Source organism: Streptomyces sp. NPDC032745 (assembly GCF_055579465.1).
In genome coordinates this window covers 109,291-164,775 of the sequence record NZ_JBVING010000006.1, presented here as the reverse complement: position 1 = coordinate 164,775, position 55,485 = coordinate 109,291, and the positions used below count along the sequence as shown (strand labels likewise).

Annotated in this window: 49 protein-coding genes (2 of these 49 cut by a window edge); 19 read left to right on the top strand and 30 right to left on the bottom strand. The window is 73.2% G+C overall.

The genetic code is table 11. From position 1 onward, the window contains the following. Nucleotides 1-658: the 3' portion of an enoyl-CoA hydratase/isomerase family protein gene (locus ACZ5WG_RS17780; RefSeq protein WP_468724140.1), read on the top strand. The gene continues 146 nt to the left of window position 1, outside the view; 658 of the gene's 804 nt are visible here — the last part of the coding sequence; its start codon lies beyond the left edge, outside the window; it ends in the stop codon at nt 656-658. A gap of 12 nt (nt 659-670) precedes the next feature. Here the strand turns inward: ACZ5WG_RS17780 and ACZ5WG_RS17775 are convergent, their stop codons facing one another. Further along, nucleotides 671-1,462: a VOC family protein gene (locus tag ACZ5WG_RS17775; RefSeq protein WP_468724138.1), complete on the bottom strand. Its 792-nt coding sequence runs from the start codon at nt 1,460-1,462 to the stop codon at nt 671-673. Between the two features lie 126 nt (nt 1,463-1,588). Then, nucleotides 1,589-2,512: a hypothetical protein gene (locus ACZ5WG_RS17770; protein WP_468724137.1), complete on the bottom strand. Its 924-nt coding sequence runs from the start codon at nt 2,510-2,512 to the stop codon at nt 1,589-1,591. A 129-nt stretch (nt 2,513-2,641) separates the two neighbouring features. On the opposite strand from ACZ5WG_RS17770, the gene ACZ5WG_RS17765 reads away from it, so the two are divergent. Next, complete coding sequence (locus ACZ5WG_RS17765) at nt 2,642-3,283, top strand: flavin reductase family protein (RefSeq protein WP_468724543.1); 642 nt, start codon at nt 2,642-2,644, stop codon at nt 3,281-3,283. Nucleotides 3,284-3,364: 81 nt separating this feature from the next. Here ACZ5WG_RS17765 and ACZ5WG_RS17760 read toward each other — a convergent pair whose 3' ends face one another. Genes ACZ5WG_RS17760 through ACZ5WG_RS17750 form a run of 3 tightly spaced genes read right to left on the bottom strand, consistent with a single transcriptional unit; the run spans nt 3,365 to nt 6,582 of the window. After that, nucleotides 3,365-4,432, bottom strand: a complete 1,068-nt coding sequence (locus ACZ5WG_RS17760) for a Zn-dependent alcohol dehydrogenase (protein WP_468724135.1) — start codon at nt 4,430-4,432, stop codon at nt 3,365-3,367. Next, on the bottom strand, nt 4,429-5,646 hold the full coding sequence (locus ACZ5WG_RS17755) for an acyl-CoA dehydrogenase family protein (protein ID WP_468724134.1): 1,218 nt from the start codon (nt 5,644-5,646) through the stop codon (nt 4,429-4,431). Before ACZ5WG_RS17755 ends, ACZ5WG_RS17760 begins: the two co-directional genes overlap by 4 nt. A 15-nt stretch (nt 5,647-5,661) precedes the next feature. Next, complete coding sequence (locus ACZ5WG_RS17750) at nt 5,662-6,582, bottom strand: SDR family NAD(P)-dependent oxidoreductase (RefSeq protein WP_468724133.1); 921 nt, start codon at nt 6,580-6,582, stop codon at nt 5,662-5,664. Between the two features lie 109 nt (nt 6,583-6,691). Between ACZ5WG_RS17750 and ACZ5WG_RS17745 the strand changes: the two genes are divergently transcribed. Further along, complete coding sequence (locus tag ACZ5WG_RS17745; protein WP_468724132.1) at nt 6,692-7,618, top strand: cyclase family protein; 927 nt, start codon at nt 6,692-6,694, stop codon at nt 7,616-7,618. Between the two features lie 94 nt (nt 7,619-7,712). On the opposite strand, the gene ACZ5WG_RS17740 is transcribed toward ACZ5WG_RS17745, so the two are convergent. Then, nucleotides 7,713-8,297: a hypothetical protein gene (locus ACZ5WG_RS17740; RefSeq protein WP_468724131.1), complete on the bottom strand. Its 585-nt coding sequence runs from the start codon at nt 8,295-8,297 to the stop codon at nt 7,713-7,715. 148 nt (nt 8,298-8,445) lie between these two features. Between ACZ5WG_RS17740 and ACZ5WG_RS17735 the strand changes: the two genes are divergently transcribed. After that, a complete protein-coding gene (locus ACZ5WG_RS17735; RefSeq protein ID WP_468724129.1) occupies nt 8,446-9,654 on the top strand; it encodes a sensor histidine kinase in 1,209 nt (402 codons plus the stop codon). Beyond that, the gene (locus ACZ5WG_RS17730) at nt 9,651-10,313 is read left to right on the top strand and encodes a response regulator (RefSeq protein ID WP_468724127.1); all 663 of its coding nucleotides are present in this window, start codon (nt 9,651-9,653) and stop codon (nt 10,311-10,313) included. Before ACZ5WG_RS17735 ends, ACZ5WG_RS17730 begins: the two co-directional genes overlap by 4 nt. Nucleotides 10,314-10,481: 168 nt before the next feature. Here the strand turns inward: ACZ5WG_RS17730 and ACZ5WG_RS17725 are convergent, their stop codons facing one another. The 4 genes from ACZ5WG_RS17725 to ACZ5WG_RS17710 form a co-directional block, all read right to left on the bottom strand. Then, on the bottom strand, nt 10,482-10,952 hold the full coding sequence (locus ACZ5WG_RS17725) for an ATP-binding protein (protein WP_468724126.1): 471 nt from the start codon (nt 10,950-10,952) through the stop codon (nt 10,482-10,484). A gap of 332 nt (nt 10,953-11,284) precedes the next feature. Then, the gene (locus ACZ5WG_RS17720) at nt 11,285-12,253 is read right to left on the bottom strand and encodes an acyl-CoA dehydrogenase family protein (protein ID WP_468724124.1); all 969 of its coding nucleotides are present in this window, start codon (nt 12,251-12,253) and stop codon (nt 11,285-11,287) included. Nucleotides 12,254-12,258: 5 nt separating this feature from the next. After that, nucleotides 12,259-13,422, bottom strand: a complete 1,164-nt coding sequence (locus ACZ5WG_RS17715; protein ID WP_468724123.1) for an acyl-CoA dehydrogenase — start codon at nt 13,420-13,422, stop codon at nt 12,259-12,261. Further along, the gene (locus ACZ5WG_RS17710; RefSeq protein ID WP_468724122.1) at nt 13,422-14,609 is read right to left on the bottom strand and encodes an amidohydrolase family protein; all 1,188 of its coding nucleotides are present in this window, start codon (nt 14,607-14,609) and stop codon (nt 13,422-13,424) included. The genes ACZ5WG_RS17715 and ACZ5WG_RS17710 overlap by 1 nt, the downstream gene beginning before the upstream one ends. A gap of 161 nt (nt 14,610-14,770) precedes the next feature. Here ACZ5WG_RS17710 and ACZ5WG_RS17705 point away from each other — a divergent pair, with 161 nt between their 5' ends. Next, nucleotides 14,771-16,327 (top strand): class I adenylate-forming enzyme family protein, encoded by a 1,557-nt coding sequence (locus ACZ5WG_RS17705; protein WP_468724120.1) that lies wholly within the window; start codon nt 14,771-14,773, stop codon nt 16,325-16,327. A gap of 241 nt (nt 16,328-16,568) precedes the next feature. Here the strand turns inward: ACZ5WG_RS17705 and ACZ5WG_RS17700 are convergent, their stop codons facing one another. Further along, complete coding sequence (locus tag ACZ5WG_RS17700) at nt 16,569-17,087, bottom strand: EF-hand domain-containing protein (protein WP_468724118.1); 519 nt, start codon at nt 17,085-17,087, stop codon at nt 16,569-16,571. 302 nt (nt 17,088-17,389) lie between these two features. Between ACZ5WG_RS17700 and ACZ5WG_RS17695 the strand changes: the two genes are divergently transcribed. Further along, nucleotides 17,390-17,968 carry a sigma-70 family RNA polymerase sigma factor gene (locus ACZ5WG_RS17695; protein WP_053786492.1) on the top strand — a complete coding sequence of 193 codons (579 nt, stop codon included), beginning with the start codon at nt 17,390-17,392 and terminating at the stop codon, nt 17,966-17,968. Further along, nucleotides 17,965-19,242 carry a maleylpyruvate isomerase N-terminal domain-containing protein gene (locus tag ACZ5WG_RS17690; protein WP_468724116.1) on the top strand — a complete coding sequence of 426 codons (1,278 nt, stop codon included), beginning with the start codon at nt 17,965-17,967 and terminating at the stop codon, nt 19,240-19,242. Before ACZ5WG_RS17695 ends, ACZ5WG_RS17690 begins: the two co-directional genes overlap by 4 nt. A 251-nt stretch (nt 19,243-19,493) precedes the next feature. On the opposite strand, the gene purU is transcribed toward ACZ5WG_RS17690, so the two are convergent. Next, a complete protein-coding gene (purU, locus tag ACZ5WG_RS17685) occupies nt 19,494-20,369 on the bottom strand; it encodes a formyltetrahydrofolate deformylase (protein ID WP_468724114.1) in 876 nt (291 codons plus the stop codon). A gap of 14 nt (nt 20,370-20,383) precedes the next feature. Beyond that, on the bottom strand, nt 20,384-20,830 hold the full coding sequence (locus tag ACZ5WG_RS17680) for an SCO4402 family protein (protein ID WP_468724542.1): 447 nt from the start codon (nt 20,828-20,830) through the stop codon (nt 20,384-20,386). 195 nt (nt 20,831-21,025) lie between these two features. On the opposite strand from ACZ5WG_RS17680, the gene ACZ5WG_RS17675 reads away from it, so the two are divergent. Next, nucleotides 21,026-22,300 (top strand): ABC transporter substrate-binding protein, encoded by a 1,275-nt coding sequence (locus ACZ5WG_RS17675; protein WP_468724541.1) that lies wholly within the window; start codon nt 21,026-21,028, stop codon nt 22,298-22,300. A 248-nt stretch (nt 22,301-22,548) separates the two neighbouring features. Here ACZ5WG_RS17675 and ACZ5WG_RS17670 read toward each other — a convergent pair whose 3' ends face one another. Continuing rightward, the gene (locus tag ACZ5WG_RS17670; RefSeq protein WP_468724113.1) at nt 22,549-24,024 is read right to left on the bottom strand and encodes a hypothetical protein; all 1,476 of its coding nucleotides are present in this window, start codon (nt 24,022-24,024) and stop codon (nt 22,549-22,551) included. A gap of 95 nt (nt 24,025-24,119) precedes the next feature. Beyond that, the gene (locus ACZ5WG_RS17665) at nt 24,120-25,499 is read right to left on the bottom strand and encodes a transcriptional regulator (RefSeq protein WP_468724111.1); all 1,380 of its coding nucleotides are present in this window, start codon (nt 25,497-25,499) and stop codon (nt 24,120-24,122) included. A 220-nt stretch (nt 25,500-25,719) separates the two neighbouring features. Here ACZ5WG_RS17665 and ACZ5WG_RS17660 point away from each other — a divergent pair, with 220 nt between their 5' ends. The 3 genes from ACZ5WG_RS17660 (at nt 25,720) to ACZ5WG_RS17650 (ending at nt 29,092) form a co-directional block, all read left to right on the top strand. Continuing rightward, complete coding sequence (locus ACZ5WG_RS17660) at nt 25,720-26,400, top strand: bifunctional DNA primase/polymerase (RefSeq protein WP_468724109.1); 681 nt, start codon at nt 25,720-25,722, stop codon at nt 26,398-26,400. A 194-nt stretch (nt 26,401-26,594) separates the two neighbouring features. After that, on the top strand, nt 26,595-27,437 hold the full coding sequence (locus ACZ5WG_RS17655) for an ABC transporter ATP-binding protein (protein WP_468724107.1): 843 nt from the start codon (nt 26,595-26,597) through the stop codon (nt 27,435-27,437). Then, nucleotides 27,434-29,092, top strand: coding sequence for a transporter (locus ACZ5WG_RS17650; protein ID WP_468724105.1), 1,659 nt, complete (start codon nt 27,434-27,436; stop codon nt 29,090-29,092). Before ACZ5WG_RS17655 ends, ACZ5WG_RS17650 begins: the two co-directional genes overlap by 4 nt. 188 nt (nt 29,093-29,280) lie before the next feature. On the opposite strand, the gene ACZ5WG_RS17645 is transcribed toward ACZ5WG_RS17650, so the two are convergent. Together ACZ5WG_RS17645 and ACZ5WG_RS17640 are read right to left on the bottom strand one after the other, a co-directional pair. Further along, on the bottom strand, nt 29,281-30,165 hold the full coding sequence (locus ACZ5WG_RS17645) for an alpha/beta fold hydrolase (protein ID WP_468724103.1): 885 nt from the start codon (nt 30,163-30,165) through the stop codon (nt 29,281-29,283). A gap of 282 nt (nt 30,166-30,447) precedes the next feature. Next, on the bottom strand, nt 30,448-31,140 hold the full coding sequence (locus tag ACZ5WG_RS17640; RefSeq protein ID WP_030156851.1) for a metal-dependent transcriptional regulator: 693 nt from the start codon (nt 31,138-31,140) through the stop codon (nt 30,448-30,450). Nucleotides 31,141-31,330: 190 nt separating this feature from the next. On the opposite strand from ACZ5WG_RS17640, the gene ACZ5WG_RS17635 reads away from it, so the two are divergent. After that, on the top strand, nt 31,331-32,086 hold the full coding sequence (locus tag ACZ5WG_RS17635) for an SIS domain-containing protein (RefSeq protein ID WP_468724101.1): 756 nt from the start codon (nt 31,331-31,333) through the stop codon (nt 32,084-32,086). A gap of 8 nt (nt 32,087-32,094) precedes the next feature. Here the strand turns inward: ACZ5WG_RS17635 and ACZ5WG_RS17630 are convergent, their stop codons facing one another. Further along, entirely contained in the window at nt 32,095-33,429 is a 1,335-nt protein-coding gene (locus ACZ5WG_RS17630) for a PAS domain-containing protein (RefSeq protein WP_468724100.1), read from the bottom strand. 263 nt (nt 33,430-33,692) lie between these two features. Between ACZ5WG_RS17630 and iscB the strand changes: the two genes are divergently transcribed. After that, on the top strand, nt 33,693-35,114 hold the full coding sequence (iscB, locus tag ACZ5WG_RS17625; protein WP_468724098.1) for an RNA-guided endonuclease IscB: 1,422 nt from the start codon (nt 33,693-33,695) through the stop codon (nt 35,112-35,114). Nucleotides 35,115-35,354: 240 nt separating this feature from the next. Here iscB and pdxH read toward each other — a convergent pair whose 3' ends face one another. Then, nucleotides 35,355-36,017: a pyridoxamine 5'-phosphate oxidase gene (gene pdxH, locus ACZ5WG_RS17620; RefSeq protein WP_468724097.1), complete on the bottom strand. Its 663-nt coding sequence runs from the start codon at nt 36,015-36,017 to the stop codon at nt 35,355-35,357. Between the two features lie 200 nt (nt 36,018-36,217). Between pdxH and ACZ5WG_RS17615 the strand changes: the two genes are divergently transcribed. Then, the gene (locus tag ACZ5WG_RS17615) at nt 36,218-37,324 is read left to right on the top strand and encodes a citrate synthase 2 (RefSeq protein ID WP_266666095.1); all 1,107 of its coding nucleotides are present in this window, start codon (nt 36,218-36,220) and stop codon (nt 37,322-37,324) included. Between the two features lie 71 nt (nt 37,325-37,395). Further along, nucleotides 37,396-37,782, top strand: coding sequence for a DUF3592 domain-containing protein (locus ACZ5WG_RS17610; protein WP_468724096.1), 387 nt, complete (start codon nt 37,396-37,398; stop codon nt 37,780-37,782). Between the two features lie 120 nt (nt 37,783-37,902). Here ACZ5WG_RS17610 and ACZ5WG_RS17605 read toward each other — a convergent pair whose 3' ends face one another. From ACZ5WG_RS17605 to ACZ5WG_RS17575, 7 genes are all read right to left on the bottom strand, one after another. Further along, the gene (locus tag ACZ5WG_RS17605; RefSeq protein WP_468724095.1) at nt 37,903-38,520 is read right to left on the bottom strand and encodes a TetR/AcrR family transcriptional regulator; all 618 of its coding nucleotides are present in this window, start codon (nt 38,518-38,520) and stop codon (nt 37,903-37,905) included. Continuing rightward, nucleotides 38,508-39,245 carry an enoyl-CoA hydratase family protein gene (locus ACZ5WG_RS17600; RefSeq protein WP_468724094.1) on the bottom strand — a complete coding sequence of 246 codons (738 nt, stop codon included), beginning with the start codon at nt 39,243-39,245 and terminating at the stop codon, nt 38,508-38,510. Before ACZ5WG_RS17600 ends, ACZ5WG_RS17605 begins: the two co-directional genes overlap by 13 nt. Before the next feature lie 287 nt (nt 39,246-39,532). After that, entirely contained in the window at nt 39,533-40,708 is a 1,176-nt protein-coding gene (locus ACZ5WG_RS17595; protein WP_468724092.1) for an acyl-CoA dehydrogenase family protein, read from the bottom strand. After that, nucleotides 40,705-42,729, bottom strand: a complete 2,025-nt coding sequence (locus tag ACZ5WG_RS17590) for an ATP-binding protein (RefSeq protein WP_468724090.1) — start codon at nt 42,727-42,729, stop codon at nt 40,705-40,707. Before ACZ5WG_RS17590 ends, ACZ5WG_RS17595 begins: the two co-directional genes overlap by 4 nt. Nucleotides 42,730-42,737: 8 nt before the next feature. Continuing rightward, nucleotides 42,738-44,336 carry an acyl-CoA carboxylase subunit beta gene (locus ACZ5WG_RS17585; protein WP_468724088.1) on the bottom strand — a complete coding sequence of 533 codons (1,599 nt, stop codon included), beginning with the start codon at nt 44,334-44,336 and terminating at the stop codon, nt 42,738-42,740. Further along, a complete protein-coding gene (locus tag ACZ5WG_RS17580; protein ID WP_468724087.1) occupies nt 44,333-46,234 on the bottom strand; it encodes an acyclic terpene utilization AtuA family protein in 1,902 nt (633 codons plus the stop codon). Before ACZ5WG_RS17580 ends, ACZ5WG_RS17585 begins: the two co-directional genes overlap by 4 nt. Continuing rightward, the gene (locus tag ACZ5WG_RS17575) at nt 46,231-47,031 is read right to left on the bottom strand and encodes a TIGR03084 family metal-binding protein (RefSeq protein ID WP_468724086.1); all 801 of its coding nucleotides are present in this window, start codon (nt 47,029-47,031) and stop codon (nt 46,231-46,233) included. Before ACZ5WG_RS17575 ends, ACZ5WG_RS17580 begins: the two co-directional genes overlap by 4 nt. Nucleotides 47,032-47,399: 368 nt before the next feature. Here ACZ5WG_RS17575 and ACZ5WG_RS17570 point away from each other — a divergent pair, with 368 nt between their 5' ends. Next, nucleotides 47,400-49,013: an alpha/beta fold hydrolase gene (locus tag ACZ5WG_RS17570; RefSeq protein ID WP_468724085.1), complete on the top strand. Its 1,614-nt coding sequence runs from the start codon at nt 47,400-47,402 to the stop codon at nt 49,011-49,013. A gap of 90 nt (nt 49,014-49,103) precedes the next feature. Here ACZ5WG_RS17570 and ACZ5WG_RS17565 read toward each other — a convergent pair whose 3' ends face one another. Further along, entirely contained in the window at nt 49,104-49,568 is a 465-nt protein-coding gene (locus tag ACZ5WG_RS17565; RefSeq protein ID WP_468724083.1) for a hypothetical protein, read from the bottom strand. A gap of 40 nt (nt 49,569-49,608) precedes the next feature. Here ACZ5WG_RS17565 and ACZ5WG_RS17560 point away from each other — a divergent pair, with 40 nt between their 5' ends. Next, nucleotides 49,609-50,730 (top strand): helix-turn-helix transcriptional regulator, encoded by a 1,122-nt coding sequence (locus ACZ5WG_RS17560; protein ID WP_468724082.1) that lies wholly within the window; start codon nt 49,609-49,611, stop codon nt 50,728-50,730. 36 nt (nt 50,731-50,766) lie between these two features. On the opposite strand, the gene ACZ5WG_RS17555 is transcribed toward ACZ5WG_RS17560, so the two are convergent. Genes ACZ5WG_RS17555 through ACZ5WG_RS17545 form a run of 3 tightly spaced genes read right to left on the bottom strand, consistent with a single transcriptional unit; the run spans nt 50,767 to nt 55,042 of the window. Continuing rightward, the gene (locus ACZ5WG_RS17555) at nt 50,767-51,138 is read right to left on the bottom strand and encodes a DUF1801 domain-containing protein (protein WP_468724080.1); all 372 of its coding nucleotides are present in this window, start codon (nt 51,136-51,138) and stop codon (nt 50,767-50,769) included. Further along, a complete protein-coding gene (locus ACZ5WG_RS17550) occupies nt 51,138-52,097 on the bottom strand; it encodes an EamA family transporter (protein ID WP_468724079.1) in 960 nt (319 codons plus the stop codon). The genes ACZ5WG_RS17555 and ACZ5WG_RS17550 overlap by 1 nt, the downstream gene beginning before the upstream one ends. Before the next feature lie 47 nt (nt 52,098-52,144). Beyond that, complete coding sequence (locus tag ACZ5WG_RS17545) at nt 52,145-55,042, bottom strand: FAD-binding and (Fe-S)-binding domain-containing protein (RefSeq protein WP_468724540.1); 2,898 nt, start codon at nt 55,040-55,042, stop codon at nt 52,145-52,147. Between the two features lie 174 nt (nt 55,043-55,216). Here ACZ5WG_RS17545 and serC point away from each other — a divergent pair, with 174 nt between their 5' ends. After that, a protein-coding gene (serC, locus tag ACZ5WG_RS17540) for a phosphoserine transaminase (RefSeq protein ID WP_468724078.1) crosses the window boundary here: on the top strand, nt 55,217-55,485 show its 5' end (the start). The gene runs 850 nt beyond the window's last position; only the first 269 of its 1,119 coding nucleotides appear in the window; the start codon lies at nt 55,217-55,219; its stop codon lies beyond the right edge, outside the window.

Sequence of the window (55,485 nt, the reverse complement as noted above, 5' to 3'; positions counted from 1 at the left end):
CCCCGCCGTGCGGGCCGTCGTCGTCACCGCCACCGGCAAGGGCTTCTGCGCGGGCGCCGACCTGCGCGGCGCTCCCGCCGCAACAGGCGAAAGGGTCGCGGGCGACGTGGCCCGCATGATCCGGCTCGGCGCGCAGCGCCTGATCACCGCCGTGCTCGACTGCGAGAAGCCGGTCCTCGCCGCCGTCAACGGCACGGCCGCCGGCATCGGCGCCCACCTCGCCCTCGCCTGCGACCTCGTCATCGCCGCCGAACCGGCGCGCTTCATCGAGGTGTTCGTCCGCCGCGGCCTGGTCCCCGACGGCGGCGGCGCGTACCTGCTCCCGCGCCTGGTCGGCCCGCAGAAGGCCAAGGAGCTGATGTTCTTCGGCGACGCCGTCCCGGCGGCCGAGGCCGAGCGGCTCGGCCTGGTCAACAGGGTCGTCCCGGCCGAGGAGTTGGAGACCACCGCCCGGGAGTGGGCGGAGCGCCTCGCGCAGGGCCCGACCCGCGCCCTCGCGCTGACGAAACAGCTGGTCAACGCCTCCCTGGACGGTGGCCGGGCAGCCGCACTGGCCGCCGAGGCCACCGCTCAGGAGATCAACATGACCACCGCCGACGCGAACGAGGGCGTGGCGAGCTTCGTGGAGCGCCGCTCACCCAAGTACCTCGGGCGGTAGCCGGCGCGCCGCTCACATCTCGGGGTTGGGCTTCAGCAGGGCGAACACCGCGCCGTACGGGTCCGCCACCCATGCGATCCGGCCGACGTCGGGCACGTCCGCCGCGGGCATGAGCACCGACCCGCCGTTCCCCTTGGCCGCGGAGACGGTGGCGTCGACGTCCGCGACGTTGAAGTACGGCACCCAGCGCGGCTTCTCGACGCCGCCGCCCGCGCCCTCGCCCATGGGCGCGATCCCGCCGAACGAGGTCTGCTGCTGGTCGCCGTCCTTGAGGCTGAGCACGCGGTAGGTCATCCCGGGCGCCTCCATGTCCTGGCTGCGCCAGCCGAAGACGCCGTTGTAGAAGCCGACGGCCGCGGCCGGGTCGGGTACGTGCAGCTCCGCCCAGACCAGGCTGTTCTCGGCGGAGGCCAGCCCCAGCCCGGCGGTCTTCCCGGGCTGCCAGACGGCGAACTCGGCGCCCTGCGGGTCGGTGGCCTGCGCGAGCCAGCCCTCGCCCATGACGTCCGTGGGCTCCATCCGGATCTTCCCGCCGCCGGACTGGACGGCCTTGACGGTGGCCTGGACGTCCGGGCTCATGAAGTGCACCATCCAGGCGGTCTTCGCCCCGTCCTCGGTGAGCGGCCCGAGCGCTGCGACGGTCTTGCCGTCCACCTGGAAGAACCCGTACCCGCCGGCCTCGGGTCCCAGGGCGGTGAAGGACCAGCCGAAGACCGAGCTGTAGAAGGCGGCGGCGCCGTCGGTGTCGGGGCTGCCGAGGTCGAGCCAGACGGGCGATCCGATACGGAAGTCGGTGCCGAGCATGCGGGTCCTCCTGGGAGACGGGTGGATCGGGCCGGGGGCCACGATGCCGACCTGTCCCTGGGCTGTCCGGCGTACGGGTCCTGCCGGGGCAGTGGTTCACCCGTACGGGCGAACGCCGGGCCCGCGCTACAGGCGGTGCAAGGTGGTGACATCGGGGTCGTCCGGATCGCGGGTCACGTAGAACAGCTCGGGCCGGTCGGCCGTGCCGGCCACCTGCCAGTCGCCGAAGCTGCAGCCCTCGATCGAGAGCGAGACGCGATCGCGCGGCCCGCGGTGGAAGATGCCGCCGGAATCGCGCTCCGGCTCGAACTTCCACGTCCCGGTCCCCGAGCAGGTGTCCCACAGACCGGGGTTCCTCTGCTCCGGCGGCAGGTTGCCGGCCTCCGCCTCGCCGTTCTCACGGAGGCTCAGCCGGTACGCACCGCCGGCGCCGATCCACTCCCCGACGTACCGGCTCCGCTCCATCCGCGGCGGCTCGTACGCGTGGAAGCCGGTCCGCACCTGGAGGAAGCCGCCGAGCGCGGTGACGAGCAGGGCGATCCCGGTGAGGGCGCCGACCCTGGCCAGCATGCCGCTCCACCGCAGCCACCGGTGGCGGGCGTACCAGGCCGCCGCCACCGGGAGCACCCCGGCGCCCGCGATCCAGGCCGCCGTCCAGCCGAACGGGACGTCCCAGAGGGAAGTGACCCACCATGTGTGGGCGGCGGTGAGTGCGGCGGCCCCGACCGCCGCCCAGAGCGCCCCCCGGGCCGCCTCCCATCGCCGGCCGCCCAGGAGCCGGGCCAGGGCCATCGCCGGGAGGGTGAACAGCACCCAGTGCAGGTATGCGGCCAGGACCACCAGGAGGAGCAGCCGGGGAACCACGGCGGCGAGAGCGGCTCCGAAGCTGATCTCGTGGTCGTCGCGCATGCCGGTGGTGGCGAGGAAGACCGCTCCCGCGACGACGAGTTGCGCGATGAAGGCCAGCTCCGCCCCGGTCGCCAGGCGCGACCATCTGCCTCCCTGCGCGGCCGGATCCGGCGCCGGCCCGTGCGCCTCTGGTATCTCCATGGCCCCCACCCCATCAATTGAACACGTTCAATCAATGGGGACGATACACCTCCCCGAGTCGCCCGTCCGCAGCCCTTCCCATCTGACGGACCGTCAGGTTCAATCGTGAACGTGATGGGACACGCAGGGATGGCGGCCACCGTCGTCCGATACCTCAGGTCAGTCGGCTCCCCCACCTCCGCCCCGTCGGAGCAGGACCCGGATACCGGCCACGTCGATGCGCTGCCGCGCCCCGAGCTGCGGGCCGTCGGCGACGACGAGCGCGCGCCCGTCAGCCCCGCCGAGTTCCGGGCCGTGCTCGGGAACTTCGCCAGCGGTGTCACCGTCATCACGGCCCCGCCCGCCGAGGGCGAGGACGGGCCCGCCGGCTTCGCCTGCCAGTCCTTCGCGTCACTGTCCCTGGACCCGCCCCTGGTCACGTTCATGGTGGCCCGTACGTCGACCACCTGGCCGCGGATCGCCCGTGCCGGGGTGTTCTGCGTCAACATCCTGGGCGCCGAGCAGGGCGGGCTGTGCCGGGCCTTCGCCGTCAGCGGCGCCGACAAGTTCGCCGGGATCACCCACACCCCCGCCCCCGTGACCGGGTCACCGCAGCTCGAGGCCGTGCCCGCCTGGATCGACTGCCGGATCCACGCCGTGCACACCGGCGGGGACCACCTGATCGTGGTCGGCCGGGTCGAGGCCATGGGCGCGGCCGGGGAGGGCGACCCGCTGCTCTTCCACAAGGGCCGCTTCGGCCGTTTCGGCGACCTCGACGACCTCGGCCACTGATCCGGCGCCCCGGCAGCCGGGACGGCTCGGCCTTCGGCCGGGGGCCTCGCCGGTGGGCGCGGTCCCCGGCTCCGGCCGGCGTCAGAAGGTCAGCACCCCGCGGGCCACACGGCCGTGCCGGGCGTCGTCCACGGCCTTCGCGAAGTCCTCGACCGGGTAGGTCTCCGTGACGAGTTCGTCGAGCAGCAGCTTCCCCTGCCGGTAGAGCTCGGCGTACAGGGCGATGTCCCGCTGCGGGCGGGAGGAGCCGTAGCGGCAGCCCATGATGGTCTTGTCCAGGTACATGGACGAGACCTGGAACGAGGCCTCCTCCTTGAAGCCCGGTACGCCCAGCAGGACCGCCTGTCCGTGCCGGTCCAGGAGGTCGATGGCCTGGCGGATCAGCTTGACGTTGCCCACGCACTCGAAGGCGTGGTCGGCGCCCGTCGGGAGGATCTCGCGGACCGCCGCCGAGGAGTCCGCCACGGCCGAGGCGTCGATGAAGTGCGTGGCCCCGAACTGCCGGGCCACCGCCTCCTTCGCCGGGTTCGCGTCCACCGCGACGATGGTGGTCGCCCCCGCGATCCGGGCCCCTTGCAGCACGTTGAGCCCGATGCCGCCGGTGCCGATGACGACCACCGATTCGCCGTGGTCCACGCGGGCCCGGTTCAGTACGGCCCCCACGCCGGTCAGGACACCGCAGCCGATGAGCGCCGCCGAGGTGAGCGGGATGTCGTCCGGGATCTTCACCGCCTGGACGGCCTTGACGATCGTCCGCTCGGCGAAGGCCGAATTGGAGGCGAACTGGAAGAGCGGCTTCCCGCCCCGCGAGAACGGCTGCCCCGGCATCCCGATCGCCTTGCGGCACATGGTCGGCCGTCCCCGGTCGCAGTCCGCGCAGGCCCCGCAGTTCGCCAGGGTCGACAGCGAGACGTGATCGCCCGGCGCCACGTGCGTCACTCCGGACCCGACCGCCTCCACCACCCCCGCGCCCTCGTGCCCCAGCACCACCGGCGGCGGGAACGGAATCGTCCCGTCGATCACCGAGAGGTCGCTGTGGCACAGCCCGGCCGCCACGATCGCGACCAGCACCTCCCCCGGCCCCGGGTCGCGGATCTCGAGGTCCTCGACCACCTGGGCCTGCTTGCCGTCGAACACGACGCCTCTCACCTGGGCTCCTTAGGCAGGCCGAGCACGCGCTCGGCGATGATGTTCCGCTGGATCTCGTCCGAGCCGCCGTAGATCGTGTCGGCGCGGGTGAACAGGAACAGGCGCTGCTCCTCGTCGAGTCCGAGTTCGTACGGGAGGCCGGGCGCCCACGCCGCCGGCCCGGCGGAGGCCGCGGCTCCGCGGACCGCCACCGCCAGCTCGCCGAGCCGCCGGTGCCAGCCGCCCCACAGCAGCTTGGCCACGCTCGGCGCACCCGGGTCCGCGGCGGTGCCCAGCGTCCGCAGGGCGTTCCAGCGCATCGTGCGCAGCTCGGCCCATTGCCGTACGAGGCGCTCGCGCAGTACGGGGTCCCCGGCACCGGAGGCCGCGCCCGGGGCCGCGCCCGCAGCCACGTAGGCCCCGAGCACCCGCTCCAGCTCCGCCGCGAACCCGATCTGCTGGACCAGAGTGGAGACCCCGCGTTCCAGGGCGAGCAGGCCCATGGCCACCGTCCAGCCGTTGCCCTCCCCGCCGACGGCCTCCGCCGCCACCGCCCCGTCGAAGAACACCTCGTTGAACTCCGAGGTCCCCGACATCTGGCGGATCGGCCGGACGTCGACCCGCCCCGGCTGGTCCATCCGTACGAGCAGGAAGGACAGCCCGTGGTGGCGCCGGGACCCGGGCTCAGTCCGGGCCAGCACGAAGCACCAGTCCGCGTCCCGGGCCAGCGAGGTCCAGATCTTCTGCCCGGTGACGCGGAACAGGCCGTCGGCGGCGTCCCGTACCGCCGTCGTACGGATCCCCGCGAGGTCCGATCCGGCGCCCGGCTCGCTGTACCCCTGGCACCACAGCTCCTCGCCGCGCGCGATGCCGGGCAGGAAGCGGTCCCGCTGGTCGGGGGACCCGTACGCGATCAGGGTCGGCGCGAGGAGGTTCTCCCCGATGTGGCCGACCCGGCCGGGGGCGCGCAGCGCCGCGTACTCCTCGGCCCAGACGACCTGGCCGGTGAGGGAGAGCCGCCGGTTGCCGTACCCCTCGGCCTCCCAGCCCTGGCCGATCCAGCCGCCGCGGCCGAGCTCGCGCTCCCAGGCGCGCCGGGCGTCGACCCCCTCGTGCTCGCTGCCGGGCCCGCCGAGACCGAGGGCCTGCGCGTACGGGCCCACGAGGTGCTCGGTGAGCCAGGCCCGGGCGCGGGCGCGCAGTTCCTCGTCCTCGGCCCCGAAGCTGAAGTCCATGTCGTCCGGGCTCCCCTACGCGTTGGGGCGGTCCTTGGCGGCCGCCGCCTTGGCCATGGCCTCCAGCTGCGCGAGCATCGGCATCGGGTCGGTGCCCACCGTCCCGGGCAGGAAGTCGGCGATCTTCTCGGGGGTCCAGGAGCCCTCGGCGTAACCGGCGCGCAGCTCGCGCGGCTGCGCCCAGACGGCGATCTTCGGGCCGGCGATCGTGTAGACCTGCCCGGTGATCCTCTCGCCGGCGACGGCGACGGCCTTGTCGGAGAGCAGGTAGGTGACGAGCGCCGCGACGTCCTCGGGCTCGCCGATCTCCTTGAGCTCCATGGGGACGTTCGCCGACATGCGGGTGCGGGCGACGGGTGCGACGGCGTTGGCGGTGACCCCGTACTTGGCCAGCCCGAGCGCGGCGGAGCGGACGAGGGAGATGATCCCGCCCTTGGCGGCGCTGTAGTTGGCCTGGGCGACGGAGCCCTGGTGGTTGCCGCTGGTGAAGCCGATGAGGGTGCCGGAGCCCTGGCGGCGCATGACGGCGGACGCGGCGCGGAAGACGGTGAAGGTGCCCTTGAGGTGGGTGGCGACGACCGGGTCCCACTCCTCCTCGGACATGTTGAACAGCATCCGCTCGCGCAGGATGCCGGCGACGCACACGACGCCGTCGATGCGGCCGTACCGGGCAAGGGCCGTGTCGACGATGCGCTGGCCGCCCGCCATGGTGGAGATGTCGTCGGCGACGGCGACGGCCTCGCCACCGGCGGCCTGGATCTCCTTCACCACGCCGTCGGCTATCTCGCTCGTCGGCTCCCCGCCCTCGATGCCGACGCCGTAGTCGTTGACGACGACCTTGGCGCCCTCGGCGGCCGCGGCGAGTGCCACGGCCCGCCCGATGCCCCGGCCCGCGCCGGTGACGGCCACGACCTTGCCGGCCAAGAAGTTCCCCACGCCCGACCCCTTTCCCCATTTTCTGACGGACCGTTAGATTCTATGGGCAGTCAGATACGAGAGCACAAGCCCCAGTTCGTCTCGCATCCACAAGGAGCTGATGAGATCCATGGGCATGCCCCCCGAGTTCCACGACATCGCCAAGCGCATCAACAACTGGGGGCGCTGGGGCGCCGACGACGAGGTCGGCACCCTGAACCTGATCACGGCGGAGGTGGTACGGGCGGCTGCCGCCGAGGTCCGCACCGGCCTGCGGATCCCCCTGGCGCTCCCCCTGAAGGAGGACGGGGTGCAGGCGGGGCTGATCCCCGGGCGGGTCAACCCGCTGCACACGATGGTGCAGATCAACCAGGAGCTCTTCGGGCCGGGCACGGTGGCGTGCAGCGACGACGCCGTGACGATGGGCCTCCAGTCGGCCACCCACTGGGACGCCCTGACGCACGTCTCGCACTCGGGCCGCATCTACAACGGCCGCCCCGCGTCCACGATCACCGCACACGCCCGCGCCGAGTTCAGCGGCATCGACAAGGCCACCCCCATCCTCTCGCGGGGCGTCCTGCTGGACGTGGCCCGCGCCAAGGGCCTGGACCGGCTGCCGGGGAGCCACGCGGTGACCCCCGAGGACCTGGCGGAGGCGGAGGAGTTCGGCGGGGTCACCGTCCGGGCCGGGGATATCGTCCTGGTCCGCACCGGCCAGATCCAGGTCTACCTGGCGGGCGACAAGCACGGCTACGGCTTCCCGTCGCCCGGACTGTCCGTCCGTACGCCGGAGTGGTTCCACGCGCGGGACGTGGCGGCCGTCGCCAATGACACCCTGACCTTCGAGATCTTCCCGCCGGAGATCGAGAACCTGTGGCTGCCGGTGCACGCGCTGGACCTGGTGGAGATGGGCATGCACCAGGGCCAGAACTGGAACCTCGAAAAGTTGTCCACAGCCTGTGCAGAAGAAAACCGGTACAGCTTCTTCCTCTCGGCCATGCCGGAGCCCTTCGTCGGAGGCGTCGGCACCCCGGTCGCCCCGGTGGCCGTCCTCTGACAGCGCGATGTGGGCGCAACTCGCCTCAACCCTCCATCAGTTGAGGCGAGATTGCGCTGCCACCGCCCTGCCGCCCATCACGGCGGCGGCCCCGTCAGCGGTAGCGGGCTGCGGCTGCTGCGAAGGCGGGGGCCTCGGCGGGGGTCAGGGCCGCGACGGTGACCCAGGAGAGGTCGGCGAACTCGATGTTCATACGGCCCTTCTGGAGCAGGCCCGTCGCGTTCGCGCGGACGACGGTGATCGCCGATCGCGGGACCTCCCAGTACTGCTTCATCTCGGGCGTCGACTGCCACAGCGGCGAGACGTCCGTCAGGGCGAACCAGCGCCGGTCCGTCACCACGAGGACGTCCGTCGCCGAGCCGTACGCGCCGGCGCGGCTGATCAGGAACCGGCCGGCCGCGCTCTGCCAGCCGCCCTCCATGCCCTTGCCGTCCGCCGGGCCGGGGATCCGGTCGGCCGATTCCCGGCGCGGATCGTGCGAGCGGGCCTTGAAGAGCTGCTGGAGGGAGCGCGGGAGCTTCTCCTCGATCCGCCGGCCGAGCGCCGCCGGCTCCGGCGGCGCGAGCAGGTCCTCCGGAGGGCTCGGCACGCCCGGACCCGGTTCGCAGGCACATACGGCGATCAACTGCTCGTCGGGCTGCAGGAATTCCTCGGCCTGGCGACGCCTGTCCTGGTTCAACGCGCTTGCTCCTACTGCTGAGTAACATCGGTGCGTACCCAATTGTCCTCGAAGCGGAATGCCTCGTTACCACCGGGCCCCACACCCTCCTGCGGGATGCATCCCGCAGGCCGATGCCGGTGCCGCGTACGGTCGTTAGGGTCGCGGCATGGACACCTCATCAGGGCAGACGGCCGGGGGCCGGCCCGCCATCCGGTGGCAGACCGCGGCCCTCTGGGCGGGCGCCGGGCTGGGCACCCTCGTGCTGTCGAACCTCGCGTTTCGCGTACCCCTCGGCTTCGGGGGCCGGATCTTCGAAGTGGGGCCGCTCCTCGCGATCATCGGCGTGCCGACCGGCGTCCTCCTGGTGCGGCGGGCGCCGCTCACCACCCTCGCCCTGATGCTCCTCGGCACGTACCTGATGCTCTTCCTCGGCCACACGCCCGCGCTCACCCTCGCCATGGTGCTGCCCGCCGCGGTGGCGCTCGGCGTGGTCGCGGCCAGCCGGTCGCGCGGGGTGACCCTGTCGGCCGTGAGCATCACCGTCCTGCTGCTGCTCACCGCCCAGTTCGCCCTGCCCGTGACCGGCTCCGCCCGCGTCCTCACCCAGAGCCAGCTGCCGATCGTCGTCCTTGCCTGGCTGATGGGGGACTCCGTACGGCGCGGCCGCGAGTCCGCCGCGCAGGCGCAGGCCATCGCCACCGAGCAGGCCCTCACCGACGAGCGGCTGCGCATCGCCCGCGAGTTGCACGACATGGTCGCCCACAGCATCGGCGTGATCGCCATCCAGGCCGGGGTCGGCAGCCGGGTCATCGGGACGCAGCCCGCGCAGGCCCGCGAAGCGCTGCAGGCCATCGAGGCCACCAGCCGCGAGACCCTCGCCGCCCTGCGCCGCACACTGGTCGCCCTGCGCCGCAGCGATCCGGTGTCGGCGGCGCCCGCGCCGGGCCTGGACGGCATCGAGCGGCTGGCCGCGGCCACCGCGAGCGATACGGGCGTACCCGTGGACGTGGTGTGGGCCGGGGAGCGGCGGCCACTGCCGGCCGACATCGAGCTGGCTGCGTTCCGCATCGTGCAGGAGTCGCTGACCAACGTGGTCCGGCACGCACACGCCGACGGCTGCCGGGTGGGCGTCGCGTACGGGCGCCGGGAACTGGCCCTGGAGATCACCGACGACGGGCGGGGCATCCCGGAAGACGGCCCGGCCGGCGCCGGATTCGGCATCACGGGCATGCGGGAGCGCACCACCCTGCTGAACGGCCGGTTCGAGGCCGGGCCGCGGGCCGGCGGTGGCTTCCGGGTGGCGGCGGTCCTGCCCCTGGAGCAGCCGGAACAGCCGGAACAGCCCGTGGTACGGGAACGGGAGGAGAAGCGATGAGCGGCAGCAGCAGCGTCCGCGTACTGCTCGCCGACGACCAGCCCTTGGTGCGGTCGGGACTGCGCGTCCTGATGGCCGACACCCCGGACCTCGAGGTCGTGGGCGAGGCCGCGAACGGCGCCGAGGCGGTCCGGCTGACCGCCGAGCTCGCCCCCGACGTGGTGGTGATGGACATCCGGATGCCGGAGATGGACGGCATCGAGGCCACCCGCCGGCTCACGGCCGGCCCCGGCGCCGCCCGTGTGCTGATCCTGACCACCTTCGACGAGGACGACCACGTGTACGGGGCGCTGCGCGCCGGCGCGAGCGGTTTCGCCGTGAAGGACATGGCGCTGGACGACATCCTCGCGGCGGTGCGCGTGGTCGCGGCCGGCGACGCCCTCATCGCGCCGGGCGTGACGCGCCGCCTGATAGCCGACTTCGTCGCGGGCCCGGCGCCCGCCCCTGAGCGCGCCCCGGCGATCACGGGCCGGGAGCAGGAGGTGCTGACCCTGGTGGGGCGGGGCCGGTCGAACAGCGAGATCGCACAGGACCTGTTCATCACGGTGGCGACGACGAAATCGCACGTGGCGCGGCTGCTGACGAAGCTCGACGCCCGGGACCGGGTGCAACTGGTGATCAAGGCGTACGAGATGGGGCTGGTCACGCCGCCCCGGTGAAGGCGGCGCGGTCCAGCGGGTGGCGGCGCGCGGTCGTGCACGCCCCGAGCGCGGCACGGCAGCCGCCACCCCACGACCCGCACTCGTCAAGGTCTGCCCTTGGCGTCCCCTCGCGACGAATCGCTCAGTACAAGGGTGATCAACAGTTGACGAACCGTCAACACCTCGTTAGAGGTACACGCGCGGTTCCCGTTTCGACCCGCATACTCTGTTCGAGCCTTCACCCCGCTCGGGTGCGCAGTCCGCGGGCTTGTCGGCACGGTCGATCTCGCACCAGATCCGCTTGCCCGCGCCCTCGTGCTGCCAGCCCCAGCGGTCGGCCAGCCCGTCCACCAGCTCCAGCCCGCGCCCGCCCGTGTCGTCCCCGGCGGCCTGCCGCCGGGCCGGGCCGCGGGAGCTGGCGTCGGCGACCTCGACGCGCACCCCGGGCTCCCCGAACAGCATCCGCAGGACGGCCGGGCAGCCGGTGTGCACGACGGCGTTGGTGACCAACTCGGAGATCAGCAGGATCAGCGTCTCGGCGAGCGGCTCGTCGTCCCCTATGCCCGACCCGGCCAGCCGGGACCGCGCCCAGCGGCGGGCCCGGCCGACCTCGGCGGGATCCGGTCCTACCTCCAGCTGAACCTGAAGCACCTGCACCGCTCACACCATCCGAACCGGCGGACACTTCGCCTCGCGACAGGATGGGATCACCGACTGTGATCCCCTTGCGGAGCAGCATGGTTGACATACAGTCACCACAACAAGCGCTTCGGGCATATTCCAGCGCGAAGGAGTAGGCGTGGTGCATACTGTGCGACGCTCACGCCGCTCAACCGCTCGCATTCCCGGGAGCGTACCGGAGCAGGCCCCCGACTCCGGGCCGCAATGAGCCGGGCCAAGGACACAAACCGATATCAACTCTCTGTAATCGGACATGCGTCCCGGTCCGTCCCGACCGTGCCCCGTTCCGCCCCGTTCGTGACAGCGAGCTACCCCCCTGCGATCGGCAGCTCCTCCTCGATGAGTTCCCCAGCTAGGTGTTCCCGGGCGAGGAGTTCCCCGGCGAGGAGTTCCCGGGCGAGGAGTTCCTCCGCCTCCCCCGCCGTCCGCCACTGCTCGGCCCGCACCCAGGCCCGCTTGAGGTGCAGATGGACATCGGCCTCCCACGTGAAGCCCATCCCGCCGTGCACCTGCAGGCAGTCCCGGGCGTTGCGCACGGCTGCCCCGTCGGCCAGCAGCTTGGCCCCGGCCACCTCCGCCGGGTCCGCCGTGACCGCCGCCGCGTAGACCGCCGTACGGGCCACCTCGGCCCGCACCAGCATCTGCGCGCACAGGTGCTTGACCGCCTGGAACGCCCCGATCGGCTGCCCGAACTGCTCGCGCTCCCGCGCGTACTGGACCGCCAGCTCCACCGTGCGCAGCGCGCTGCCCGCCTGGAGGGCGGCCGTCAGCAGCGCGCCCTCGTCGCGGTGGGGCGCAGCCGCGCTCCCCGGCGCCGCCACCCGGTGCAGCGGGGTGAGGGGGTCCGCCGAGCGCACCGGCTCACCCGAAGGGAGCAACGGTGTACCGAGCACCGCGTCCGCGTCCGCGAGGTGGGCCACCAGCGGCCCGCCGCCCCCGCCCAGGTCGAACGCGGTGACCACCGCGGTCCCCGCCGCCGCCCCCGGTACAGTCCCGGCCGCCAGGTGCGTGGCGACCAGCGGCCCCGGCAGCAGGACCCGCCCGGCCTCCTCGAAGACGAGGACCGCCTCGGGCAGCCCGAGCCCGACCCCGCCGTCCGCCTCAGGGAGCCGCAGCGCGAAGAACCCCGCCTCGCCGAGCTCCCGCCACAGCGCCCGGTCCAGGGCTCCGCCCGAGTCCACCGAGGCCCGCAGCGCCTCGCGCCCGTACCGGCCCGCCAGCAGGTCCCGTACGCCGGCCCGCAGGTCCTGCTGCTCCTCGGTCAACCGGAAGTCCACGGCCCTCACCGGCCCTTCGGGAGGCCGAGGATCCGCTCGGCGACGATGTTCTGCTGGATCTGCGAGGTGCCCGCCGCGATGGTGTACGAGAGGGAGGAGAGCCGGTCGAGCACCCATTCCTCGTCGAGCGCGAGGGAGTCCGCCCCCAGGACCTCCGCCGCCGTGTCGTACAGCTCCTGCCGCGCGTGCGAGTAGGCGAGCTTGAAGACGGAGCCGCCGGTGCCGGGGACCCCGCCGGTCCTCTCGGACTCGCTCACGTTCCACTGGGTGAGCCGCCACAGGGCGCCGAACTCCCCGTACAGCCGCCCGAGCCGGCGCCGCAGCACCGGATCGTCCCACCGGCCGTTCGCCTTCGCGGTGCGCGCGAGCCCGCCCAGGGTGCGGCGGCAGGCGACGACCTCGCCGACGAAGGCCGTCCCCCGCTCGAAGGAGAGGGTGACCATGGTGACGCGCCAGCCGTCGTTCTCCGCCCCGACCCGGTTCGCGACGGGCACCCGGACCTCGTCGAGGAACATCTGCGCGAACTCCGTCGACCCCGCGAGGGTGCGCAGCGGCCGGACCGTCACCCCGGGGGCGTCCATGGGCATGGCCAGCCAGGAGATCCCGCGGTGTTTCGGGACGGCCTCGCTGATGGGCTCCGTCCGTACGAGCAGTTCGCACCAGTCGGCGACCTCCGCGTGCGAGGTCCAGATCTTCGAGCCGGTGATCACGTAGTCGTCGCCGTCGCGCACGGCGCGCGTGCGCAGCGAGGCCAGGTCGGAGCCCGCGCCGGGCTCGCTGAACCCCTGGCACCACACCTCGTCCCCGCGCAGTACGGGCGGCAGCCAGCGCGCCCGCTGCGCCGCGGTGCCTTCGGCGGCGATGGTCGGGCCGGCGTGCAGCAGTCCGACGAAGTTGGCTCCGACGTACGGGGCCCCGGCGCGCTCGGTCTCCTCCAGGAAGATCAGGTGCTGGGTCGGGGTGGCCCCGCGCCCGCCCGCGTCGAGCGGCCAGTGCAGCCCGGCGTACCCGGCGTCGTACAGCCGGCGCTGCCAGCCGGCGTCGTAGGCGCGGCGGCCGGGCCAGTCGTCGGGGGACGGCCTGGCGGGCAGCTCGGGCAGCACCTTGGCGAGCCATGCGCGCAGCCGGGCGCGGAACTCCTGCTCCTCGTCGGTGTGGGTCAGATCCATCAGACGAGGTCCAGGCCCAGCATGCGGATGGCGTTGCCGCGCATCAGCTTGTAGACCGTCTCGTCGTCCAGCCCCTTCACGTGGTCGAGGGCGACCTCCTTGGTGTGCGGGAAGGTCGAGTCCACGTGCGGGTAGTCGGTCTCGAAGGTGGCGTTGTCGCGGCCGACGACGTCGAGCGAGGCGATGCCGTGCTTGTCGCGGAAGAAGCAGCAGAACATCTGCCGGTAGTAGTACGTGGACGGCGGCTCGGGGATCAGGTCGCGGACCCCGCCCCAGGCGCGGTGCTCCTGCCACACGTCGTCGGCGCGCTCGAGGGCGTACGGGATCCAGCCCATCTGGCCCTCGCTGTAGGCCAGCTTCAGCGTCGGGAACTTCACCAGCACCCCGCTGAACAGGAAGTCCATCATCGAGGCCATGGCGTTGTTGAAGCTGAGCGAGGCCTGGACGGCGGGCGGCGCGTCGGGGGAGGCGGCCGGCATCTGGGAGCTGGACCCGATGTGCATGTTGACGACGGTCCCGGTCTCCTGGCAGACGGCGAAGAAGGGGTCCCAGTAGCCGGAGTGGATGGAGGGGAGCCCGAGGTAGGTGGGGATCTCGGAGAAGGTCACGGCGCGCACCCCGCGGGCGGCGTTGCGGCGGATCTCGGCGACGGCCAGGCCGATGTCCCAGAGCGGGATGATGCACAGCGGGATCAGCCGGCCGCCGCTGTCGCCGCACCACTCCTCGACCATCCAGTCGTTGTAGGCGCGCACGCAGGCGAGGGCGACCTCCTTGTCGTGGGCCTCCGCGAAGGTCTGCCCGCAGAAGCGCGGGAACGTCGGGAAGCACAGCGAGGCCTCGACGTGGTTGAGGTCCATGTCGGCGAGGCGCGCCTTGGGGTCCCAGCAGCCGCGGCGCATCTCCTCGCGGGTGATGCCCTCGAGGGTCATGTCGTCGCGGTCGAAGCCGACGGCGGCGATGTTGCGCTTGTACGGGAACTTCAGGTCCTCGTAGATCCACCAGTCGGTCGGCGGGCCGGCCGGGTCCATGGAGATCACGTACTTGCCGCCCGTGTACTCGAGCTCGCCGATGCCGGCGGTGAGCGCCTTGGGCCCGCGGTCGCGGTACTTGGCCGGCAGCCAGACGTCGAAGAGGTGCGCGGGTTCGATGACGTGGTCGTCGACGCTGATGATCCGAGGCAGTTCCATGGTGTCCCCTCGCCGCAAGCCGGATGAATGCCTGAGTGAATCTGATGGATCGTCAGAAATGATTTCGCCTCCAAGCTAGCTCCGCCACCCCTGGACCGACAAGCGCCGGAGCCCTACGCTCTCCGCTGGATCTGACTCACCGTCAGCTACGGGAGGCTGGGATGGCGGACAGCAGGGACATCGCGATACGGCTCGGCCAGTCCCCCACCCTCTGGGAGCTGGTCGTACGGCGGGCCGAGCTGAGCCCCGGCGCCCCGGTCCTGATCGAGGCGGCCGACGACCCCGCCGACGACCGGACGCTCACCTTCGCCGAGCTCCGCGACCGCGCCGAGCAGGTCGCGGCAGGCCTGTACGGGAGGGGCGTGCGGCCCGGCACGGTCGTCGCCTGGCAGCTGCCCACCCGGATCGAGACGGTCCTGCTCTCCCTCGCCCTGGCCCGGATCGGGGCCGTCCAGACGCCGGTGATCCCCTTCTACCGGGACCGCGAGGTGGGCTTCGCGCTGCGCGAGTCCAAGGCCGAGTTCTTCGCCGTCCCGGGCGTCTGGCGGGGCTTCGACCACACGGCGATGGCCGGGCGGCTCGGCGCGCGCGGCGTCTTCGAGGCGTACGAAGCCCTGCCGACGGGCGATCCTGCCGTACTCCCCCCACCGCCCGGCAACGGGACGGACGTCCGGTGGATCTACTGGACCTCCGGCACCACCTCGGACCCCAAGGGCGTCCTGCACACCGACCGCTCACTGATCGCGGGCGGCTCCTGCCTGGCCCACGCCCTGCACCTGAGCCCGGCGGACGTCGGCTCGATGGCCTTCCCCTTCGCGCACATCGCGGGCCCGGACTACACGGTGATGCTGCTGCTGTACGGCTTCCCGGCGGTGCTGTTCGAGAAGTTCGCGATGCCGGACGCGCTGGCCGGCTACCGGCGCCACGGGGTCACGGTGGCCGGCGGTTCGACGGCGTTCTACTCGATGTTCCTGACGGAACAGCGCAAGGACCCGGACGTACGGCTCATCCCCACCCTGCGCCTGCTCGCGGGCGGCGGCGCCCCGAAGCCGCCGGAGATCTACCACGCGGTCGTCCGCGAACTGGGCTGCCAGCTCACGCACGGCTACGGCATGACCGAGGTCCCGATGATCACCATGGGCGCCCCCGACGACACCCCGGAGCACCTCGCCACGACGGAGGGCCGCCCCCCGGCGGGCATGTCGATCCGCATCACGACCGCGGACGGGGCCGCACTGCCCCCCGAGACGGACGGCGAGGTCCGGCTGCGGGGCGAGGCGGTCTGCCGGGGCTACCTCAACCGGGACACCCCGGCGGACCCCTTCGACGCCGACGGCTACCTGATCACCGGCGACCTCGGCCACCTGACGCGGGACGGCTACCTCGTCCTCACCGGCCGGAGCAAGGACGTGATCATCCGCAAGGGCGAGAACATCTCCGCGAAGGAGATCGAGGACCTCCTGCACCTGCTCCCGGGCGTCGGCGATGCGGCCGTGATCGGCCTCCCGGACCCGGAGCGCGGCGAACGCGTCTGCGCGGTGGTGGAACAGCCGGCGGGCGCGGCCCCCCTGACCCTGCCGCAACTGACGGCACACCTGCGCGCCCAGGGCCTGTCCCCCCACAAACTCCCCGAACAACTGGAACTGGTCGACGCACTCCCCCGCAACGACGCCCTCCGCAAGGTCCTGAAGTACAAGCTCCGCGAACGCTTCGCCTGAGGGCTGTCCCGTAATCCCCGGTGGATCAGCGCGCGGCGTCAGATGCGGTGCATCGCAAGGCCGAGGAGCGTCCTCATACCGGGCGTATGCGGGCGTTCCGACAACGCGGCGAGGCGCCGTAGCTGTCGTCGTGCGCCCGCCGGGGATTACGGGACAGCCCTTAAAGGCTGTCCGGGGCCTGCCTTCCGGACCGCCGCGCGGCGCATCGGCCGCACGGTGATCCGGGTTCCGGACGTGCGGGCTACACGTCCGGCGCCTCGACCCCGCAGTAGCCCGCGAAGGCCGCCAGGATCTCCTCCTCCGCGATGCGGCCGTCGCCGTCGCCGTCCAGGGCCGTCGCCACCTGGCCGGCCAGTTCGGCCGGAGTGCCCAGGGCGCGCAGGACGCGGACCGCCGCCGCCGGCGTCGGGCCGTGGCCGTCCTCGTCCGCCACCGCGATCACCGCGTGCAGGAACGGCCGCGCGATCTCCGCGAACCGCTGCGGGTTGTCCCGCAGCCGCTTCGCCGCCCCGGTGATGAACTCCTCCCGGGTCACCCGCTGGTCCCCGTCGACGTCCGCGATCCCGGCCATCCCCTGCCAGAACGCCTCCGCACCTGCGAAGACGGCCTGGCCCTTGTCCGACCGCGCGGTGGTGCCGAATTCGGCCAGCACCGCCTTCGCGGCCGCACTGAAATCCTCCCGGTCGATATATCCGTTCCCGTCCTGGTCGAAGGTGGCGAATCGGGCGGCGATCTTGCGCTCGTATTCTGCGCTGTCCATATTCGGCGTTCCGCCTTCACATGTGCGGTGGGGTGCAGTTCAAGACAAGGCAGGAGCGTAAGGCCTACGTGGCCTGCCCGTTAAGCGAAGTCGTCAAGCAGGTGGCCGCATCGAACCCGCGCACGGGGAGCGTGGTGGGGCGCGTACGCCTGTGCCCATGTGCCGCGGCACGCCCCACCGTTCACACCCCGCGACCCGACTATCACGCAGGGCACACTTCCAGGGCCCGGTTCCCCCAAAACGGGCGCGAACCCGCCGGTGCCCATTACATTCGATGCGTCGACACACGGCTGGGGGCAGTTATGCCGAAGGACGTACCACCGCGCTGGGACCGCCGCATGCAGCAGCGCCTCGCCCGCGGCGAGGCCGCCGCGCTCGGAGAGCTGTACGACCGCTTCGCCTCGCTCGTGCACAGCCTGGCGCACCGGGTCCTCGGCGACGAGAAGGCCGCGGACCGGATCACCCGCGAAGTGTTCGGCTACATCTGGGAGAACCCGGACGCGTACGACCCCAAGCAGGGCTCCATGCGGTCCTGGGTCGCCCGGATCACCCAGGGCCAGGCCGTGGCCCGGCTGCGCCAGGCCGAACTGGGTCGCGGCTCGCGCGAGGAGCTCGAGCAGAAGGTGCGCAGCGCCAGCGCCGCCGCCCGCGCGGACTACATCGTCACGTCCATGCCCGCACCGCTGCGGGCCGCGCTGGAACTCGCGTACTTCAAACGCCGCGACTACCGGCAGGCCGCCGCCGACCTGCAGATCAGCGAGGACGAGGCCCGGCGCCGGCTGCGCCTCGGGCTGCAGCTGCTGTCGACCGCCAACGCCCTCCCGCAAGAGGACGCCGCACCGCCCGGATACGGCCCGCCCGGATATGGAACGCCCCGATGAACGGCCCCGCCGACCCGCCCGCCGACGGATACGACGAGCAGCGCCCCGCCGGTCCGCCGCGCATACCGGGTCCGCGCGGGGCCGCCGACGACCTCGACCCGCGGCACGCACCGGAGCCGCTGCCGCTACCGCTGCCTCAGCCTCAGCCTCAGCCGGTGGCTGCGCCGCAGCCACCGCCGCGGTCGCATGCCGTACTGAAGTCCCTGCTCGGCGCGTGGGCGCTCGCGGCGTGCTCCGCCGAGGAGACCCAGGCGGTGGAGGACCACCTCACCGAGTGCGCGCCCTGTGCCGAGGAGGCGCTGCGGCTGCGTGACGCGGTGGGCCTGCTGCACCCGGAGGAGAGCCTCGACCTCAAGCCGCTGCTGCGGTCGCGGGTGCTGGAGGACTGCCTCGGCAAGCGGCCGGCCCGGATCCCGGTGCCGGTGTGGGCGAGCCCGTACGACACGGAGACGGCGCGGCTCGACGCGCTGCTGCGGGACTTCGGCGACTCGGAGTGGCAGACCCCGGTACGGCTGAAGTGGTTCGAGGAGGAGCGGCGGCAGTCGCGCCGGACGACGGTGGCCGGGGTGATCGGGCACCTGCTCACGGTGGACGGGATGGTCGCGGCGGCGCTGGGCCTGGACGATCCGCTCGGCCCGGAGGCGCCGTCGGACGCGACGGGCCGTACGGAGCACTACTGGAAGTCCGCCGCGCAGCCCCTCACCCGGCAGATCCGCGAGCCGTGGCGGGAGCAGGGCCACACGCTGGTGCGGACGGTGTCGTTCGCGGGGCGGGGCGTGGGGCAGCTGTCGGTGGACTACGGGGCCTTCGCGCTGCCGCTCGGGGACGCGTTCCTGGAGCGGGCCTTCGAGTGCTGGGTGCATGCGTGGGACATCGCGGAGGCGGTGGACTACCCGTACGACCCGCCGTCGGGGCCGCACCTGAACCGGATGATCGACCTGGCGGCGCGGCTGCTGCCGAGTGCGCTGGCCCACCGGCGCCGGGCGGGCCTGGCCGCCCCGGCCCGCGGCCTGGTCGCGGCGGGCGCCCCCGGCCGGACCCTGCACCTGGAGATCGAGGGCGCGGGCGGCGGCAGCTGGGACATCGCGCTGGACTCCCCGGCCGCGAAGCCGTCGCCGGAGCACACGGTGGCGCAGATCGCACTGGACGGCGCCGAGTTCTGCCAGCTGGCTGCGGGCCACATCTCCCCGGAGGAAGCCGCGGTGGGCCAACACGGCGACCGCGAAGCCATCCGCGACGTCCTCTTCGCAGCAGCTTCCCTGAGCCGCCTCTAGCCTCCGGCGCCGATCAGGGCACCGGGTGTGGCGCTGCCGGGCGGTCGGGGCACCGGCTCGGGCAGCGCCCGGTGCGGCCCCGCAGGCCGTGTGTCGGGGTTCCGCCCCGGACCCCGCGCCTCAAACGCCGGCGGGCCGGATGTGCCGGGCGGCGGCCCGAACGCTGAGGCGTGGGCGCGGGGGCGGAGCCCCGCGGAGCAACGGGACGGGGCTGAGCCCGGGAGGAAGGGCTCGGGGCGGAGCCCCCGGGGTCAGGCGAAGACGACCGTGCGGGTGCCGTTCAGGAGTACGCGGTGCTCGCTGTGCCACTTCACGGCCCGCGCCAGCGCCTGGCATTCCACGTCCCGCCCGATCGCCACCAGCTGGTCCGGCGTCACCTCGTGGCCCACCCGCTCGACCTCCTGCTCGATGATCGGGCCCTCGTCGAGGTCGGCCGTCACATAGTGCGCGGTCGCGCCGATCAGCTTCACACCGCGCGCATGCGCCTGGTGGTACGGCTTCGCGCCCTTGAAGCTCGGCAGGAAGGAGTGGTGGATGTTGATGATCCGCCCGCTCAGCTCCTTGCACAGGGTGTCCGACAGCACCTGCATGTACCGCGCCAGCACCACGAGCTCCACGTTCTCGGCCCGCACCAGCTCCAGCAGCTGCGTCTCCGCCGCCGCCTTCGTGTCCTTCGTGACGGGGATGTGGTGGAAGGGGACGTCGTACGAGCGGACCAGATCGGCGAAGTCGGTGTGGTTCGAGACCACCGCCGCGATCTCCACCGGCAGCGCGCCGATGCTCGTACGGAACAGCAGGTCGTTCAGGCAGTGCCCGAACTTCGACACCATCAGCACGATCCGCATGCGGTCGTCGGAGCGGTGGAGCTGCCACTCCATCCGGAACGAGTCCCCGATGGCGGCGAAGCTGGCCCGCAGCTTGTCCAGCGTCACCGGAGCGTCGGCCGAGAAGTGGACCCGCATGAAGAAGAGGCCGGTGTCGTGGTCGCCGAACTGACGGCTGTCCTCGATGTTGCATCCGGTCATGAACAGATAACTGGACACGGCATGCACGATGCCCTGCTTGTCGGGGCAGGACAGGGTGAGTACGTACTGCTGGGGGGCCTGGGGCTGCGGGTCGTCGCTCATGACCCCACAGCCTTTCACACCGCGCGGGTCAGGATCCTCAGCAGTTCCAGCGACTGCGGCGCGCTGTCCGGTTCGTCCCCGTCCGCGGTCGCGAGCCGTACGTGCGCCTCGCGCGCGGCGCGTACCGCCTCGGGCCAGGCATGGTGCTCGAGGTAGGCGGAGACGGGGGCGTCGGGCCCGACCTGGTGCAGGATCCGCAGCACCCGCAGCACCGCGAGGTCCACGAGCGCGGCCTCCTGGGAGTCGCGGAAGATCGTGCCGACGTACTTCTCGGCGGACCAGCTGTCGAGCCAGGTGTCCTCGACGAGCCGGTACACGGCGTCGGTGACGTCCCCGTACCCCTCGACACCGGCGAGCCAGGTCTCCTCGTGGAAGACCGGGTCGGAAAGCATGTGAAGCGCCGAGCGCACGTTGCTGCGCCAGCGCCACCACGGCATGTCGTTCAAGGGCATGCCGCCCATGGTGGAGGAGCGGCCGCCGCGGCGGGAAGAGTTCTTCGAACCTTGGGCGAATGTCACGCTTTCGATCGTACGTTCACGGCTTGCGCGATCTTGAAGCGCCCGTGCGCAACCACTCCCTGCAATTCACCTTCGCGTCACTCTTTGTTGTGTCCATCTCACTTTCCAGTTACCCCTGAGGAGGAAGTGTGCATGGACATGACCGATTGGCGACGCACGGCATCCTTTTCCCGCACTCTGCTGGCAACGGCGATGGGCACGTGTCTCGCCGCCGGATGCGGGGTGCTCCCCGGAGGCCCGGGGGGCTCCGGGGGCACCATCACGGTCATGACCTTCGCGCCGGAGGGCACCCAGGCGACCAACATGCCCGGCATGCCCGGCATGGCCAAGGCCTATGAGGCCTGGGTCAACTCCAAGGGCGGCATCAACGGTCACAAACTGCGCGTACTGACCTGCAACGAGAAGAACACCGCGAACGGCGCCGCCGACTGCGCCCGCAAGGCCATCAGCGAGAAGGCCGTCGCGGTCGTCGGCTCGTACAGCCAGCACGGGCGCGCCTTCATGGCCCCGCTGGAGAGCGAGGGCATCCCCTTCATCGGCGGGTACGGGGTCTCCTCCGAGGAGTTCCAGAGCCCCTTCTCCTACCCCGTCAACGGCGGTCAGCCCGTGCTCCTCGCCGGCGCCGGGCACCAGCTGGGCCGGGCCTGCAGCCAGGTGGCCGTCGTCCGCCCGGACACCCTCGCGGGCGACTCCATGCCGCTCCTGCTCAACGCCGGGCTCAAGGCCAACAAGATGCCCGACGCCAACGACATCCGGGCCGCCGAGGACTCGGCGGACTACACGCCGCAGGCCCGCGAGGCGCTCGCCGACTCCTCCGGCGGCAAGGACAAGGGCTGCGTCACGGCCGTCCTCGGCGAACGCACGGAGACGTTCTTCGACGCCTTCCGCCGCGTCGACGACAAGCACAAGAACCCGCAGATCTCCTCCGTGCTGGGCAGTGTCAGCCAGGCCGTGGTCGACCGCACCGGCGGCAAGGAGAGCCCCTTCGAGGGCGCGTACCTCACCAGCTGGTACCCGGTGTCGACCGATCCGCTGTGGGAGCAGATGCGGAAGGTGATCTCCGAGCACGCGTTCGGCAACGACGCCGTGGACGCGGACGACAGCGGGACGCAGACCACCTGGATCGCGTACACCGTGCTCAGCGAGACGCTGAAGCGGTTCAAGTCCGGCGAGGACATCACGGCGCGCAAGGTGGCGCGAGCGCTGAACCAGTCGGAGCCGGTGAAGACCGGCGGGCTGACCCCGGACCTGAGCTGGCGCTACAAGGACATGCGCGCCGTCCCCGGCTTCCCGCGCATGGTGAACGGGCGGGTCAACTTCCAGATCGTCCAGGCGGGCCGGCTCGTCGCCCAGCAGGGCGAGCAGTCGATGGACATGACCCAGACCCTGGAGCAGGCGCCCCGCGCGGCGTAGGCGCTCTGCTCTGGGGTCCCTGGGTCGTGTCGTCAAAGTCCCTCCCCCAGCTACCGCTGGGAGGTGCCCCCAGGCTGGCGGGGGCTGGCACGCACGCTCGCCGCGTTGTCGTCGGTCAACGACGTCCCCCAGCTACCGCTGGGAGGTGCCCCCACCGCGTCGCTTCCCTCCTCCGCCTTGCGAGCGCACGCACCAGCCCCCGCCAGCCCCGCCCTTCCGGGCGGCCGACGCTACTTTGACGACACTCCCTAGAGCTGGGACTTGTCCCGCTTGGTGAGGCTGTACTTGGCCGCGACCGCGTTCCAGAGGGTCGCGGCCGACTCCTTCGCCTTCGTCGCCTCGCCGCTCGCCTTGTTGCCCTCGGCGGCGTTGCCGGTGTTCTTGGCCTGCCCGTCCTTGCAGCCCTTCTTGTCGCCGGCGGTGTCGTCCGCCCAGGCCGCGTAGCTGTTGTCGGCGGCCGCGGAGGACTGCCAGGCCTTGGTGAGCGAGGCGGCCAGCTTCACGTTGTCGGGGAGCTGGTCCAGCTTCAGGTCCTGGAGACGGGTGACGAGCTCCTCGCGCTGGCGGGCGGCGTCGCGCAGGTCGGTCGCCGCCTGGCCGAGGTTGCGGCAGCCCTTGATGTCGTCGACGGACCGGATCACTGCGGCGCGGCTGTCGTTGCTGTCCGCGAGGAGCTTGTCCAGCTGGACGGCCTGTGCCCGGGCCGGGTCCACGGGCGCCTCGCCGGCGGCCGCGGCCGAGCTGCCGGCGCTGGGGGTCGCCGCTGCCGCAGCGGGGTCGTTGTTCTGCGCCTTGCCGTCGCTGAGCAGCGCGCCGACGCCGAGCCCGACGACGGCCAGGCCGATGACGACGGCGGCGATCACGCCGGCCGGCACGCGCCGGGGCGCCTCCGGCGGGGGCGGGGGCGGGGGCGGCGCGTACTGCGGGTGCTGCTGGAACTGCTGGGGCTGGGCCTGCGCCTGGGGCGGTACGGGCCGCTGCCCGCGCGGCGGATAGCCCCGCGGCGGCGGCTGCCGCAGCACCGGCTCCTGCACGGGCGGCAGGTGCTGGGTGTGCCCGGCGTCGGCGCCGTCCCCGCGGAACAGCGCGTCGAACCCGTCGGTGACGGGCGGAATGTACTGCGTGGCCGCCTCACCGTGCGCAGGACCGGCCGGTACCGGCGGGATGTACTGCGTCGCCGCCTCACCGTGCGCGGGCGCGGCCGGGACCGGCGGGATGTACTGCGTGGCCGCCTCACCGTGCGCAGGCGCGGCCGGGACCGGCGGGATGTACTGCGTGGCGGCCTCACCGTGCGCAGGACCGGCCGGGACCGGCGGGATGTACTGGGTGGCCCCTTCGTCAGGCGCGGGCGCGGCCGGGACGGGCGGGATGTACTGCGTGGCCGCCTCGGGCAGCGGCGGGTAGCCGTACCCGTGCGGCTCCCCCGGCCCCTCGTAACCGGGCCCCACCACATGCCCGGGCGCCTGCTGCCCCGGCGCGGCCGGGTACCCGTACCCGGCCTGCCCCGACTGCTGCGGGCTCGGCGACCGGCCCGGCTCCGGCCGGCCCGCCGGGGACTGGCCCTGCGGCTGGTCCGGGCTCTGCGGCTGCCCCGGCGCCGGGGGGTAGCCGTACGCGGGCTCCCCCGGGCCCTGCGGCTGCTGCGGGTACGCCGGGTCCGGGCCCCACGGCGCACCGGCCTGCGGGGCCGCCTGCCGGCCGCCGCCCTGTCCGCTCTCCGTCACCGGGACTCCTTCGCCGCCTACTCCGAACTACGGAACCGGCGGCTCACGCTACCCGGTCACCCCCCGCCCCCGGCAGGCCCACCCGCCCCACCTCGCTACGCCACCACCTCCAGGCGGGCCGTGAATTCGCGGGCCGCCGGCTCCTCGCGGTACGGGGCGAGCCGGGTGCGGAAGTCGTCCAGGTACTCCGCGCCCCGGTTCGAGCGGAGCCCCGACAGCAGGTCCGCCGCCTTCGCGGCGGTCTGGCAGGCCTGCTCCACCTCACGCTGCTGCACCTGCGCAGAGGCCAGCAGCAGCAGTCCGATCGCCCGGCGCCGCGCCTTGCCCGCCGGGAGGCCCCGCAGTGCGTCCTGCGCCTGCCGGGCCGCCGCCTCCGCCTGGCCCAGGTCCCGGTGGCAGTGCGCCAGCTCGTCCGCGAGGTACGCCGCGTCGAAGTGCCGGATCCAGACCGGGTCGTCGCCCGACTCCGGCTCCGCCCGCTCCAGCGCGGTCACGGCCCGCGAGGACAGCACCGCCGTCGCCCGGGTGTCGCCCAGCAGCGCGTGCCCGCGCGCCTCGGCGGCGTAGAACATCGCCTCCACCCGAGGCGTGACCTGCCCGCGGGTCCCCTCCTGCGCGGCCCGCGCGAGCTGCGCGATCTCCCGCGGATTGCCCAGTTCCGCCGCGAGGTGGCTCATCGACGCCGCGAGCACGTAGCCCCCGTACGCCCGGTCCCCCGCCGCCTGCGCCAGCCGCAGCGCCTGGATGTAGTAGCGCTGCGCCAGGCCGGGCTGCCCGGTGTCCACCGCCATGTAGCCGGCCAGCTCCGTCAGCCGGGCCACCGCCGCGAACAGCGCCCGCCCGACCGGCTCCCGGTACGAGCCGCCGATCAGTCCGGAGACCACGGAGTTGAGGTAGTGCACGACCACGGGCCGGACGTGGCCGCTGCCGAAGCGGTGGTCGAGGTCCTTGAGGGCCTCGGTGGTCGCCCGTACCGCCTCCACGTCCGGCATCCCGACGCGCGAGCCGCCGCTGCGCGCCACCTGCGCGTCGGCGCCGGTGATCAGCCAGTCGCGGCTCGGTTCGACGAGCGCCGACGCGGCCACGCTCGACCCGGACAGGAAGTCGCGGCGGCCGACGTCGCTCCGCCACAGCTCGCTGACCTGCTCGATGGCGCCGATGACGGTCGGGGAGAACTGCAGGCCGATGCCGGAGGCGAGGTTCTTGCCGTTGGCCATGCCGATCTCGTCGATGGTGACGGTCCGGCCGAGTTTTCGCCCCAGCGCCTCGGCGATGATGCCGGGCGCGCGGCCGCGCGGCTGCTGGCCGCGCAGCCACCGGGCCACGGAGGTCTTGTCGTAGCGGAGATCGAGGCCGTGTTCGGCCCCGCACATGTTGACGCGCCGGGCGAGCCCGGCGTTCGAGCACCCGGCTTCCTGGATGAGCGCCTGTAGCCGTTCATTCGGCTGGCGCGCGACGAGAGGCCTGGCTGCCATGAAAACCCCCAGTAGCCGCGGGTGATCGTTGGAATGATCACTTCCCGCCTGATGTGCGGAGAATCATCCGCTCTGCGTCGTGTCGCTACCCAACTCCGGCGCCCCGACCTCCTACGCGCCCCCACGCGTGCTCCAGTGCGCCCCGCATGCAGGATCGATGCTCCGCCCACCGGCCGGTTTACGCCCGTAACCCCGGGTGACCCCGGGAGTTGTGATGGGCGTGGAAGAGACCATCGGAGTCACGGAGACCGCACCCATCCCCAAGCAGCGCGGCGAGCAGCTGCTGGACCATGCCGTGCGGTACGCGGAAGAACGGCACTGGGACGTCTTCGCCGGCACCTGGCTGGAGTCCGCGGACGGGCGGGAGCTGTGCTCCTGCGGGGCGCAGGACTGCCCGGCGCCGGGCGGGCACGCCACGGTGAAGGACTGGGCGGCGCTGGCCACGGGCAGCGCGGTCCAGGTGCGGCGGATCTGGGCGAAGCGCCCCGAGGCCTCGATCCTGCTGCCGACCGGCCGGACGTTCGACGCGCTGGACGTACCGGACTCGGCCGGGTTCCTGGCGCTGGCGCGGCTGGAGCGGATGGAACGCACCCTGGGACCGGTCGCCCTCACGCCGGACCACCGGATGCTGTTCTTCGTCCTGCCGGGCGCCGGGGCGAAGGTGCCGGACCTGGTGCGCAAGCTCGGCTGGTCGCCGGCCTCGATCGACCTCGTCGCGCGGGGCGAGGGCGAGTACGTGGCCGCCCCGCCCACCCGTTTCGGCGGCCGGGGCTCGGTCCAGTGGGCGCGCCGGCCCACCCCGGCGAACCGGTGGCTGCCGGACACGGAGGAGCTGATCGCCGCGCTGGCGTACGCGTGCGGGCGCGAGGCCGCAGCGGACCGGGACCGGCGCAGCTCCTGACCCGCGATCCGGAAAGACCTCCGGACGAGCTCTGGAAGAGCTCCGGAAGATCTGCGGCTGGCCTCCGGAACGTCGCAGGTCAGGACAGGACATTCCTGTACGGAAACTCATGACATAAGTAACTGCCCCGCCTCACCCCGCCCTCCTATCGTGAAGAACGCAGGACCACGGGGAACACAGCGAGAGGCAGGCGCATGCCGGACCAGGCAGATGCGACGGGTGGGACGTACGGACCGGACGGCGCGCGAACCGCGCCGTCCGCCGGACGGGCGGCGGTACGGGTAGAGGGCCTGTGGAAGCGCTTCGGCGAACAGGTCGCGGTCGCGGGGGTCGACCTCGAGCTGCCCGCGGGGCAGTTCATCGGCCTGGTCGGCCCGAACGGCGCGGGCAAGACGACGACGCTGTCGATGGTGACCGGGCTGCTGCGCCCCGACATGGGGCGGGTCTTCGTCGCCGGGCACGACGTGTGGAGCGACCCGGTCGAGGTGAAGTCGCGGATCGGCGTGCTGCCGGAGGGGCTGCGGCTGTTCGAGCGGCTGTCGGGGCGCGAGCTGCTCGGCTACATGGGCCGGCTGCGCGGGCTGCCGGGCGAGGAGACCGACAAGCGGGCCACGCAGCTGCTGGACGTCCTGGACCTCGCGGGCTCGCAGCACAAGCTGGTCGTGGACTACTCGACGGGCATGCGGAAGAAGATCGGCCTGGCCGCCGCCCTGCTGCACAACCCCGAAGTGCTGTTCCTGGACGAACCGTTCGAGGGCGTGGACCCGGTATCGGCGCAGACGATCCGCGGGGTGCTGGAACGGTACACCTCGTCCGGCGCCACGGTCGTCTTCTCCTCCCACGTGATGGAGCTGGTCGAGTCGCTGTGCGACTGGGTGGCCGTCATGGCCGCCGGCCGGATCCGCGCCGCGGGCCCGCTGGCCGCCGTACGGGGCGACGCGCCCTCGCTGCAGGCCGCGTTCCTGGAGCTGGTCGGCGCGGGCGGGCGCGACGCGGGCGACTCGCTGGACTGGCTCGGCGGGCAGGCCGCCCGATGAGCGCCGCATCCGCATCCGCTCCGGCGGCCGCCACGGCCGCGGCGCCGGCCGCGGCCGGCGCGGTCGACCTGACCTCGGTCTTCGTCCGCCTCAAGCTGTCGCTGATCCGCAACGGGCTCAAGGGCTCGTCGAAGCGCAAGGCCGCCTACTTCACCTCGCTGGCGATCGCGCTGGTCGTGGCCTGCTTCGCGATGCTCGGCCTGGCGGCGCTGCACGGGAACGCCCACGCGGGCACGCTCGTCGTCCTGCTCGCCGCGATCCTGGCGCTGGGCTGGACGTTCATGCCGCTGTTCTTCCCCACCGGGGACGAGACCCTCGACCCGAGCCGGCTGGTCATGCTGCCGCTGCGCCCGCGTCCGCTCGTACGGGCCCTGCTGGCCTCGTCGCTGGTCGGGATCGGCCCGCTGTTCACGGTCTGCCTGGCGGTGGGCTCGGTGGCGGCCGTCGCGCGGGGCGCGGCGGGCATCGTGGCCGCCGTACCGGCCGTACCGCTCCTGGTGCTGGGCTGCGTCACGCTGGCCCGCGCGGTGGCCACGGCCAACGTCCGGCTGCTGACCAGCCGCAAGGGGCGTGACCTCGCGCTGCTCAGCGGCCTGCTGATCGCGGTGGGCGCGCAGCTGGCGAACTTCGCCAGCCAGCGCCTGTTCCAGTCGGGCGGCCTGGCCCAGCTGGAGCCGGTCGAGGCCGTGGTGCGGTGGCTGCCGCCCGCGACGGCCGTCGGCATGGTGGACTCGGCGAGCAAGGGCTCGTACGGCGTGGCGGCGGCGCAGCTGGCCGTGACCGTCCTGGCGCTGGTCCTGCTCCTGCGGTTCTGGGAGCGGAGCCTGACGACCCTGATGGTCACCCCGGACGGCTCGACGATCGCGGCCTCGAAGCCGTCGGCGAAGCGGGAGTCCGCGGGCGGCGCCGGCGTCTGGTCGTTCCTGCCGGGCGGGCGGACGGGCGCGGTCATGCAGCGCACGCTGCGGTACGTGGTCCGCGACCCGAAGACGAAGTCGGCGTGGGTGACGGCGCTGGCGATCGGCCTGATCATCCCGGTCTTCAACGCCCTTCAGGGCACGGGCTCGTTGTACCTGGCCTGCTTCGGCACGGGCATGCTCGGCATGCAGATGTACAACCAGTTCGGGCAGGACACCTCGGCGTTCTGGATGGTCGCGCAGACCATTTCGACCCCGCGGGAGGCTTTCGCGGAGCTGCGTGCCCGCGCGTACGCCCTGGCCCTGGTCACCGTCCCCTACACGGTCGTGGTCACGGTGGTCACCGCGGCGCTGGTCCACAACTGGGGCGGGTTCCCGGCGGCGCTCGGGGTGGGCCTGGCCCTGCTCGGCTCGATGCTGTGCACGGGCGCGCTGGCCTCGGCCCTGTTCCCGTACTCGATCCCGACGGACGGCGCCTTCAAGAACGTCGTCCCGGGCCAGGCCGGCCTCGCGTGGGCGGGCATCTTCGGCGGCATGCTCGCGTCGGCGGTGATCTGCTCCCCGGTGATCGTCCTGGCGGTCTACCTCAACGTGGCGGACCACCCGTCGCTCTCCTGGATCCTGCTGCCGCTGGGGACGGCCTGGGGAACGCTGGCGGCCTGGGCGGGCGTGCGCCTGGCGGCGCCGAGGGTGGCCCGTCAGCTGCCGGAGATCCTGCTGGCGGTCAGCAAGGGCTGAGCCGCGGCGCCCGCGTCCGCACGGGGGACGGACGCGGGCGGCAGGGGACGGAGGGGGTGACGGGCGACTGCCCGCCGCCCCCTCCTTTCGTCCGTGGCGTACGTCGCGTACGTGGCTGTTCGGGGCCGCCCCGTGGCCGTACGCGGGGCCGTACGCGGGGCCGCCCCGTGGCCGTACGCGGGGCGCCGTCAGGTCGCGGCGGCCCTGACCTGGTCCAGGAAGGGTTCCAGGGCGGCGCGCCAGGCCGTCGGCTGGTCGTAGTGGAGGTAGTGGCCCGCGTCGGGGATCTCGGCGTACTGGCCCGCGGGCAGGACGCGGACCATCTCCTGGGCCTCCGCGCGGCCGAGTTCGCCGTCCAGGCCCCGGACGACGAGGGTCGGGCAGCGGACCTGGGCCAGTTCCTCCCAGTGCGCGTCGTGGACCCAGGTCTCGCGGGCCCTCAGCATCTGGCGGCGGGAGAACAGGGGGCGCCAGCCGTCCGGGGCCTGGTGCATCACCTCGGCGAAGAAGGCGCCGCGGCCGGGGTCGGGGCGTTCCACCCGGGGGTCGTCCTCGCCGAACCAGCGGCGGGCGGCGTCCTGGGTGGGGAAGGGGAGGGGCCAGCGGTGGAACCATTCCTCCCATTCCTGCTGGGAGGCCTCGCCGAGGGCGGAGGCGCGCATGTCGCAGATGACCAGGGCCTCGACCAGGTCGGGGCGGCGGGCAGCCAGCTGCCAGCCGGTGAGGGCGCCCATGGAGTGGCCGATCAGGGTCACGGGCCCCAGGCCGAGCTGCTCGATGACGGCTTCGGCGTCGGCCACGAACGCTTCGCGCCCCAGACGGTTCGAGGCTCCCGGGCCGGCGGAGGGGCGGTCGCTCTGGCCGTGCCCGCGCTGGTCGAGGGCCACGACACGACGGTTGTGGGCGAGCCAGCGGGCGGTGCCCGCCCAGTGGAAGGCGCGGCCCATCAGGCCGTGGAGTAACAGCACCCGGGGCGTGTCGGGATCCGGGGGCGCAGTGGCGGCGGATTCCCGGAACTCCCAGGCGGCCAGGCGCACACCGTCGGCCCCTGTCACATCGATGCGCTGTACCACGGCAGATGCACCCCCTTCGCTCGCGGCCAGACTATCGAACCCGTATTCGAAAACGGGTTTCTAGCGTCCAACACCGCTCTTTCGAGTGACCTTGCTCAAGGATTGGCCGCCGCCGCCGATGGAGATCCTTTCAACAGGGAGGCGGGCCGCTCGGGGAAGACGGTCCGAGGGGATGACCTTGAGAGCTCGGGGCTCCAGGTCAACAAAGGGGAGGACCGGTCCCGGCGCCGCAAGGCGCCGGGACCGCCCACTTCCACACCCCCGAACGCCGCGTGCGTCCGGTCAGCGCTTGGCCACGAACACGTGCGAGGCGATCTCCGCGTCCAGTTCTGCGGCCTCACCGCCGCTGCCGACCAGCACACCGCCCGGCGACTCGGTCACGCTGACCACCGAGCCGGGCTGCACGCCCGCCCGCCGCAGCGTGTACATCAGCTGGGCGTCCGTCTGGATCGGCTCCCCGATGCGGCGCACGACCACGGTCTTGCCGTCCGCACCCGGGTCCAGCTCCGACAGGCTGACCATGCCGTCCTCCAGGAACGGGTCCGCCTCGGCCTTCTCGCCCAGCTCCTCCAGCCCCGGGATCGGGTTCCCGTACGGCGACTCGGTCGGGTGGCGCAGCAGCTCCAGCACCCGCCGCTCCACCGCCTCGCTCATCACGTGCTCCCAGCGGCAGGCCTCGGCGTGCACCTGCTCCCACTCCAGGCCGATGACGTCGACGAGCAGGCATTCCGCGAGCCGGTGCTTGCGCATCACGCGCGTCGCCAGCCGCCGGCCCTCCTCCGTCAGCTCCAGGTGACGGTCGCTCGCCACGGCCACCAGGCCGTCCCGCTCCATGCGCGCCACCGTCTGGCTCACCGTCGGGCCGCTCTGGTCGAGCCGCTCGGCGATACGGGCGCGCATGGGGACCACGCCTTCCTCTTCCAGCTCGAGGATGGTGCGGAGATACATCTCCGTGGTATCGATCAGTCCGGACATTCGTGCCCCTCGGATATCGTGCGCTGGCCCTGCCCCCAATTCTGACGCATCGCGCGGACAACCGTCCCGTGCCGGACGTCAAGCCCTGCCCGGGACATCCGTTGACGTTCGTATTGACACGCCCTTGGTCCAGACCGCACGGTGAGCGGCGGACACGGACGAACCCCACCTCTGGAAGGGCCATCGGCGTATGAGCGAGAGCAAGCTGGCCGGTCAGTTCCTCGACGCCGCGATCGGGCTCCTGCAGCGGGTGCGCGACGAGGAGGCCGCGCACATCGCCGACGCAGGCGCCGCGATCGCCGACGCCGTCGCCGCCGGGAACCGGCTCTTCGCCTTCGGCGCCGGCCACTCCTCGCTCCCCGCCCAGGACGTGGTCTACCGGGCCGGCGGACTCGCCCTGGTGAACTTCCTCGCGGTCCCCGGCACCGTCGGCGTCGACGTCATGCCCGCCACCCTCGGCAGCGCCCTGGAGCGGGTCGACGGCCTCGCCGGGGCCGTCCTCGACAGCAGCCCGGCCGCCGACGGCGACGTCCTCGTGATCATCTCCCTCTCCGGGCGCAACGCCCTGCCGGTCGAGATGGCCATGAACGCCCGCGCCATCGGCCTGAAGGTCATCGGCGTGACCTCCGTGGCGTACGCGACGGAGACCAAGTCGCGGCACGTCTCGGGCACCTTCCTGAAGGACCACTGCGACATCGTCCTCGACAGCAAGATCGCGGTCGGCGACGCCGAACTGAGCCTCGACGGCATCGACGCGCCCTTCGCGCCCGCCTCCACCGTCGTGACCAGCGCGATCATGCAGGCCGTGATGGCGGCGGCCGCCGGCGAGCTCGCCGCCCGCGGGATGGAGCCCCCGCTGCTGCGCTCCGGCAACGTCGACGGCGGCCACGAATGGAACGGCCGCGTCCTCCAGGAGTACGGCGACCGGATCTTCTTCCGCCACTGACCGGCCGCTCAGGGCGTCGATAATCCCGCACCGGGGGTGCGGGGCCAGGCGGCCAGGTCGAGATCGGCCGCGACCCGGGCCGCCACCTCCTCCGCGTACGCCGCGTCCGCCTGCTCGAAGGCGGCCCGCGAAGCGCCCCGTACGAAGGTCAGCGCCCCCAGGGTCCGCCCGCGGCTGCGCAGCACCGTACACAGCACGTGCGCCGCGTCCTCCGGCCACTGCCGGTCCCGCGCCCAGCCCGCGGCCGCCTCCCCCCGCGGGGCACTGGTGCGCACCGAGCCGATCCGGTCCAGCGCCTGCAGCGCCGGATGCCCGGGCTCGTACCGCGCTTGGCTCGCCCCCGCCCCGGGCAGCAGCGGCGGCGAGGCGGCCGTCCGTACGAGGCGCTGGCGGTCCGGGTCGGCCGACTGCTCCAGTACGTCGAGCAGCGCGTGCTCCGCGAAGCCGGCGAGGGCGAAGTCCAGTCGTACGGCGGCCGCCTCGGCCGGGTCCTCGCACTCGGCGGCCGCCCGGCCCGAACGGTGCAGCTGGCCGGAGCGGAACCGCAGCTGCGCCGTGTCCAGCGAGGCCTGCCGGGCCTCGGTGATGTCCTGGAACAGCCAGCCGACCCCGAGCGGCACCGGCTCCTCCGCCAGCGGGGACCCCAGCCGCAGGAACCCGGACCGCCAGCACCGCCGCCGCACCCCCTCCGGCGTGCGCACGGACACCCAAAGCTCCACGGGCGCCGGCGGGGACCCGTCGGCGAGCACGTGCTGGAGCGCGCCCTCCAGCTCCTCGACGCCCTGGGCCAGCAGCTCCCCCAGCGGCCGCCCGAGCAGCGCGGTGCGCCCCGATCCGAAGGCGCGGGCGGCGTGCGCGTTGACCACGGCGGGCCGCAGATCCACGTCGACGAGAACGACACCCCACGAGGCGTCGTCCATCAGCGCCTCGCTGAGCGCGATGGACCGCTCCAGGTCGATCTGCGCGTGCACCTCGCTGAACGCGCAGTACACCCCGGCGGGCTTCCCGTCCGCCCCGGGCACCCCGGCGGACTGGGTCCGTACGAGCACCCGGCCGCCCTCCTTGGTCAGCAGCGCGAACTCGTGCACCTGCCGCCCGGGCACGTCCTGGGCGGCCATCAGCCGCTCCTCGACGTCCTGCGCATCGGCGGCACGCACGGCCCACCCGGCGAACCCCTTGCGCCCCACCGCCTCGGCGGCGGTCCAGCCGAGGATCCGCTCGGCCTCGCGGTTCCAGTGCGTGATCACGCCGTCGGCGTCGAACGCGCACAAGGCCGCGTCCATCCCGTCCAGCAGCGCTGCGAGCAGATCGTCGGTGGTCTCACTCCGTCCGGAAGCACTCACCTGGCACCCCCTGCAGGTGTTCGCGTGTGCGGCACGTCAGATCATTCAACTGGAACGTGACGCAGCCCACACCGCATTCCCGAAAACAGCCGTCCCGAGCTTTCATCGTGCACCCGTGACACACGTTCGAGGGATGCCGGTTACGGCGCCGCGACTCCCGAATCCGCCACCGCCTAGCGTGGCAACCGCACGAGAAGGGAGGCCGCTCGCTCCATACAGAACCGAGTGGCCAGCTCCAGTCATCACGATCACCGATCAGATGGGTGTGCATCGATGGCTACGTTTCCTGCAGGCGAGAAGACCCACCGGGCTGTGCTTCCTCAGCAGCCCGCTCTGGAATCCGTGGGAGCAGACACCCCTGGGAGCAGGGACGAAACGGCTCACGGACTCCCCGCCGCACGGCGGGGCGCCGAGCCCGGGAGCTGCTCGGCAGCGGGCGGGCCGTGGTCGCCCGCCGCGCGCCATTCGTCATCCGGCTTACGCGTCGGACCCTCGGCGAATCCGACGTGGACGGCGTGGAGGTCCGCATCGACCCCGGGTCCAGGAAGACCGGCATCGCCCTGACCGAGGACCGGATCCAGGCAGGCGGCGAGGGCGGCGCGGCCGTCGCCGTCCGCCGGGGGTTGCTGGCGGTCGAGCTCCGCCACCGCGGCGGGCAGATCCGTGACGGGATGCTGCGACGCGCGGGATACCGCCGTCGCCGCCGCTCGGCCAACCTCCGCTACCGCGCCCCGCGGAATCGGAACCGCACCAGGCCCGAGGGCTGGCTCCCGCCCTCCCTGCGGCACCGCGTGGACTCCACACTGTCCCTCGTGCGCCGCCTGTGCCGGTACGCACCCGTCAACGCCCTTCACGTGGAGCGGGTGGCATTCGACACCTGCGCCATCGCAGGTGTCGACTACCGGCGAGGTACACGCGCGGGAGCCGAGATCCGCGCGTACCTGCTCGACAAGTGGAAACGGGCGTGCGCGTACTGCGGCGCCTCCGGCGTGCCGCTGAACGTCGAGCACATCCGCCCGCGGAGCCGCGGCGGCTCCGGACGGACCTCGAACCTGACCCTCGCCTGCGTCCCCTGCAACAGCGCCAAAGGGACCCTTCCGGTCGAGGAGTTTCTCGCCGGCCAGCCGGTCCGGCTCCGCCGGCTCATGTTGCAGGCACAGGCAGACCTTCACGACGCGGCCGCGATGAACGCCACCCGCTATCGGCTGGTCGAGGCACTGGAGACCTTGGGACGGCCCGTACACGCCTGGTCCGGAGCCCGCACACGATGGAATCGCGAGGCAATGGGGTTGCCCAAGAGCCACACGCTCGATGCGCTTCTGACCGGAGATCTGGATCACGAGAACGGAGCCGCCGTCGTTCGCATCCCGGAGCAGGTGCTGGCGGTCACGTCCACCGGCCGTGGCTCCTACGCTCGGACCACCCCCGACCGCCACGGCTTTCCGCGGCTGCTCCGCAGCCGGGTGAAGCGGCACCACGGCTTCGCCACCGGCGATCTTGTGCAGGCCGACGTCCCGAGGGGCAAATGGCGGGGCCGCAGGGTCGGGAAGATCGCTGTGCGCGCCAGTGGCCAACATCGGCTGACCACCGCGACCTGCAGGTTCGATGTCAGCCACGGGAACCTGAGGCTGCTGCAGCGCGCTGACGGCTACACCTACGAAATCTCCGCGGAAATAATCGCTTGAGGCCCGGCCCACGCCGTCCTAGGCTGACGCCACGCTGAGAAAGGAGGTGTTCCGAAGTGATTTCTGCTCGGACTAGCGAGGTGACTGCGGGCTGACGCCCGTCGTCCACGCACCCAGTGCGATGCCGACGTAAGCGTCGGCCAATCCCAAGCAGTCACCCGACCCGCGGGCTCGCCGGTACGTCCGGCCGGCTTCTCTCACTGCAGGAGAGAAACCCGAGCCCGCGGGTCGTCTGCGTTCCTACGGGCAGAGTCGCTCCAGGCGCCACTTCCCGTCATCGAGGACGTACCGAAGCCGGTCGTGGAGCCGGTTCTCGTGGCCCTGCCAGAACTCCATCGCGTCGGGGACGACCCGGATGCCGCCCCACTCGGGCGGGACGGGGACCTGCTCGCCCTCGGGGTAGCGCTCCGCGAGCTCCGCGTAGCGGCGGTCGAGCTCGGCGCGGGATCCGATCACCCGGGACTGCTCGCTCGCCCAGGCGCCCAGCTGGGAGCCGTGCGGGCGGGAGCGGAAGTACGCCGCCGTCTCGTCGCGGCCGATCCGTGAGGCCGTGCCGGTGACGATGACCTGGCGGGCGATGGGGTGCCAGGGGAAGAGCAATGCGACGTGCGGGTTCGCGTCGATCTCGCGGCCCTTGCGCGAGCCGTAGTTGGTGTAGAAGGCGAAGCCCCGCTCGTCGAACTGCTTCAGCAGCACCGTGCGGGAGCTGGGGCGGCCGTCGGGGGTCGCCGTCGAGACGACCATCGCGTTCGGTTCGAAGAGGTGCGAGTCGGCGGCCTGCTGGAACCACTCGGCGAACTGCCGCATGGGGTCCTCGGCGAGGCTCTCCTCGTGGACGATCTCCGAGCGGTACTGCTTGCGCATCGTGGCGGGGTCAATGTCCTGATCGGTCACGCCAGCCATCCTGCCGCAGGAGTGCTTGCAGCAGTGTGCCGTATGTCACGCTTCCGCCTGCCATCCGGAACCGCCAAAATCTTGGGGCCGGTCCGGAGGTCCCCACACGGGTGACCGACGGCCGTGCCGGGCATCAACGGGGATGACCGCGCCGGACCGCGAGTCACGCCGGGAGCCGCGCGTGTTCGCACTATCTGAGGAGCCGCCTGATGTCCGACTTCGTACCCGGGCTCGAAGGGGTCGTCGCGTTCGAGACCGAGATCGCCGAACCGGATAAGGAGGGCGGGTCGCTCCGCTACCGCGGGGTCGACATCGAGGATCTCGTCGGGCACGTCTCGTTCGGCAACGTCTGGGGCCTGCTGGTCGACGGGGCGTTCAACCCCGGACTGCCCGCCGCCGAGCCCTTCCCGATCCCGGTGCACTCCGGTGACATCCGTGTCGACGTGCAGTCCGCCCTCGCCATGCTCGCCCCCGTGTGGGGTCTGAAACCGCTGCTCGACATCGACGAGCAGACCGCCCGCGACGACCTCGCGCGCGCCGCCGTGATGGCGCTGTCGTACGTCGCCCAGTCCGCGCGCGGGCAGGGCCGGCCGATGGTGCCGCAGAGTGAGATCGACAAGGCCGAGTCCGTGGTCGAGCGGTTCATGATCCGCTGGCGCGGTGAGCCGGACCCGAAGCACGTCAAGGCCGTCGACGCGTACTGGACCTCGGCCGCCGAGCACGGGATGAACGCCTCGACGTTCACCGCGCGGGTGATCGCGTCGACGGGTGCGGACGTCGCCGCCGCCCTCTCGGGTGCCGTCGGGGCCATGTCCGGTCCGCTGCACGGCGGTGCGCCGTCCCGCGTCCTCGGCATGATCGAGGAGATCGAGCGCAGCGGCGACGCCGTGGCGTACGTGAAGAAGGCCCTGGACAAGGGCGAGCGGCTGATGGGCTTCGGGCACCGCGTGTACCGGGCCGAGGACCCGCGCGCCCGGGTACTGCGGCGCACCGCCAAGGAGCTGGACGCGCCGCGCTACGAGGTGGCCGCCGCGCTGGAGAAGGCCGCGCTGGAGGAGCTGCACGCGCGCCGCCCCGACCGGGTGCTCGCGACCAACGTGGAGTTCTGGGCCGCGATCATGCTGGACTTCGCGGAGGTCCCGGCGCACATGTTCACCTCGATGTTCACCTGCGCCCGGACCGCCGGCTGGTCGGCGCACATCCTGGAGCAGAAGCGCACGGGCCGCCTGGTGCGCCCGTCGGCCCGCTACATCGGCCCGGGTCAGCGCAACCCGCGCGAGATCGACGGGTACGCCGACATCGCCGAGACGGCCTGATCCTCCGTACGCCGGTCAGGGTGCCGCAGCCGGCAGGCTGCGGCACCCGCCGACGTTTCCGGAGAACTCGGATGAAACAGATCTGTGCATGCGTCAACGCCTTCGGCGTCCTGGTGTTCGCGATGGTGCAACTGCGCCTCCGCATCACGCTGTGGCGGCGCGGAGTCGAGGTCCCGGCGGTCTGCTTCCGCCGGCTCCAGCCGGGGCGAGGGGGCTCCGCCCGGCTCCACCTGCGCTATACGCCTCCGGACGGCCGTGGCCGTGTGCGGATTCTGAGCGAGCGCGACTGCCCGCCCGGCACGGGCGTGGGGGCCGAGGTCCCGCTGCTGTACGACCCGCGGAAGCCGGAGCGCTCCGAGGGCGTGCGCGTCGCGAGGAGGCCGCCGTGGCGGCACCTCGACCTGTACGGGCTCGCGGCGCTCGCCGTCGGCATGATGGCGGCCTCCCCCTACGTCTGACGCCGGTCCTGCGGTACGGCCGGTCCTGCGGTACGGCCGGTCCTGCGGTACGGCCGGTCCTGCGGTACGGCCGGTCCTGCGGTACGGCCGGTCCTGCGGTCCGGCCGGTCCTGCGGTGCCTCAGCCGAGGGCCGCGTCCAGGATGCGGCTCCACTGGGCGACCACGCGGGCGCGGCGCGCCGTGTCGTCGGTGAGGACGTTGGCCAGGCCGAGGCCGCGGGCCATGTCGAGGAGGCCTTGCACGGTCTCGCGTACGCCGGGGGCGGACTCGTCCGCGCCGAGGAGCTCCACGGCGATGCGGTGGGTCTCGCGGCCCACGCGGGCCTCCAGTTCGGTGACCTGGGGGCGCAGCTGCTCCTCGTTGGAGGCGGCGACCCACAGCTGGAGGGCGGCCCGGAAGAGGGCTCCGGTGTAGAGGTCGACGAGGGCTTCGACCACGGCGGGGCGGGCGGCGGGTCCGGCCTGGAAGAGGTCGCGCAGGGCGGCGGAGCGTTCCTCGGCGACGTAGGCGACGGCTGCGGTGAACAGGTCCTCGCGCGTCGGGAAGTGGTACTGGGCCGCTCCTCTGGAGACACCGGCGCGTTCGGCGACGACGGCGACGGTGGAGCCGGCCCAGCCCTGTTCGGCGAGGCAGGAGACGGCCGCTTCCAGGAGGTGGCGCCGGGTGACGCGGCTGCGGGCCTGCTTGGGCCCGGGCTGGGTGTCCTGCGCGGGGCCGGCGTCGGTCACAGGGCCCATGACGGGTCCCGGCGTTCGAAGCGGGCGCTGATGCCCTCGCGGGCCTCGGTGGAGCCGAAGTGGTGGGCGGACAGCTCGGTGAGCGCGGCGCCGTCGCGGGCGAGGACGGCCCGCACCGGGGCGGTGAGCAGTTCCTTGGTGGCGGCGAGGGCCTGCGGGCCGGCCTTGCGCAGGCCGGCGAGGACGGGGTCGAGGATCTGGTCCACGTCGTCGCCGTGGAGGGTGAGCAGGCCGATCCGGACGGCTTCGGCGGCGTCGAAGGCCTCGGCGGTCAGGAAGTACCGGGCGGCGGCGCGCGGGTCCAGGCGCGGCAGCAGCGGCGCGGAGATCACGGCCGGGACCACGCCCAGGTGGGTCTCGGTGAAGGCGTACGTGGAGGCCGGGCCGGCGGCGGCGATGTCGCAGACGCCGAGGAGGCCGAGGCCGCCCGCCCGGACGTGGCCGGTGACGCGGGCCACGACCGGCTTGGGGAGTTCGGCGATCTCGCGGAGCAGGGCGAGGAAGTCGGCCGGGTCGCAGGGGGACTTCAGGTCGGCGCCGGCGCAGAAGGTGCTGCCGGTGTGGGTGAGGACGACGGCCCGTGCCTCCGGGTCCGCCGCCGCGTCGGCGAGGGCCTTGCGCAGCTCGCCGACGAGGTCCGCGGAGAGTGCGTTGCGGTTGGCCGGGGAGTCGAGCGTGAGGGTGGTGACGCCACGCGCTCGCGCGGCGCCGACTGGGCGGGTCATGCCATGTCCTCCGGAGGTTGTGCGGATCGTGGGGGCGGCGCTGCGACCGTGCGGCTTTGCGCCCCGGCGGGCCCGGGTGCCGGTGGCGGGGCGGTGCCGGTGCAGACGGATCGGGTGTGGCCGGGGGCGGTGCCGGGGTGGGGTGGTGTCCGGGGCGGGCTTCGATGTTCGGCGCCTGAGGGCGTCCGGTTGCAGGACAGGGCCTTGCGCCGAAATCACCTCGTTCTAGCCCCGGACGCCACCCCACCCCGTCCCCACCCCCGGCCGGGGAGTTCCAGCCGCCCAGGTTAGTAAGACTTGGGCAGGCCCAGGGTCTGGTGCGAGACGAAGTTGAGGATCATCTCGCGGCTTACGGGGGCGATGCGGGAGACGCGGGAGGCAGTGATGAGGGAGGCCAGCCCGTATTCGCGGGTGAGGCCGTTGCCGCCCAGGGTGTGGACGGACTGGTCCACCGCCTTCACGCAGGCCTCGGCGGCGGCGTACTTGGCCATGTTCGCGGCCTCACCGGCGGCCATGTCGTCGCCCGCGTCGTACAGGTGGGCGGCCTTCTGCATCATCAGGCGGGCGAGTTCGAGGTCGATGTGGGCCGCCGCGAGGGGGTGGGCGATGGCCTGGTGGGCGCCGATCGCCTCCTTCCAGACCTGGCGGGTCTTCGCGTAGTCGACGGCCTTGGCGAGGGCGTACCGGCCCATCCCGATGGCGAAGGCGGCGGTCATGATGCGCTCGGGGTTGAGCCCGGCGAAGAGCTGGAGCAGGCCGGCGTCCTCGTCGCCGACGAGGGCGTCGGCGGGCAGCCGTACCTCGTCCAGGACCAGTTCGAACTGCTTTTCCGCCGCCTGGAGTTCCATGTCGATGACGGAGCGCGTGAAGCCGGGGGCGTCGCGGGGGACGATGAACAGGCAGGGTTTGAGGCTTCCGGTTCTGGCGTCTTCGGTGCGTCCGACGATGAGTGTCGCGTCGGCGATGTCCACGCCGGAGATGAAGACCTTGCGCCCGGTCAGCACCCACTCCTCGCCGTCTCGGCGCGCGGTGGTGGTGATGCGGTGGGAGTTGGAGCCGGCGTCGGGTTCGGTGATGCCGAAGGCCATGGTGCGGCTGCCGTCGGCGAGTCCGGGGAGCCAGGCCTGCTTCTGGGCGTCGATGCCGAAGCGGGAGATGACCGTGCCGCAGATGGCGGGCGAGACGACCATCATCAGCAGGGGGCAGCCTGCGGCGCCCAGTTCCTCGAGGACGATGGAGAGTTCGGCGATGCCGCCGCCTCCGCCGCCGTACTCCTCGGGGAGGTTGACCCCGAGGTAGCCGAGCTTGGCGGCGTCGGCCCACAGCTCGTCGGGGTGGCCGCCCTCGCGGGCGACGCGGGCGAGGTACTCGCGTCCGTAGCGCTGCCCGAGGGCGGCGACGGCGGCGCGCAGGGACTTGTGTTCTTCGGTCTCGACGACGGCGGCGCTGGTGGCGGGGCTCATGCGGGCGTTTCCTCCTGGACTACGGCGAGCAGGGCGCCGAACTCGACCGTGTGGCCGAGGGTGGCGTGGAGCGCGGTGAGCGTGCCGGAGGCGGGCGAGACGATGCGGTGCTCCATCTTCATGGCCTCCAGCCAGAGCAGGGGCTGCCCGGCGGTGACGGCGGCGCCGGGGGCGAGGCCCTCGGCGACACGGACGACGGTGCCGGGCATGGGGGCGAGCAGGGAGCCGGGTTCGGTGCGGTCCTGGGGATCGGCGAACCGGGGGACGGGGGTGAGGGCGTACGCGCCGAGCGTGGTGGTCCCCCCGCCCAGGACAGGGGGAGAGTCGACGTAGATCTCGGCGGCTCCGGGTCCGGCTCCGGCGCTCTCGGTGTTCGATTTGCGTTTCACGTGGAACATCCGGCGGACGCCATCGACTTCGAGGGTGACGCGGTCGGACTGCACGGCCAGGACTCGAACGCCGGGATGGTCCACGAGCTCCGGGGGTCCGCTGCGGGCGGGCCGGTAGCGGACCTCGTACTCGGCGCCCCCCGCGCTGTAGCAGCGGATCTGCGGCTGCGAGCGGAGGTTGCGCCAGCCGCCGAGCCGGGTGGCGAGCGGGGCGTCCGGTGCCGGCGCGGCATCCGCGAGCGCGGCTGCGACCGCGGCCAGGGTGGCGTCCGGGCTGCCTTCGGTGAGGGCTCCGAGGTGCCGCTCGTAGAACCCGGTGTCGAGCCGGGCCTCGGCGAACTCCGGGTGCCGCAGGGAGCGTACGAGGAGCTCGCGGTTGGTGGTGAGCCCGTGGATGCGGGCTCCGGCCAGGGCGTGGGCGAGGGCGCGGACGGCCTCGGCCCGGGTGGGGGCGTGAGCCACGACCTTGGCGAGCATCGGGTCGTAGTGGACGCCGACGGTGTCCCCGTCGGCGAAGCCGGTGTCCACGCGGACCTCACCGGGGACGGCGAGGGTGTGCAGGACTCCGGTCTGCGGACGCCAGCCCTGAGCGGGGTCCTCGGCGTAGAGGCGGGCCTCGACGGCGTGGCCGGCGGGCTCCGGGGGCGTCAGCGGCAGGGCCGCGCCCTCGGCGATGCGCAGTTGCAGGGCGACGAGGTCGAGGCCGAAGACGGCCTCGGTGACGGGGTGTTCCACCTGGAGGCGGGTGTTCATCTCCAGGAAGTACGGACGCCCGTCGGCGGCGACGAGGAACTCGACCGTGCCCGCGCCCTGGTAGGAGACCGCGCGGGCGGCGGCCACGGCGGCCTCGTGGAGGCTGGTGCGCAGCGCCTCGGGCAGTGCGGGCGCCGGGGCCTCCTCGATGACCTTCTGGTGGCGCCGCTGGAGGGAGCAGTCGCGGGTGCCGAGGGCCCAGACGGTGCCGTGGGAGTCGGCGAGGATCTGGACCTCGACGTGGCGGCCGCGCTCGACGTAGGGCTCGGCGAAGACCTCGCCGTCGCCGAAGGCGGAGCGGGCCTCGGCGGAGGCGGCCTCCAGCTCCTCCTTGAGGGTGTCGAGGTCGCGTACGACGCGCATGCCGCGGCCGCCGCCGCCCGCGGCGGCCTTGAGCAGGAGGGGCAGGTCGGCGGGGGTGGCGTCCGCCGGGTCGACGGGGTCGAGGAGCGGGACCCCGGCGGCGCGCATCAGCTCCTTGGCCCGGGTCTTGGAGGCCATGGCCTCGATGGCCTCGGGCGGCGGGCCGATCCACGTGAGTCCGGCGGCGACGACCTCGCGGGCGAAGCCGGCGTTCTCGGAGAGGAACCCGTAGCCGGGGTGGACGGCGTCCGCGCCGGCGGCGAGGGCGGCCTTGATGACCAGGTCGCCGCGCAGGTAGGTGTCGGCGGGGGCGGCGCCGGGGAGGCGTACGGCCGCGTCGGCCTCCCGTACGTGCAGGGCGTCGGCGTCGGGGTCGGAGTGGACGGCGACGGTGGCGAGGCCGAGGGCTCGCGCGGTGCGGAAGACACGGACGGCGATCTCGCCGCGGTTGGCGACCAGGAGGGAGGCCAGAGGCTGCCGGGTCGGGGGCTGCTGCGTCAGGGGCTGCTGGGTCATGTGCGGGCTCACATCCGGAAGACGCCGAAGCCGCCGCGGGCGCCCTCGACGGGGGCGTTGTGGACGGCCGACAGGCACAGGCCGAGGACCGTACGGGTATCGCGCGGGTCGATGACCCCGTCGTCGTACAGCCGCCCGGACAGGAACATCGGCAGGGACTCGGACTCGATCTGCGCCTCCACGAAGGCGCGCATCCCGGCGTCGGCCTCCTCGTCGTACGGCTGTCCCTTGGCGGCTGCGGACTGGCGGGCCACGATGGAGAGCACGCCGGCGAGCTGCTGGGGGCCCATGACGGCGGACTTGGCGCTGGGCCAGGCGAAGAGGAACCGCGGCTCGAAGGCGCGGCCGCACATGCCGTAGTGGCCGGCTCCGTAGCTGGCGCCGATGAGGACGGAGAGGTGGGGGACGCGGGAGTTGGAGACCGCGTTGATCATCATCGAGCCGTGCTTGACGATGCCGCCCTGCTCGTACTCCTTGCCGACCATGTAGCCGGTGGTGTTGTGGAGGAAGAGGAGCGGGATGTCGCGCTGGTTGGCGAGCTGGATGAACTGGGCGGCCTTCTGCGACTCGGCGCTGAACAGCACGCCCTGGGCGTTGGCGAGGATGCCGACCGGGTAGCCGTGGAGGGTGGCCCAGCCGGTGACCAGGCTGGTGCCGTAGAGGGGCTTGAACTCGTCGAAGTCGGAGGCGTCGACGATGCGGGCGATGACCTCGCGGGGGTCGAAGGGGGTCTTGAGGTCGGCCGGGACGATGCCGAGGAGCTCCTCGGGGTCGTACTTGGGCTCCTCGGCGGGCTGGGGATCGGGGCGGGGCTTGAGGTGGTTCAGGCGGGCGACCACCCGGCGGGCCTGGCGGATCGCGTCGTGCTCGTCGAGGGCGTAGTAGTCGGCGAGGCCGGAGGTGCGGGCGTGCATGTCGGCTCCGCCGAGGGACTCGTCGTCGCTCTCCTCGCCGGTGGCCATCTTGACGAGCGGCGGGCCGCCGAGGAACACCTTGGAGCGGTCCTTGATCATGATGGTGTGGTCGGACATCCCCGGGATGTACGCGCCTCCGGCGGTGGAGTTGCCGAAGACGACGGCGACGGTGGGGATGCCGGCGGCCGAGAGCCGGGTCAGGTCGCGGAAGACCGCGCCGCCCGGGATGAAGATCTCCTTCTGGGAGGGGAGATCGGCGCCGCCGGACTCGACGAGGCTGATGCAGGGGAGTCTGTTCTGGCGGGCGATCTCGTTGGCCCGCAGGGCCTTCTTGAGCGTCCAGGGGTTGGAGGCACCGCCGCGGACGGTGGGGTCGTTGGCGGTGACCAGGCACTCGACCCCCTCGACCGTGCCGATGCCGGTGACGATGGAGGCGCCGACGGGGTAGTCGCTGCCCCAGCCGGCGAGCGGGGACAGCTCCAGGAAGGGCGTGTCCGGGTCGAGGAGCAGCTCGATGCGCTCGCGGGCGAGGAGCTTGCCGCGGTCCTTGTGGCGGGCCGTGTACTTCTCGCCGCCGCCGAGGAGGGCCTTCGCGTGCTCGGCGTCGACCTCGGCGAGACGGGCGGTGGCTGCGGCGCGGTGGGCGAGGTGCTCGGGGGCGTGGGGGTCGACGGTGGTGGTGAGGCGGGTCATGAGCGGGTCCCCTCCGGGGTGAGCAGGAGGTGGGCGGGAATGTCCAGGTGGCGGGCGCGCAGCCATTCGCCGAGGGCCTTGGCCTGGGGGTCGAAGCGGTGGGCGGAGGCGACGCCGGCGCCGAGGATGCCGCGGATGGTGAAGTTGAGGGCGCGGAGGTTGGGGAAGGGGTGGCGGGTGACGGGGAGACCTGCGGTCTCGGGGAGCAGGACCTGAAGGGTCTCGACGGTGAGGGTGCGCTGGAGCCACTCCCAGGCCTCGTCGGATTCCACCCACACCCCGATGTTGGCGTCGCCGCCCTTGTCGCCGCTGCGGGCGCCGACGAGCCTGCCGAGCGCTACGCGGGTGGTGCCCGCCCGTGCCTCCGGCGGTGCGGTGCCGGTGGGCAGCCCTGCGGGGCTCTCCCCCGCCCCGCCCCTTCCCGAAACCGCGCGCTCCGCCCCGGACCCGGAGGGGGCTCCGCCCCCGAACCCCCGGTCCTCACACGCCGGACGGGCTGAAATGCCCGGCTCCGCCGGATGCGCTGAAGTCCCCGGTACCGCCAGGCCCGTTCCGGCGCCGCCGGGCGGCATGGCCGGCTCCCACGACCCGGCTGCGCCCGGCGGCGCGTCCGGGATGCGGGGGGCCGGGTGGCGGGTGCCGTCGGGGAGGACCGCCACGTGGGGGACCGAGGTCGCGGGGACCGCCGACGACGTGAAGACGCCGTACGGCTGGGCCGGGCCCGGCGGGGTGGTGACGTGGAAGCCCGGATAGCTGGCCAGGGCCAGTTCGATGGCCTCCGAGGTCAGCACGCGGCCCACCCGGTCCGCGGATGGGTCCCGCACCACCAGGCGCAGCAGTGCGCTTGCCGTCTCCTCCGTCGCGGCGTCCTCGTGGTCCGTACGGGCCAGGGTCCAGTCCGCCGTGGCCACCTGGGACAGGGCGTCGGCCAGCTGCGCCCGGACGAGCGCCGCCTTCGCCTCGATGTCCAGCCCGGTCAGGACGAAGACCACCTCGTTGCGCCAGCCGCCGATGCGCGTCACCCCCACCTTGAGGGTGGACGGCGGGGCCTCGCCCGCGACTCCCGTGATCGCCACCCGGTCGGGGCCCGCCGGCGCGAGGCGGACCGTGTCCAGGCGGGCCGTCACGTCCGGGCCCAGGTAGCGGGGGCCCTGGGTCTCGTACAGGAGTTGGGCCGTGACGGTGCCCGTCGAGACGACCCCGCCCGTGCCCGGGTGCTTCGTGATCACCGACGAGCCGTCCTCGGAGATCTCTGCCAGCGGGAATCCGGGGCGCCGGACGTCGTGCGCCGTGAAGAAGGCGTAGTTGCCGCCGGTGGCCTGGGTTCCGCACTCCAGGACGTGGCCCGCCACAACCGCCCCCGCCAGCCGGTCGTAGTCGTCCGGTGCCCAGTCGAACCACCAGGCCGCCGGCCCGCTGACCAGGGCCGCATCGGTGACCCGGCCCGTGACGACCACGTCCGCGCCCGCCCGCAGGCAGGCCGTGATGCCGGCGCCGCCGAGGTAGGCGTTAGCGGTCAGCGCGCCCTCCGCGAACGGCATGAGGTCGTCGCCCTCGACATGGGCGACCGACACCGGGACCCCGGCCTTGGCGGCGAGCGCGCGGATCGCGCCGGCCAGTCCTGCCGGGTTCAGGCCGCCCGCGTTGGCGACGATCCGTACGCCCCGCTCGTGCGCGAGGCCGAGGCCCTCCTCCAGCTGGCGCAGGAAGGTCTTGGCGTAACCGAGGTCCGGGGTCTTCAGCCGGTCGCGGCCGAGGATCAGCATGGTCAGCTCGGCGAGGTAGTCGCCGGTCAGCACGTCCAGCGGGCCGCCCGTCAGCATCTCCTCGAACGCGCTGAAGCGGTCCCCGTAGAACCCGGAGGCGTTGCCGATGCGCAGCGGCCGGCGGCCGGTCATCGCGTGGCCCCCGGGGCGCGGCCGGGGCCCGCCGGACCTGCGAAGGCCTGGGCGATGTCCAGCCAGCGGCCGGCGTCGGGGCCGGTCGCGGTCAGGGCCAGGTCCGCGCGGTGGGCTCGCTGGGTCACCAGGAGGCAGAAGTCGAGCGCCGGGCCGGTGATCCGGTCCGCCGCGTCCTGCGGGCCGTAGGCCCAGGGCTCCCCGCCGTCCGGGGGTACGAGTTCCACCCTGAACTCCCCGGCGGGCACGGGCAGTCCCCGTACGGCGAACGCGTAGTCGCGGGCCCGTACGCCGATCCGGGCCACGTGCCGCAGCCGCGGGGTCGGGGTGCGGCGCACTCCGAGGGCGTCCGCGACGTCCTGGCCGTGCGCCCAGGTCTCCATCAGGCGGGCGCTCGCCATGGAGGCGGACTTCATCGGCGGCCCGTACCAGGGGAACCTGGCGTCGGGCGAGGCCGCGGCGAGCGCCTCGTCGAGGGCCGTGCGACCGGCCCGCCAGCGGTCCAGCAGCTCGGCGGGCGGCAGCGCGGCGCCCCGGGCCGCGCCCTCGTCCACGAAGGAATCGGGGGACTTCACCGCCTCCTCGACCATGGCGGCGAAGCCTTCGGGGTCGGTGAGGGAGACCAGCGCGGCCCGGTCGGTCCAGTGCAGGTGGGCGATCTGGTGGGCGACGGTCCAGCCGGGCGCGGGGGTGGGCCCGGCCCATCCGGCGTCGGGCAGGTCCCGTACCAGGGTTTCGAGTTCGAGGCCTTCCTCGCGCAGATCGGCGAAGACGGCGACAGCTGACGGATCGAGCACGGCGGGCTCCCCTTTCGGCGTGAGGGGAAGACTGGCAGCCGCCAGCAAAACAATCAAGCATGCTTGCATGATTTGGTCATCGGGCGCCGCCTTCGCGCCATCGCCTCCAACTGGCGGCGATGGAAGCGCATTTGCGGTCCGGCATCGACCCCGGGCAGGTCCGGGGCCACGGGCGCCGCGGGCCCGGAGGGGGCGATTCAGGCCGTACGTCGGAAAGCACCGAAAGATCACCGGATGTCGCATCGATACTGAACGCCTCGTCCCCCGCGAAGAACTCACTCTCAGAAGTCACTCGCGGAGAAGTCATTCGCGCAGAAGTCACTCGAAGTCACTCGCCGAACGTCACTCGACGAAGAGGATGAACCGACGTGATCCCAGCCGCTTTCTCCCTCTATCCCGAACTCGACGCGACCACCCTCGCCGCCTTCGTCACCGCCCTCGAGACCGGCGACGTCACCGGCCTCGCCCCCGCCCGCGCCGCCGAGGTCGCCGACACCCGGTCCGTCGCCGTCTTCAGCCGCGCCAAGGTCGCCGGCGCCGACGGGGACCTGCTCGACGCCGCGCTGTGGCGGCACAACGGGGTCCAGCCGCGGCCGGTCATCGTGATGCCCTCGCCGTGGACGAACCACGGCTGGCTCCCGTACGCCGTCCAGGCCAGCGTCTTCGCGGCGCGCGGCTACAACGTCCTCGCCTACAGCACCCGCGGCTTCGCCGGCTCCGAAGGCCAGGTCGACGTGGCCGGCCCGCTCGACGTCGCCGACGGCAGCCGGGCCCTGGACCACCTCATCGAGCGCACCGCCGGCCCGGTCACGAGGATCGGCTTCCTCGGGGACTCGTACGGCTCGGGCATCAGCCAGCTCGTCGCCGCGCACGACACCCGCGTCGACGCGGTGGTCGCGCTCAGCACCTGGGGCGACCTCGGCGAGGCGTTCTACGAGAACCGGACCCGGCACGTGGCGTCGGTGGAGGCGCTGCTCAAGGCCGCCTCCAAGGCCCGGCTGAGCCCGCAGACGCAGAGCGTGTTCGAGAACGTCCTCGCGGGCCGCGACATCCGGGGCACCCTGCGCTGGGCCGAGCCGCGCTCGCCGTTCAGCCACATCAAGGAGCTCAACCGCCGCCAGGTCCCGGTGTACTTCTCGCACGCCTGGCACGAGACGCTCTTCCCCGGCAACCAGACCCTGAAGATGTTCAACGAGCTCACCGGACCCAAGCGCCTCGACTTCTCCATCGGCGACCACTCCGGGCCCGAGATGACGGGCATGATCGGCCTGCCCAACCGGATCTGGACGAACGCCCACCGCTGGTTCGACCAGCACCTCAAGGGCATCGACAACGGCATCGCCGACGAGGGCCAGATACTCAGCGAGGTCATGTGGGGCCGGACGCTGGAACCCCGTCCCACCTGGCATTCCGTCACCGAAGGGGTGCGCCGTCTGTACCTGGCGAGCGGCGCGGAGCTCACCGAGCGGCCCGAGGCCGGCTGGAGCGCGGGCGTCCTGTGCGGGGTGGACACCCCGGCGACCGTGGCCGACGAGATCGTGCGGTCGGGGTACGACGAGATCGCGGGCCGCCCGAAGGCCTACCGGACCGGCGACATCGACCGCACCGTCGCCGCGGTCTGGGCCACGGACCCGGAGACGGAGACCACCCGGCTGCGCGGCACGCCCCGCCTGCGCGTCACGTACCGGGCCGCGAACTCCAAGTCGTCGTTCGTCGCTTACCTGCTCGCCGTGGCGCCCGACGGGACGGCGCACATCGTCACGCACGCCCCGTACTCCGACCTCGACTCTCCGCCCGACAGCCTGGTCAGCGCCGACATCGAGCTCCAGGCGACGGCGTACGACGTCCCGCGCGGGCACCGGCTGATGCTGGTGATCGACGCCCGCGACCCGTTCTACGGGGACTCCAACCTGCCGCGCGCCACGCTGGCCTTCACCTCCCCGGAGGCCACGCCGTCGTACCTGGACCTGCCGCTGGGCTGACGGCCGGGTGAGGCCTTCACCCCGGGTGCGCCCGCCCCGCCGAACACCCCCGTAGCCGGCGGGGCGGGCGCGTTCCCGGACTCGACGGGCTCAGGCGGGCTGCACGGCGCGCCGCGTCAGGTCCATCGTCCAGTTGAGGAGCCATGTCGTGCCCCCGTCGAGGGAGAAGTACTGCTCCCAGCGGGCGGAGTCGGCCCGGATGTCCTTCCACACGAACCGCACCCGGACGGCCTTGCCGGCGTGGGTGTCCTCGCCCTCGAAGACGCCGGTGCCGTCCCTGAACCGGCCGGCGACCGGCGGGAAGAGGGTCCCGGTGCGGCGGCTCGCCCAGTACAGCGACCACTGCCCGCGCTCCGGGTCGTACAGGCGCAGGGTCAGGCCGGCGAAGCCCTTCGTCGGGAACTCGATCTCGTCGAAGCTCGCGGCGCCGTCGAAGTGGCGGGAGGCCTTGGACAGGCCCGGGAACTCCTCCCAGCCACTGTCCGGGTCGAGGAAGTCGGTGCGCCGGCGGTTGGCGACGTCCCAGGTGCCGAGGAGAAAGTCGAAGTCGTTCATGCACCGCACCGTAGGAGCGCTCCACTGACATCCTGTGTCAGTGAAGTCCAGCCGATTGCTGTCGATCCTGCTGCTGCTCCAGACCCGGGGGCGGATGACCGCCGCCGAGCTCGCGCAGGAGCTGGAGGTGTCCGTCCGTACGGTCTACCGCGACGCGGAGGCGCTGGCCGTGGCGGGCGTCCCGCTGTACGGGGACGCCGGGCACAGCGGCGGCTACCAGCTGCTCGCCGGCTACCGGACCCGGCTGACCGGGCTGAGCACGGGCGAGGCGGAGGCGCTGTTCCTGACCGGAATGCCGGGTCCCGCGGCGGAACTCGGGCTCGGGCAGGCCCTGTCGGCGGCCCAGCTGAAGCTGCGGGCGGCGCTGCCGGCGGAGCTGCGGGAGCAGGCGGACCGGATGCGGCTGCGGTTCCACCTGGATGCGCCGGGGTGGTACGCGGAGCACGAGGAGACCCCGTACCTGGCGCAGGTCGCGGACGCGGTGTGGCGCGGGCGGGTGATCGAGGTGCGCTACCGGCGGTGGAAGGAGCCGCAGGAGGTGGACCGGCGGCTCGAGCCGTACGGGCTGGTGCTGAAGGCGGGCCGCTGGTACCTGGTGGCCGCCCCTGCGGGGCCGGCGGGAGTGGCGGCGCCGGCCGGGACGGCCGGGACTGCCGGGACGGCCGAGACTGCCGGCTCGACGGGGCCGGCCGGGACTGCCGGGACTGCCGGGACGGCCGGGACGGCCGGGCCGCGGACGTACCGGGTGGACCAGATCCTGTCGGTCCGCGAGACGGTGCAGGAGTGCCTGCTGCCGGAGGGCTTCGAGCTGGCGGCGCACTGGCGCAGGACGCAGGAGGAGTTCCATGCGCGGCTCCATCCGGAGGAGGCGGTGGTACGGCTCTCCCCGCAGGGCGCTGCACAGCTGACGGGAGCCCAGGCGCGGGCCCTGGCCGCCGGTGGTGCCCCGGACCCGGAGCTGGCGGGGTGGACCCGGGCGGTCCTGCCGATCGAGTCGCAAGAGCAGGCGCAGGCGCAGTTCCTGGCCCTGGGCCCCGACGCGGAGGTCCTCTCCCCGCCGCCCCTGCGGGCCCGGATCCGGGACGCCCTGAGGGCGATGACGGCCCGGTACGCAGACGGCGGGCGGGACGAAGACCGTGCCTGGTCCGGCCCCGACGCCTGAGGGGGCGGGGCGGGCTCGCGGCGGCCGGCCCACCGGTCAGGTGCAGACCGGGCCCGGGGCTGCCGATGCCGTGGCGTGGAGGAGGTCGCGGAGCAGGGTGAAGTCCACCGCCGACGGGCGGCGGAAGCGGAGGCAGGCCTTGCCCATGTCGTGACCGGCCAGGCGGTCCGCGAAGGCGTCCCGGACGTCCGTGCGCAGCAGGTAGAAGGAGATGTACTGCTTCTGGTTCGCCCAGGCGATCTCCGCCGCCTCCGCCCCGGCCCGTACGTACGCCGGCATGCCGTACGCCATGACCTCCTCGAAGCCCGTCAGCTCCGCCAGGCACAGCTCGCGCAGCCGCGTCAGCGCCTCGCGGCGGCCCTCCGGCGCCCCGGCCAGGTACGCGTCGGCCTCGTCCGTCGCCGGCATCAGGCGACCGCCTTCCGGGTCTGGGAGCGGACCGCGCCCATGCTCGCAGCGATGACCAGCGCGATGGCCAGCGCGTCCGGCGCCGACATCGCCTGGTTCAGGAGCAGGAACCCGGCCGTGGCCGCGATCGCCGGCTCCAGGCTCATCAGGACCGCGAACGTCGGTGCGGGAAGGCGGCGCAGCGCCAGGAGTTCCAGGGTGTACGGCAGGACGGAGGACAGGACGGCGACACCCACCCCCAGGGCCAGCGTGCCCGGGACCAGGAGGTCGGAGCCCGCCTCGACCACGCCCAGGGGGAGGGACAGCACCGCCGCCACCGCCATGGCGAGGGCCAGCCCGTCCGCCTGCGGGAAGCGGCGGCCCGTACGCGCGCTGAACACGATGTACGCCGCCCACATCGCGCCCGCTCCGAGCGCGAAGGCCGCGCCCAGGAGGTCGAGGCCGCCGAAGCCGCTGCCGCCGCCGTGGCCGGCCAGCAGGGCGACACCGGCCAGGGCCAGGCCGGCCCACAGCAGGTTCACCAGACGGCGCGAGACGACGACCGAGAGGACGAGGGGGCCGAGCACCTCGAGGGTGACGGCCGGGCCGAGCGGGATCCGGTCGATGGACTGGTAGAAGAGCCCGTTCATGCCGGCCATCGCCACGCCGAAGGCGACGACCGTGCCCCAGTCCGCACGCGAGTACCCGCGCACCTTCGGGCGGCACAGGACCAGCAGCACCAGCGCGGCGGCCGCCAGCCGCAGCGTGACCACGCCCGCGGCGCCCGCCCGCGGCATGATCATGACCGCGAGCGCGGCACCGAACTGCACCGAGATCCCCGCCGCGACCACCAGTGCGACCGGGCCGGAACGCGACGGGCCGGCGGCCGTCGGGAGGGCCGTGGCCGAGGGGGCCGAAGTCGTGAGGCCGGCGGCCGCCGGGGTGGGGATGGGGGCGGATTTGGGGGAGGGTGCGGGCATTCATCCAGACTAAGGGGTACGTAAGGGCCATCGGGGCGTGCGTTGCCTTACAGGCTCTCCGCCAGCAGTTCCGCCAGGTGGCGGGCCCGGCTCCCGCCGGCGTCGGAGAGCTGGGCGATCTGGGTACGGCACGAGAACCCGTCCGCCAGGATCGCGGCGCCGGGCGGGGCTGCGCGCAGGGCCGGGAGCAGCTGTTCCTCCGCGCAGGCGACGGAGACCTCGTGGTGGCCCGGCTCGAAGCCGAAGTTTCCGGCGAGGCCGCAGCAGCCGCCGCTGAGCTCGCCGCTCAGACCGGCCCGCCCGCGCAGCCGGCGGTCGGCGGCGTCGCCGAGGACCGCGTGCTGGTGGCAGTGGGTCTGGCCGACGGCCGCACGGTCGAGACGGGGTGGCTGCCAGTGGGGGGCGTACTCCTCGAGGGTCTCCGCGAAGGTCCGGACGGCGCGGGCGAGGCGCTCCGCGCGCGGGTCGTCGGGGAGGAGGGCGGGGAGGTCGGTGCGCAGGGCTGCGGCGCAGCTGGGTTCGAGGACGAGGACGGGGTCCTGCGGGTCGCCCACGACGTCGAGGGTGCGGCGGAGGACTTTGCGGGCGCGGTCGAGGCGGCCGGTGGAGATGTAGGTGAGGCCGCAGCAGACCCCCTTCGGGGGGAGGGACACGGCGAGGCCGGCGGCCCGGAGGACCGTGACGGCCGCCTGTCCGGTCTGCGGGGACAGGTACTCGGTGAAGGTGTCCGGCCAGAGCGTGACCCTGGCCGGGGTGGGGGTGGAGGTGGGGGTGGGACCCGGCGGGCGGCCCTTTTCCCCACCCCGCCCCTTCCCGCTGCGCTGGATCATGCGGCTCCGCCGCGTGGCGGGGGCTCCGCCCCCGGCCCCCCGGTCCTCGAACGCCGGACGGGTTGAATGCTCCGGGCCGGCACCGGGCTGTGCCGGGGCACGTCCGGCCCCGCCGGCGTTCGAGGCGCCGGGGGCACCCCCAGCGGTAGCCGGGGGAGGGGCCGGGGGCAGAGCCCCCGGCGGCGCCGCGGCCGCCGAGGGCACGCCCTCGCGCCCCTCCCCCTGCCACCAGCGCGTGAACGGCTGCCGCGCCAGCGGGGGGAGGGGGCGGTCCCGCGCCAGGCCCGGGACCGGAAAGCGGCGGGCCGCCGCGTTCGCGGGAGCCGCCAGCCGCAGCGCAGCGATCAGGCGGAGCCAGCCCGGCAGGCCACCCAGGATGTAGTGGGCCGGCGGGCGGATGCGGCCCGCCCAGTGGCGGTGCAGGAACTCCGCCTTGTACGCGGCCATGTCCACGCCCACCGGGCAGTCGCTGCGGCAGCCCTTGCAGGCCAGGCAGAGGTCCAGCGCCTCGGCGACCTCCGGCGAGCGCCAGCCGTCCGTCACGATCTCCCCGGCCAGCATCTCGTGCAGCAGCCGCGCCCGGCCGCGTGTGGAGTGCTGCTCCTCCCCCGTCACCCGGTACGAGGGGCACATCACCCCTTGACCGGGCGTATCCGTCGAGCGGCATTTCGCCACGCCCACGCAGCGTGCCACCCCGTCCGACAGGCCCCCGCCCGGCAGGACCGCGAAGCGGAGGTTCTCGTCCAGGCGGGCCGGGCGGACCAGCATCCCCGGGTTCATGCCGCCCGCCGGGTCCCACACGTCCTTGTACGCGCCGAAGAGCCGGACGACCTCGTCCCCGTACATCCTCGGCAGGAGCTCGGCCCGCGCCTGCCCGTCCCCGTGCTCCCCGGAGAGGGAGCCGCCGTGGGAGACCACCAGGTCCGCCAGATCCGATGAGAACTCCCGGAAGCGGGCGACCCCTGCCTCCGACACCAGGTCGAAGTCGATCCGTACGTGGACGCAGCCCTCGCCGAAGTGCCCGTACGGGGTCCCGCGCAGCCCGTGCGCCGCCAGCAGCGCGCGGAACTCCCGCAGGTACGCGCCCAGCCGGGCCGGCGGCACCGCGCAGTCCTCCCAGCCCGGCCAGGCCATGCTCCCGTCAGGCAGCCGCGTCGCCGTGCCCGCCGCGTCCTCGCGGATCCGCCACAGCGCCCGCTGCCCCGCCGGGTCAGTGATCACGGCCGAGTCCACCGCGTCGGCGGCCCGTACGAGCAACCGGGCTGCGCCCTCGTCCCGCATCTCCGCGAACAGCCACGCCCCGCCCCTGGGGAGCCCGGAAGCCGAGCCCACCAGGTCCTGCGCCATGCCCTCCACCGTCAGCGGCCCGAACCCCAGCAGCCCCGCCGCCGCATCCGCCGCCGCGCTCTCGTCCGCGTACCCGAGGACCGCGAGCGCCGGCGCGCGCGGCGCCTCCACCAGGCGTACGACCGCCTCGGTCACCACCCCGAGCGTGCCTTCGCTCCCGCAGAACGCCCGGGCCACCTGTACGCCCCGCTCGGGCAGCAGCGCGTCCAGCCCGCCGTATCCGGAGATCCGCCGCGAGAAACCTCCCGCCATGCCCGTACGCAGTACCGCCATGTTCCTCGTCACCAGCTCCCGCAGGCCCGCCGGCGTCCCCGCCCAGCCCGTGCCGAGCCGGTACGAGGAGCCTCCGTACACCGTGACCGCCAGCTCCGCCACGTTGTCCGCGGTGGTCCCCCAGGCCACCGAGTGGGCCCCGCACGCGTTGTTGCCGATCATGCCGCCGAGGGTGCAGCGGGAGTGGGTGGAGGGGTCGGGGCCGAAGGTCAGCCCGTACGGGCGCGCCGCGTCCCGCAGCCGGTCGAGCACGAGGCCCGGCTGGACCACGGCAGTGCGGGCGGCCGGATCCAGCGACACGAGGGCGTTCATGTGCCGGGTCAGGTCCAGCACCACGCCGATGCCCGTGGCCTGCCCGGCGATCGACGTGCCGCCGCCGCGCGGGACGACCGGTACGCCGGCGTCCGCGCAGATCCGCAGCGCGGCCGCCACGTCCCCGGCGTCGCGCGGGGCGACCACGCCGACCGGGACGCGCCGGTAGTTCGAGGCGTCCATCGTCGCGAGGGCGCGGGCCGCGGCCCCGAAGTCCACCTCCCCGCGCAGGTTCTGCCGCAATGTCCGTTCGAGTTCCCCGGGTGACGTCACGGCCCCACCCTCCCACCGGCCGGACTCGTCTCATCGGGTGGACGCGCCTCCAAGGCGTGGACCGGGACCGGATACGCTCCGCTCGTGGCCGAGATCCAGATTCCCGCTGACATCAAGCCCGCCGACGGACGCTTCGGCGCGGGCCCCTCCAAGGTGCGGACCGAGGCGCTGGACGCCCTCGCCGCCACCGGTACCTCCCTGCTCGGAACCTCGCACCGCCAGGCCCCGGTCAAGAACCTGGTCGGCTCGGTGCGTCAGGGCCTCCGGGACCTCTTCTCCCTCCCCGAGGGCTACGAGGTGATCCTGGGCAACGGCGGCTCCACCGCCTTCTGGGACATCGCGACGCACGGGCT

Excerpts from the sequence above, each read along its gene's own strand:
- ACZ5WG_RS17755 (WP_468724134.1), bottom strand. The coding sequence starts at position 5,646 with ATGGACTTCAGCTTCGGGGCCGAGGACGAGGAACTGCGCGCCCGCGCC.
- ACZ5WG_RS17675 (WP_468724541.1), top strand. The coding sequence starts at position 21,026 with ATGACCGATTGGCGACGCACGGCATCCTTTTCCCGCACTCTGCTGGCA.
- ACZ5WG_RS17775 (WP_468724138.1), bottom strand. The coding sequence starts at position 1,462 with ATGCTCGGCACCGACTTCCGTATCGGATCGCCCGTCTGGCTCGACCTC.
- ACZ5WG_RS17665 (WP_468724111.1), bottom strand. The coding sequence starts at position 25,499 with ATGGCAGCCAGGCCTCTCGTCGCGCGCCAGCCGAATGAACGGCTACAG.
- ACZ5WG_RS17655 (WP_468724107.1), top strand. The coding sequence starts at position 26,595 with ATGCCGGACCAGGCAGATGCGACGGGTGGGACGTACGGACCGGACGGC.
- ACZ5WG_RS17585 (WP_468724088.1), bottom strand. The coding sequence starts at position 44,336 with ATGACCCGCCTCACCACCACCGTCGACCCCCACGCCCCCGAGCACCTC.
- ACZ5WG_RS17640 (WP_030156851.1), bottom strand. The coding sequence starts at position 31,140 with ATGTCCGGACTGATCGATACCACGGAGATGTATCTCCGCACCATCCTC.
- ACZ5WG_RS17600 (WP_468724094.1), bottom strand. The coding sequence starts at position 39,245 with ATGACCCGCCCAGTCGGCGCCGCGCGAGCGCGTGGCGTCACCACCCTC.
- ACZ5WG_RS17710 (WP_468724122.1), bottom strand. The coding sequence starts at position 14,609 with ATGGAACTGCCTCGGATCATCAGCGTCGACGACCACGTCATCGAACCC.
- ACZ5WG_RS17565 (WP_468724083.1), bottom strand. The coding sequence starts at position 49,568 with ATGAACGACTTCGACTTTCTCCTCGGCACCTGGGACGTCGCCAACCGC.
- ACZ5WG_RS17735 (WP_468724129.1), top strand. The coding sequence starts at position 8,446 with ATGGACACCTCATCAGGGCAGACGGCCGGGGGCCGGCCCGCCATCCGG.
- ACZ5WG_RS17580 (WP_468724087.1), bottom strand. The coding sequence starts at position 46,234 with ATGACCGGCCGCCGGCCGCTGCGCATCGGCAACGCCTCCGGGTTCTAC.
- ACZ5WG_RS17555 (WP_468724080.1), bottom strand. The coding sequence starts at position 51,138 with ATGCCGGCGACGGACGAGGCCGACGCGTACCTGGCCGGGGCGCCGGAG.
- ACZ5WG_RS17635 (WP_468724101.1), top strand. The coding sequence starts at position 31,331 with ATGAGCGAGAGCAAGCTGGCCGGTCAGTTCCTCGACGCCGCGATCGGG.
- purU (WP_468724114.1), bottom strand. The coding sequence starts at position 20,369 with ATGAGCGACGACCCGCAGCCCCAGGCCCCCCAGCAGTACGTACTCACC.
- ACZ5WG_RS17615 (WP_266666095.1), top strand. The coding sequence starts at position 36,218 with ATGTCCGACTTCGTACCCGGGCTCGAAGGGGTCGTCGCGTTCGAGACC.
- ACZ5WG_RS17700 (WP_468724118.1), bottom strand. The coding sequence starts at position 17,087 with ATGGACAGCGCAGAATACGAGCGCAAGATCGCCGCCCGATTCGCCACC.
- ACZ5WG_RS17705 (WP_468724120.1), top strand. The coding sequence starts at position 14,771 with ATGGCGGACAGCAGGGACATCGCGATACGGCTCGGCCAGTCCCCCACC.
- ACZ5WG_RS17695 (WP_053786492.1), top strand. The coding sequence starts at position 17,390 with ATGCCGAAGGACGTACCACCGCGCTGGGACCGCCGCATGCAGCAGCGC.
- ACZ5WG_RS17765 (WP_468724543.1), top strand. The coding sequence starts at position 2,642 with ATGGCGGCCACCGTCGTCCGATACCTCAGGTCAGTCGGCTCCCCCACC.
- ACZ5WG_RS17550 (WP_468724079.1), bottom strand. The coding sequence starts at position 52,097 with ATGCCCGCACCCTCCCCCAAATCCGCCCCCATCCCCACCCCGGCGGCC.
- ACZ5WG_RS17730 (WP_468724127.1), top strand. The coding sequence starts at position 9,651 with ATGAGCGGCAGCAGCAGCGTCCGCGTACTGCTCGCCGACGACCAGCCC.
- ACZ5WG_RS17680 (WP_468724542.1), bottom strand. The coding sequence starts at position 20,830 with ATGGGCGGCATGCCCTTGAACGACATGCCGTGGTGGCGCTGGCGCAGC.
- ACZ5WG_RS17745 (WP_468724132.1), top strand. The coding sequence starts at position 6,692 with ATGGGCATGCCCCCCGAGTTCCACGACATCGCCAAGCGCATCAACAAC.
- ACZ5WG_RS17605 (WP_468724095.1), bottom strand. The coding sequence starts at position 38,520 with ATGGGCCCTGTGACCGACGCCGGCCCCGCGCAGGACACCCAGCCCGGG.
- ACZ5WG_RS17690 (WP_468724116.1), top strand. The coding sequence starts at position 17,965 with ATGAACGGCCCCGCCGACCCGCCCGCCGACGGATACGACGAGCAGCGC.
- ACZ5WG_RS17650 (WP_468724105.1), top strand. The coding sequence starts at position 27,434 with ATGAGCGCCGCATCCGCATCCGCTCCGGCGGCCGCCACGGCCGCGGCG.
- pdxH (WP_468724097.1), bottom strand. The coding sequence starts at position 36,017 with ATGGCTGGCGTGACCGATCAGGACATTGACCCCGCCACGATGCGCAAG.
- ACZ5WG_RS17715 (WP_468724123.1), bottom strand. The coding sequence starts at position 13,422 with ATGGATCTGACCCACACCGACGAGGAGCAGGAGTTCCGCGCCCGGCTG.
- ACZ5WG_RS17545 (WP_468724540.1), bottom strand. The coding sequence starts at position 55,042 with ATGGACGCCTCGAACTACCGGCGCGTCCCGGTCGGCGTGGTCGCCCCG.
- ACZ5WG_RS17590 (WP_468724090.1), bottom strand. The coding sequence starts at position 42,729 with ATGACCCAGCAGCCCCTGACGCAGCAGCCCCCGACCCGGCAGCCTCTG.
- ACZ5WG_RS17610 (WP_468724096.1), top strand. The coding sequence starts at position 37,396 with ATGAAACAGATCTGTGCATGCGTCAACGCCTTCGGCGTCCTGGTGTTC.
- ACZ5WG_RS17595 (WP_468724092.1), bottom strand. The coding sequence starts at position 40,708 with ATGAGCCCCGCCACCAGCGCCGCCGTCGTCGAGACCGAAGAACACAAG.
- ACZ5WG_RS17770 (WP_468724137.1), bottom strand. The coding sequence starts at position 2,512 with ATGGAGATACCAGAGGCGCACGGGCCGGCGCCGGATCCGGCCGCGCAG.